Below are 40,912 nucleotides of genomic sequence, written 5' to 3'. Positions count from 1 at the left end.
GCGAAGAACAAGGGATGGCGTCTCGGGTGGCCGCCACGCAACGGTACTTGTTCACGAACATCGTCAGTCCGGTGAGATAAGTAACGACGAAGTACAAGAAGTTCGGCGCGCTCTGGCAGACGAACACCTGCCGGATCTCGCTATCGGCGGGCAGAAACGGTGCCGAGCGCCGCGCCAGGTCCGGTCGCGGCTCGGGGTCTCGTTGACTGCTCTCATCAGGCCTGTCGATCAAGGTGACCCCTTCCCCCAAATGCGCATCCCCATCGCACGAAGTCACCGTATCGCCCTGGCACGGTGCGTTGTGTGTGGGCCGGCGTGACGGGACCTCTATGCCGCCCACCTGACGAACGATCAAGACGGCAGACTCCCGCCCATGACCAGCCCGAGCACCCCGGCTGAGCACCACGCCAGAGGCTCTGACCAGCACGTTCGACGATGGCGAAAGCTCACTGTGGCCGGGGGCTCCTCCTCGGCCGCCGGCCTCAGCCCTCGGTGTCCTCGGGGAGTGCGGCCATGTCCCCGGTGGCGGGCGTGCCCTCGGCCAACCCGTAGCGCAGCAGGACGGTGCCGCGCGGGCTGGCGACCGGCGGTTCGAGCAGCGTGACGTTGGTGGGGACCGCGCCGCCGGCGAAGACCTTCTTCCCGGTGCCGAGGACGATCGGGTGGACCCACAGGTCCATCCGGTCGAACAGCTTCTCGCGCAGCAGGGTCTGCACCAGGTCCAGGCTGCCGACCACCTTCACGTGCTCGTGCCGGTCGCGGATCTCGCGCACCGCGGCGGGCAGGTCCGGCCCGAGCTGCGTGGAGCCCGCCCAGGTGAGGTCGGGCCTGCCGCGGGAGGCCACGTACTTCGGGACGCTGTTGAACAGGGCGGCGAACGGGTTGTCCCCGGCCTTCGGCCAGTAGGCGGCGAAGATGTCGTACGTCCGCCGGCCGAGCAGCAGGGCGTCGGTGCCCTGGTAGGCGGCGTCGACCTGGGCGCCGGCGACTTCGTCCAGCAGGGGCACCTGCCAGCCGCCGAAGCGGAAGTCCGCCGGGTCCTCGTCGGGGCCGCCGGGCGCCTGCCCGACGAGGTCGAGGGTGGTGAACAGGGCGAGGTGGATGAGGCCCATGGCGTACTCCCGCTGAGTCGGTGGTCGGTCGGGAATGCAGACTGCTCGGAACGGGCGAACTCATCGGTCCGCCGCGACCCGGTTTCTCACCTCGATGGTCCCCCGGGCGGCGTGCTGACGCCCTGTCGGCCGGCCGACCCGCGAGCGGGGCCGGCGGCAGCCTACGGCCGGACCGGCTGCGCCTCGTCGGCCCGCTCGGGCGAGTCGGTCGGTCGCGCGCCGAGCACGGTTCCGGTGGTGACGACGTCCAAGTAGAACGCCCTGGAGTAAGGCCCCATCGGAGCCGACCGCGACCCATCGCGCAACACACCGACAAGCTTCCCCTCCTTGACAAATTTTTTTGTCGGTCGCATCCTGGAGGGGTGCTGGACGTCGCTGTGATCGAAGACCGTGCCGCCGCCGAGGCTTCGCTGGACCCGATGCGGTCCCGGATCCTCGCCGCGCTGGCCGAGCCGGGCTCGGCCGCCATGCTGGCCGGGCGCCTGGGCCTGGCCCGACAGAAAGTCAACTACCACCTCAAGGAACTGGAGCGGCACGGCCTGGTCGAGCTCGCCGAGGAGCGGCGCAAGGGCAACGTCACCGAGCGGGTGTACCGCGCGACGGCCGCGTCCTACGTGATCTCGCCCAGTGCGCTGGCCGAGGTCAGCCCCGACCCCTCGCGCTCCCCGGACCAGTTGTCGGCCCACTGGCTGCTCGCGCTCGGGGCCCGCCTGGTCCAGGAGGTGGGGGCACTGGTCACCGGCGCGGCCAGGGCCCGGCGCCGGGTCGCCACCTTCGGCCTGGACGCCGAGGTCCGCTTCGCCACCGCGGCCGACCGCACCGCCTTCGCCGCGGAGCTGACAGAGGCCGTCGCGGCCCTGGTCAGCCGCTACCACGACGAGTCCGCCGACGGCGGGCGCAGTCACCGGGTGGTGGTCGCGCTGCACCAGATCCCCGCCGCACCGCTCACCGCAGCAAATCCCGTACCGGAACACCCGGATCAGCCGGAACAACCAGAACCGCCGGAACCGCCAGAACAGGACGACAGACCATGACGCACCCCTTCGAGATCGAGCTGAGCACCCCCCTGCCGGCCGACCCCGAGCAGGTCTGGGCCGCGATCGCCACCGGGCCGGGCATCGACGCCTGGTTCATGGGCCGCAACGAGGTCGAGCCGCGCGAGGGCGGCACCGCCTCGATGGACACCGGCGGCCACGTCGCGCAGGCGGTGATCACCGCCTTCGAGCCCGGCAAGCGGTTCGCGACCCGCACCGCCACCGCCGAGGACGGCCGGTTCATGGCCTTCGAGTACCTGATCGAGGGCCGTGCGGGCGGCAGCACCGTGCTCCGCCTGGTGCACAGCGGCCTGCTCGGCGACGACTGGCAGGACGAGTACGACGCGCTGCGCCGCGGCTGGCCCTTCCACCTGCACACGCTCGCCGAGTACCTGACGCACTTTCCCGGCCGCACCGCCGTCCCGGTCTTCGCCCTCGCGATGCCTGCCGGACAGTCGGCCGAGCAGCTCGGCACGGTGCTGGCCCGCGGGCTCGCGCTGCCGGACCGGCCCCCCGTCGGCGCCCGGGTGCAGGCCCGTCCGGAGGGCCTGCCGGTCCTGGACGGCGAGGTGACCTGGTCCAACGAGGAGCACCTGCAGCTGCGCACCGCCGACGGCATCTTCTCCTTCCACCACGGCCCGGGAGTGGTGCTGACCGGCCACCACCTCTTCGGCCCGGCCCCGGCCGGTGCCGAGGCCGCCTGGCAGCAGTGGCTGACCGACCTCTTCGCCTGACCGACCTCCTCCCTTCCTCTTACACCTGCACACCTGCACACCTACACAGCAAGGAACCTCCCATGCGCACCCTGATCAGCTCCGCGTTCATCTCGCTCGACGGCGTCGTGGACTCCCCCGGCGGCGAGGCCGGTTACCGCAACGCCGGCTGGACCTTCAAGGACATCGACTTCCTCCCCGAGGCCTTCGAGCTCAAGGGCCGCGAGCAGGAGGAGTCCACCGCGATGCTGCTGGGCCGGGTCAGCTACCAGGCGTTCAGCCCGGTCTGGCCGGACATGGCGGAGTTCGCCCACTACAAGGCGATCCCCAAGTACGTGGTCTCCACCACGCTGGCCGAGGACCAGCTGGTCGACAACTGGGGCGAGACGGCCATCCTGCGCTCGCTGGACGAGGTCGCCGCGCTGAAGGAGACCGAGGGCGGCCCGATCATCGTGCACGGCAGCGCCGCGCTCAACCAGGGGCTCTCCGACGCCGGTCTGATCGACCGCTACCACCTGCTGGTCTTCCCGCTGCTGCTGGGCGCGGGCAAGCGGCTGTTCAGCACCACCGACAAGGACACCCAGAAGCTGGCCCTGGTCGAGCACGCGGTGTACCCCAACGGCCTGCAGAAGCAGGTCTTCGACGTGGTCCGCTGACCGGTCGTCACACGCCGGTTGGTCAGCTCTACTCGTGCCCCGTCACCGCCGCGGCCAGGCTGGGCTGGAGCCGGCGGGCCACGTCCACGTGGTCGCGGGTCCAGATCAGCCGGACCGCGGTCGGGGTGGCCCGGCCCTGCGGGTCGGTGAGCTCACTGCGCACCGACCCCACCAACCGGGCGGCGGCTTCGGGGTGCAGCTCGACCGGGCTGGGCAGCGGGCTGCGCCCGTCCAGCGTGCGGGCCAGGCCCCGGTACCAGGCTGTGACCCGGGTGGTCGCGCCCTGGATGGCCCGGTGCGCCTCGGTCTCGGTCTCGCTGAAGGCCCCGCGCTCGGCCCCAGGCCCGGTGACGCCGACGGCCCGGCAGTCGGCCCCACACTCGGCCGAGCGCTCGGCCCCGCCAACACCCTCCCCGTCGGTCGCGGTCGGCCGCGCCGGGTGCTGCCAGAGCGAGACCACCGCGTCGGCGGCCAGCCGCAGGCCGACCACGCCGGTGACCAGCGTGGTGGTGTCGGCCAGTGAGAGCGGCTTGGCGCCGCGCTCGGCCAGGTAGCTGCGGTAGGCGTCGTCCAGTCGGCGAGCGGCGGCGGCCGCGGTGCGGCGCTCGCGCTCCGGCGCGGCCGTGCCGGCGTGGCCGAGCGCGTAGTCCACGGCACCGGCCAGGTAGCCGGCGCTGTCGGTGTAGGCCTCGGCCAGCGCCTTGTCCACCGCGGCGGCCGCGCCGCGCGGCCAGAAGAAGAGCGCCACCACCAGGCTCACGGCGCAGCCCAGCCCGATGTCCTGGATCCGCAGCAGCACGATGTGCCAGTCCGGGTCCTGGCCGATGTTGAACAGCACCGCGAGGGTGACGGTGAAGGCGGCCTGCCCGGCGGCGAAGGAGATCGCGGCGGGCGCGATCCCGGCGCACAGCACCGCGACCGGCAGGACCAGCCAGAGCAGGGTGCCGTGGTGCCCGATCAGTTGCAGGAGTCCGGCGCCGAGCACCGAGCCGACCAGCGTGCCGCCCACCGCCCGGGCCGCGTTCTGACCGGTACTCAGCGCGTTGGAACGCAGCACCGAGAGGGTACCGAGCAGCACCCAGAACCCGTGCTGAACACTGGTCAGCTCGGCCAGCAGCACCGCGATGCCCAGGCCCACCCCGCCGCGCAGGCTGTTGTGCAGCCAGACCGAGCGCAGCCCCAGGTGGGCGGCGGCGCGCTCGCGGGCGGCGGCCAGCGGTCCGGTCAGTGCGCCCGGTTCGCGGCCGAGCAGGCGGTCGGCCCACCGGCGCTGCCAGGCGGTGGCGGCCAGTTCGACGTTGCCGGCGATCTGGCGCACGGCGAAGCCGAGCTCCTGGGCCCGGAACGAGAGGTCGAGGGTGGCGATGAAGCCGTAGACCTCGGCGGGGCGCTCGCCCACCGCGCGGTCCACCGGCAGCCGGACGGTGGCGCTGTGCTCCAGGCCGGCCACCGCCGACTCCAGCTGCCGCACGGCCGCGCGCAGGGGGGCCACCTCGGCGCGCAGGTCGGTGAGCAGGTCGGCGGCGCGCTCCAGCACGTCGGCGACGGCGAGCCGCACGGTGCGGGCGGCCGGGTCGCAGGCGGGGGGTGCCTCGGCGTAGGTGGGGCGGTCGGCGACCACGGCGCAGAGCCAGGTGAGCTCGTCGACCAGGCGGACCAGCGCGCGGGAGCTGAGCGAAAGCCCGGTGGGGCGGTAGGGGGTCGCGTCGAAGGCGGTGCGCAGGGCGGTGGCGGCTTCGGCGGTGCGCTCGGCGGCCATCCAGCAGTCGGCCGCGGTGCTCCGGTCAGCCGCTCCGGGGTGCGCGGTGTGCCCGCCTGCACCGCCCGGGCGCCCGGTGTCCAGGCCCGCGGAGTCCACGCGCCCAGTGTCCAGGCGGGCGGTGTCCAGGCGGGCGGTGTCCAGGCGCAGTTGCTGCGCGGCGGCGCGGCAGACCAGCGCGGCGGGGGCCCGCAGCGGATCGGCCACCGGGCGCGGCCAGAGCAGCGCGACGGCCGGCAGCGCGACCAAGGCCGCCAGACCCGCACCGGCCAGCCGCTCCGGCAACTGCCCGAGCGGTGCGGGTGCGCTGACCGGCAGCACGAAGGCGAGCAGCAGCGCGGTGGAGCTGCCCGCCAGCACCGAGCTGACCACACCGGCGAACAGCACCGCGAAGCCGACCAGCACGGTCGCGGTGACGGCCAGCCAGAGCTTCCCGGCGGCCAGCGTGCCCAGGGTGATCAGCACCGCCCAGGCCAGCGCCAGCCCGGCCTGGGCACGCAGCCTGGCCGCCATCGGGCCGGAGAAGTCGACCAGCAGCAGCATCGAGATGCCGCCGAACGCGGCGTAGCCAGCCACCGTCGGCGCGTGCAGCACCTCGGTGCAGAACGCGAACAGGGCGGGCATCACCAGGGCGGTGCGCCCGGCCCGCCGGGTCGCGGCGAGGTCCGGGTCGTGCGCGCGGAGCCAGTCGAACATGTCCCTCATTTCCGGTCACGAACGCGGCGCGGGCAATCCGGCGGGGCCCGCGGCCGCCGAGCGGAATCCGGTGGGGTGACGGATCCGGGCCTATTAGGGTGACGCTGTGTCAACTCAGGTGATCGTACTAAACGGCGGATCAAGCTCCGGCAAGTCCGGCATCGTCCGCTGCCTGCAGGCTCTGCTCCCCGAGCCCTGGCTGGCGCTGGGGACGGACGGCTTCGTCGAGGCGCTCCCCGCAGCGCTGCGCCGGGGCGAGACCGGCATCGGGATCGGGCCGGACGGCACGGTGACCGTGGGCCCCGAGTTCCGCCGCCTGGAGGAAGCCTGGACGGCGGGGGTCGCCGCGATGGTCCGCTCCGGTGCCCGGGTGGTCGTGGACGAGGTCTTCCTCGGCCGGTCGGCCTCCCAACAGCGCTGGCAGCGGGCTCTGACGGGGCTCGAGGTGCTCTGGGTCGGCGTCCGCTGCGCCCCCGAGGTCGCCGCCGCGCGCGAACTGGCTCGCGGCGACCGCGAACCGGGGATGGCCGCCCGCCAGGCGGACCTGGTGCACCAGGGCGTGCACTACGACCTGGAGGTGGACAGCAGCCGGGTGCAGGCCCTGGACTGCGCACGGCTCATCGCTGCGCGGGTCCGCTAGCCCGAGCGCCCGAAGTCCGGCCCGCCAAAGTCAGGGCGGCCGGTGTCAGGACGCCCGAAGTCACGGCAGCCGCAGCCACCGCGCCCGGAGTCAGGGCAGCGGCAGGTCCACGGGCTCGGTCCGCTGCAGGGGCCGCACCGCCCACCCCGAGCCGAGCCGGGCAAGCAGCGCGGCGGGCCCGAGGACGAGGGCGCCGAGCAGGAGCGGGACGACCGACTGGTACCAGACGGCGTAGCCCACGTACTGCGCGACCACGGCCAGCCCCACGGCCGCCACCAGCAGCCGCCGCCGGCTCTTCTCCGTCCGCCGACGGGCACTCGCGGCGAAGGTGAGGCCCAGGCAGGCTCCGGCGAGCGCGCCGAGCCCGGCGCCCCACATCGACACGGCGGACAGATCGACGAAGGCCCGAACCGCCCGGCCGGGGCTCGGCCCGTCGAACTGACCGGCCATCAGGGCGATCCCGGCGGCCAGCAGCAGGCTCGGCGTCCACCCGGCCGCCGCCCCTAGCAGCACCGCGCGCTCCAGCGCCTTGCGTCTGCTGCGCCCCGTCAGGCGGCTCAGCCACTCTTCCCCGTACGGCGTCATGTCCTCCGCCTACCCGCGATCGGGGGCGGCCAACAGGGAGCCGTCCGGCGGCGTCGCCCGGCCGGCGGAGCCGGGTGGAGTCGAGGGCGACGCCCAGGTGCGGAACCTGAGCGAAAGCTGAACGAGTCCCCGAGATGCCCGGCGGGCCGACAGGGCGTCAGTTGCGCCGCCCGACGGGCTCCCACCGCCGCCCCACCCCGGCATCCGGCTGACATCCCCCCAGGTGACACCGCCGACCAGGCCCGCGCCGGCCGTCCGGCCGGCCCCGAGGCCTGCCTCCCGTCCGCCCCAGCAGCCCCGCCGCCATCGCACAGGCTCCCAGCAAATCTCCAGGGGGCTTCCAGAATTGACCGATTCCCGACATTGTCATGTTCTCCCCATGACGAGCGGGCAGCCCGGCTCCTACGGTGTTCGCCGTGCCGGTGACGGTCTGTCACCTGCTCGACCCCCACACCTGCCGCTCCGCCCACGCCGCCCCACAACGGCGACGGGGCGGCGTGCCGGCCGTACCGGGCCGGCTTCCCTCAAGGAGTTCATCGATGCGCGCACCCACGGCGATCGGCATCACCGTCGCCCTCGCGTTGTCCTGCCTGACCGTCGCCGGCACGGCGACCAGCGCCACCGCCGCCCCCGCGCGACCGGCCGGCCACCACAAGCACCTGCGGCACGGCCTGGGCCTCGACCTGGCCGCACTGAAGGCCCACCAGCACGCCGTACACGCGGCGGCCACCGCCGACCTCGGCTCGATCGCGCCCTTCACCCGGAACGGCGCCGCCCCCGCCAGTGCCGACCTGAGCACCTACGCGCTGGCCCCCGGCGACCAGGGCCAGGTCGGCGCCTGCGTCACCTGGGCCACCGGCTACACCGGCTACGGCATCCTGATGAACGAGCAGGGGATCAGCGGTGCGCCGATGGCCCCGATGTACATCTACTCGCAGATCGCCCAGGGCAACGACACCGGCACCTACGCCAGTGTCGCGCTGCCGATGGAGCAGCAGCAGGGCATCGACACCCAGTCCGACTACTGGCAGGGCACCCAGGACTACACCACCCAGCCGGACGCCAACGAGGTGGCCAACGCCGCCCAGTACAAGCTCTCCGGCTTCACCGAGCTGCCCACCAGCGGTGGCGCGGCCCGCTCGGCGATCGAGAACGCGATATCCCGGGGCATGCCGGTCCCGATCGGCTTCCAGGTCCACCAGAGCTTCATGGACATCGACTCCGCCACCGCCGCCTCCTACAGCTACCTGCCGGGCGACTCCGGCAGCGACCCGGTCGTCGGCGGCCACGAGGTCACCGTCGTGGGCTACAGCGACCAGGGCGTGAAGATCGAGAACAGCTGGGGCAGCGGCTGGGGCGACGGCGGCTTCGTCACCGTCCCGTGGAGCTTCTTCGACACCGGCGACGTCCAGGAAGTCCACGCCATGGGCAAGCTGGCCTCCTGACGCGTAGCACTCCCACCGGTGGCCCCCGCCGCGCGCGCGGCGGGGGCCACCGCGCGCCGGTGGGCGGGGACCGGCCGGTGACGACCAGTCCGGTCTCGGGTACGCCGACACCTTGGTGCCCGGGGTGCGGCTGCCCGCCCAGGTGGTCCGGGACCACCTGGGGGGCGGGTCGACCGTCGGTCAGCAGGCGTGGGGCGCAACCCCGCCCGGCCAGCCGGCGGGCGGCGTCACCGCTCGGCCGGCCGGTGGCCCGTCATCGCCCGGCGGGGACCGCCGCCGGGCGGGAGCCCGTACCGGAGTTGGTGCCGAGCGCGGCCAGGATCGCCTCCACGGTCTGCTTGGCGTCGCCGAACAGCATGCTGCTGTTCTCCCGGAAGAACAGCGGGTTCTGCACGCCCGCGTAGCCGGAGGCCATCGAGCGCTTGAAGACCACCACCTGCTCCGCCTCCCACACCTTGAGCACCGGCATGCCGGCGATCGGGCTGGTCGGGTCGTCGGTGGCGGCCGGGTTGACGGTGTCGTTGGCGCCGATCACCAGGACCACCGAGGTCCGGGCGAAGTCATCGTTGATCTCGTCCATCTCCAGCACGATGTCGTACGGCACCTTGGCCTCGGCCAGCAGCACGTTCATGTGGCCGGGCAGCCGGCCGGCCACCGGGTGCACGCCGAACCGCACCTCGATGCCGCGCTCGCGCAGCCGCCGGGTCAGCTCCGCCACCGGGTGCTGGGCCTGGGCCACGGCCATGCCGTACCCCGGGGTGATGATCACCGAGCTGGCCTGCGCCAGCAGTTCGGCGGTCTCCGCGGCCCGGATCTCCCGGTGCTCGCCGTGCTCCTGCTCGGCGCCGGTGGGCGCCTCGATGCCGAAGCCGCCGGCGATCACCGAGAAGAAGGAACGGTTCATCGCCTTGCACATGATGTACGACAGGTACGCACCGGAGGAGCCGACCAGCGCGCCGGTGACGATCAGCAGGTTGTTGTCCAGCAGGAAGCCGGCCGCGGCGGCCGCCCAGCCCGAGTAGCTGTTCAGCATCGAGACCACGACGGGCATGTCGCCGCCGCCGATCGAGGCCACCAGGTGCCAGCCGAGCGCCAGCGCCAGCACGGTGACCGCGATCATCAGGCCCAGGTTCGGGCTGACGGTGAACCAGACGGTGAGCGCCACGAAGGCGGCCAGCGCGCCGATGTTGAGCCCGTTCTTGCCGGGCAGCACCAGCGGCCGCGAGTTGATCTTCGCCGAGAGCTTCAGGTAGGCGACGATCGAGCCGGTGAAGGTGACGGCGCCGATGAAGATGCCGATGAACACCTCGGCGTGGTGGATGCCCAGCAGGTCGGCGCCGATCCGGGTCTGCGCCGAGCCCTTGGACTCCACCTCCAGGTAGCTGTTCCAGCCCACCAGCACGGCGGCCAGACCCACGAAGCTGTGCAGCACCGCGATCAGCTCGGGCATCTGGGTCATCTCGACCCGGCGGGCCCGCCACAGGCCGATCGCCGCGCCGAGCGCCATGGCCAGCAGGATCAGCAGCACCGCCCCGGCGCTGACCGTGCGCGAGGCGACCACGACGGTGGCGACCAGGGCCAGCGCCATGCCCGCGATGCCGAACACCACCCCGGCCCGCGAGGTGCGGTGCTGGGACAGCCCGGCCAGGCTGAGGATGAACAGCAGGGCGGCGACGAGGTCCGCCGCGTGGGACGCGGTCAGGGAAGTCATCGGGCTCAGCGCCTTTCGGGGGACGTCGAGAACATCGACAGCATGCGGCGGGTGACGGCGAAACCGCCGAAGATGTTCACGCTGGTCAGCAGGATCGCCACGAAGGACAGCGCGGTGACCAGCCAGCTCTCGTGGCCGATCTGCAGCAGCGCGCCGACCACCACGATGCCGGAGATCGCGTTGGTCACCGACATCAGCGGGGTGTGCAGGGCGTGGTGGACCTTGCCGATCACGTAGTAGCCGATCACCACGGCCAGCGCGAAGACCGTGAAGTTCTCGGCCAGTTGGGCCGGGGCGAAGGCCACCAGCAGGAAGGTGGCGAGCATCCCGAGGCCGATCAGGCCGAACCGGGCCGCCGGGGTGAGCCTGGGCCCGGCCGGCTCGGCGGGCACGGCGGCGGGCGCCGACGCCTGGGCCTGCGGGGCGGCCGAGACCGCGACCGGCGGAGGCGGCCAGGTGATCTCGCCGTCCCGCACCACGGTGACGGCGCGCTGCACCACGTCCTCGAAGTCCAGGGTCAGCCGCCCGTCCTTCTCCGGCGTGACCAGCTTGAGCAGGTTCACCAGGTTGGTGCCGAACAGCTGGGAGGCCTGCGCGGGCAGCCGGGCGGCCAGGTCGGTGTAGCCGATGATGGTCACCCCGCCCTCGGTGACCACCGCGCGGCCCGCCACCGTGCCCTCGACGTTGCCGCCCATCGCGGCGGCCATGTCGACGATCACGCTGCCGGGCTTCATCGCGGCCACGTCGGCCGCGGTCAGCAGGCGCGGGGCCGGGCGGCCGGGGATCAGTGCGGTGGTGATGACGATGTCGACGTCCTTGGCCTGCTCGGTGTAGAGCGCGGCCGCGGCCCGGTCGTAGTCGGCCGAGGTGGCCTTGGCGTAGCCGTCGGTGCTGGCTTCCTGCTCGACGTTGACCGGCAGGTACTCGCCGCCCAGCGACTTGACCTGGTCGGCCACCTCGGGCCGCGGGTCGGTGGCCCGCACGATCGCGCCCAGGCTGGAGGCCGCGCCGATCGCCGCCAGACCCGCCACGCCGGCGCCGGCCACCAGCACCTTGGCGGCCGGGACCTTGCCGGCGGCGGTGACCTGGCCGGTGAAGAAGCGCCCGAAGGCGTGCGCGGCCTCGATCACCGCGCGGTAGCCGGCGATGTTGGCCATCGAGCTGAGCACGTCCATCGACTGCGCCCGGGAGATCCGCGGCACCGCGTCCAGCGCGAGCGCGGTGACCCCGCGCGCGGCCAGCACCTCCAGCAGGTCGCCGCGCTGGGCGGGAGCCAGCAGGGCGACCAGGTCGGCGCCCTGGTTCAGCCGCGCCACCTCCTCCTCGGAGGGGGCGTTGACCTTGAGCACCAGGTCGGCCGTCCAGGCCTCGCCGATCTCGGCGCCGGCCTCGAGGTAGGTCTCGTCGGTGAACCCGGAGGCCGCTCCGGCCTCGGACTCGACGACCACCTGGTAACCCAGCGCCAGCAGCTGACGCACCGTCGACGGGGTCGCGGCCACCCGGGTCTCACCGGGGACGGACTCTGCGACCACGCCGATGCGCTGGGGCGGATGGCGGGTCGGGTCTTCTGCAGACATGTGTCGTGTCTCTCTCGTCGGAGGCGCTGCTGACTGGGCATCTGCGGACTCGGGGAGCAGGTCCCTGGACGCGGAAGGTACACCTTCCGCGCCCGCGCGCCGAGAGGGCTTCGTAGTGACACGATTCACTCGTGCAGGTGGGTGTGGCTCCTTCGAGTACGGTCGGCCGGCTTCCTGGGGTGACGGCTACGCCGCGGTGACCGACTGGGGGAAGGCGAAGACGCCGTCCGGGTCGTACCGGCGGGCCACCGCCTGCAGCCGCGGCAGGTTCGCGCCGTAGTAGGCCCGGCCCCAGTCGGGCAGCGTGGCGTCGATGTAGTTGACATAGGCGCCGCGGGCGCCGAGCCCGGCCAGCCCGTCGCGCACGGCGTCCGCGGTGGTGCGGGCCTGCTGCTCGGTGGCGGGGGTGGCGCTCACGTAGACCTGGGCGCTGGCGAGCGAGTCGCGGTGCGGGAAGGCGGTCGCGTCGGGGGCCGGCTCGCCGACGGCGCCGCCGAGCGAGTCGAGCAGCAGGTCGACGCCGCTGCGACCGGTCATCAGCTCGGTGACCGCGGCGGGGTCCAGCGGGGTCGGGCCGAGCATCCGGGAGACGGCGACGAAGCCGGTCCGGCCCAGCCGGCCGCCCTCCCAGGTGGGGTGGCACTGGGCGATGGTGTCCTTGGCGCAGCCGGCCATGAATTTCATCGCGTCCAGGTAGTCCTTGGCGGCGACGGTGCGGGTGGCGGGGGCGGTGCCGACCGCCCGGACCAGGCGGTCCAGCTGGGCGTTGGCCTCGTCCGGGTCGCCGACCCAGCAGCCGACGATCCGGCAGCTGGGCGGCGTGCCGCCGGAGACCTGGCAGCTGGCCCACAGCTCGAACGGGGCGCCGGCCACCCACGGCTGCCAGGCGCCGAGCACCTCGGTGGTCGCCGTGGCGGGGAAGCCCAGCACGAAGACCGTCAGGCCCGGCGCGGGGGCGGTGTCGAAGCTGAACCGGGTGACGATCCCGAAGTTGCCGCCGCCCCCGCCGCGCAGCGCCCAGTGCAGGTCGGGCTCCTCGGTGGGCGAGGCGGTGCACAGGCCGGAGTCGGCGAGGACCAGTTCGGCGGCGGCCAGGCGGTCGCAGGTGAGCCCGTACTTGCGCGCCAGCACGCCGATGCCGCCGCCCAGGGTCAGGCCGCTGACGCCGACGGTGGGGCAGCTGCCGGCCGGCAGCAGCCGGCCCTGGGCGGCCAGGCCCGCGTACACGTCGATCAGCCGGGCGCCGGCGCCCACCTCGGCGGTCCCGTCGGGGTTCACCACGACCCGGGCCATCGCGCGCAGGTCGATCACCAGGCCGCCGGCCGGGATGCTGTACCCCAGGTAGCTGTGGCCGCCGCTGCGCGCGGCGATCGGGATCCCGTGCCCGCGCGCGACGTCCAGGCAGGCGCGCACCTCGTCGGGGCAGGCGCACTTCGCGATGGCGGCGGGGAGCTGACCGTCGTTCAGTTCGTTGAAGCCGAGTCGGGCGATCGGGTAGCCGGGGTCGCCGGGCAGCACCAGCCGGTCGCCGAGCACCGCCCGCAGCGCCTGCCAGTCCGGCGGCATCGCGCCCCGCCCGCGCGGCCGGGCCGGGAAGGCGCTGACCTGGTTGGCACTGGCGAGCGTCACGGCTCCGGCCCCCAGGCCGGCCAGGAAGCCTCGCCGGTGCAGTCCCGGTCGGCGCAGTTCCGGTCGGCGCAGTTCCGGTCGGCGCAGTTCCGGTCGGTCCGGCTCCGGTCGGTGGTGGTCCGGTCGGTGGTGGGCCGAGCGGTGCTGGGTCATGGGGTGCCTCCGGGGTGCCGCGCGCGTGGTGTCCGTCCTCGCCGATCGTCACGCGGCCCCCGGGGCCCCGCCTGCGGAACTGCGCCTTCCGGGGCGGGACGGGGACGAGAAGTCGACGGTCCGTCAGCTCCTCGCCCCCTCTGCGCCGATCCCGCCGGTCAGCCCGGCTGGGCCGCCGTCAGGTCGCGCTCGGAACTGCCGCCGCGCACCAGGCGCAGCAGAAGCGGGCCGAGGGCGAGGCTGTCCGGGCCGCTGACCGCGACGGCCAGGAAGATCCAGCAGTACAGCACCGACAGCTCGCCGCCGTTCTGGATCGGCCAGAGCGCGTGCTGCTGGTGCACGGAGAAGTACGCGTAGGCCATCGATCCGGAGCAGAGCAGTGCGGCGGGACGGGTGCCGACACCGAGCAGCACCAGGGCGCCGCCGACCAGTTGGATCAGTGCGGCCCACCAGCCGGGCCACTGGCCCAGCGGCACGGTGTGCCCGTGCGGGGCGCCGAGCACGCCGAACAGCGCGGACGCACCGTGGCAGAGGAAGAGCAGTGCGGTGACCATCCGCAGCAGGCCGGCCAGGTGCGGTCTGGCCTGTACCGCAAGGGAGTTGGCAGTGCTGTTAACGGACATCGGTACTCCTTCGTCAGCCGCGCCTCGGGCGCGGAGCAACTTGGGGAACGGTGGTGCGCAGTGAGCACCACGGGTACGCAGCCCGGGCCTGACGCGTTCAATGCGGGCCGTCACTCGCACCCCCTAAAAATCCCCGGGTACCCCACCCGCCGCCTGCCCCCTGCCGCCAGGGCCGCTTTCCGCAGCTTCCCGCCGCCCGGTGCGACCGCTCGCTGCGATGTGGTGCTTTGACGGGGAATGAGCTGACACCGTCTCCGAGCACGCCTTTTCCGCTCGGTACCTCCCCAGACCGGGAACTGACGGGTGTTCTAGGATGCGGGCCATGACGGAGATGCAGGAGCCAGGGACCGGCGGGGAGGCCACAGCCGGGGCGGAGGCGGGCGAGCCGGACTGGGCCGCCCTGGCGGACGACTACGAGCGCACCTCGCGCCGGAAGAAGCAGCTCCGGGCGGCGACCGCGTGCGTGGTGGCCGCGGCCGCGGTCGGGGGAATCGTGGTGGCCGCGGTCCAGGTGACCGGGTCCGGCGGCAACGGCAAGCACGCCGCCGCCGGGGCCGACCACAAGGGAGCGTCGACCGGGCTGGACGGGCTCGGCGGCAGCCACGACCACGGAGGCGGCGCCTCGCCCTCGGACGACCCGTCGGGCTCGCTCATGGTGGTCGGCTCCAGCGGCACGGTGTCGGCCTCGCCCACGCCGAGCGACGGCAACACGCCCTCGGGGTCCACCAGCGGCACCGCGGGCGGCCAGCCCGCCGGCGGCGCCACCGCGGGCTCGGGTGGCTCGAACTCCGGGGGCACCGGTGGGACGGGCGGCTCGGGCAGCACGGGCGGGGCCGGTGGGACGGGGGGCGCCCCCGCTCCGGCGCCGGCTCCGGGCAAGACCACCGCCCCCGCGCCCCAGCCGAAGCCGACCCCGCCGCCCCCCACCACGGCGCCGCCGGCCAACAACCCGTACACGCCGGGCCAGGTCTGCGGCAACGGCTTCAGCGTGATCGACTCGCACAGCCTGGGCGAGGCCACCATCTACCTGCTGTACAACAGCGGCACGGGCAGCAACTGCGTGACCACCATGGTGGCCCACCCCAACGGCAACACGGCGCTGAACGCCACACTGTCGGTGCAGAACGGGCCGTCCGGCAGTGACCCGGGGAACTACGCCTACTACGCCGGCCCGGTGACCGAGCACGCGGCGCGCACCTGCGTCTCCTGGGGCGGCTCGTTCCGCGGCGTCTCCTGGAGCAGCGGCTGGAGCCACTGCGGCTGACCCCCGCGCCTTCCTGCGGCGGCCGGCGGCCGGGGGCCCGTTCCCGGGCACCGGCCGCCGCTGCTTTCGGACGCTTGAGTTCCCCGTCCTCAGGCGCCGTGCCGCCCCTCGCCCGCCGCGAAGCGGGCGGCGCCGGGGGCCGTCTCGGCGTGCAGGGCGGGTTGGCCGTGGCGCCACTCGTTGGCGAGGGCCGCGGGCTCGGTCAGGCCCTCCTGCTCCAGCAGCGAGAGGCGGTCGTGCCGCAGGCAGAGCTGCGGGAACTCAGCGAGCCGGGCCGCCAACTCCTCGGCCGCCGCGCGCTCCTGGCCCGCCGGGACCCCCCGGTTGGCCAGCCCGATCCGCTCGGCCTCCGCCGCCTCGACCGGGCGGCCGGTGAGCACCAGGTCCATCGCCCGGCCGGCCCCGATCAGGCGCGGCAGCCGCACCGTGCCGCCGTCGATCAGCGGCACGCCCCAGCGCCGGCAGAACACCCCGAACACCGCGTCCTCCGCCGCCACCCGCAGGTCGCACCAGAGTGCCAGCTCCAGCCCGCCGGCCACCGCGTACCCGGCCACGGCGGCGATCACCGGCTTGCCCAGCCGCAACCGGGTCGGCCCCATCGGCCCCGCCCCCTCCGCCGACAGGCGGTTCCCCCGCCCGGTGCCGACCGCCTTCAGGTCCGCCCCGGCACAGAAGTTGCCCCCCTCCCCCCAGAGCACCGCCACTGACGCTCCGTCATCCGTCTCGAACTCCTCGAACGCCCGCAGCAACTCCCCCGCCGTCGGGCCGTCCACCGCGTTCCGCACCTCGGGCCGCGACAGGATCACGGTCCGCACCCGTCCCACCTGCTCCACCCGGACCGCCGCCCTGACCGCCACCCGCACTCCTCCGTCCGCTCACTGACACCGCGTCAATACTGGGTACGGATTATGCCCGCCCGCCACCAGCGCCTCGCCCGGTTCGGCGCGCCGGTACAGGCCGGTACAGCACCGAGCGACCCGCGGGCATCAGTCGGCGCTGCGCGTACCGACCACCTCGAGCTGCTCCAGCGTCACCAGCCCCAGCCCGGTCAGCTCCTGCAACTGCGGCAGGAACTCCCGCACCCGTGGCTCGGTGTCCACGATCACCACGGCCACCGGCAGGTCCGCGCTGAACGACAGCAGCCGTGCCGTGTGCACCGCCGACGAGGCGCCGAAGCCCTCCACCCCGTGGAACACGCTGGCCCCGGCCAGCCCGGCGGCGTGGGCGCGGTGCACGATCTCGCTGTAGAGCGGCCGGTGGTGCCACACCTCGTCGTCCCCGAGCAGCACGGTCAGCCGCACCGCCGCGCCCGCGAGCCTGCTCATCATGGCCTCCACCCAGCTCGCCGGCCCACCCCGGCGGCGGGGCCCTGCTTCCCAGCATCCCAGCCGCGCGGAGGACCGCCCAGGACCGCCGCGCACGCTCTGACGATGCTGCTTGGGGGCGCGCCTTTGGCATGCCCGCCATCCCGGCCCCCTGACTGACGTGCCATCACATCAGCTCCTGACAGTTCGACTTGTCGGATTCCTGTCGAAAGCCTTGACAGCCCTTCAAGCCGGGGCGTTTCCTTGTGCGCCAGAACGTTTGATCTAGAGCGTTTCTGAGCGTTTCTGTTTGCAACCTCGCTCTCCACCACCAGGAGCACGCCCCCATGCGACCCATCCCCCGCGCCGGCCGAGCCGTCCTGGCCGCCACCACCCTGCTCGCCGCGGCCACCCTTCCGCTGCTGGCCGGCTCCGCGCCCGCCGCCGCCCAGTCCAACGGCGTGGCCCTCACGCCACCGATGGGCTGGAGCACCTGGAGCTTCCTGCGCCGCACCCCGACCGAGTCCAACGTCGAGGCGCAGGCCAAGGCCATGTCGGACAGCGGGCTGGTCGCGCACGGCTACTCGTACGTCAACCTCGACGACTTCTGGTACCTCAACCCGGCCAACTCGGTGGACACCTACGGCCGCTGGGTCACCGACTCCAGCAAGTTCCCCAGCGGCATGGCCGGCCTGGGCAGCTACATCCACGGGCTGCACGAGAAGTTCGGCATGTACCTCACCCCGGGCATCCCGGTGGCCGCGTACAACCAGAACACCCCGATCGAGGGCACCTCGTTCCACGCCCGCGACATCGTGTCCAACACCACCAGCTACGAGACCAACTACAACTTCGGCAACGGCTCGATGTACTACATCGACTACGCGAAGAACCCGGCCGCCGCCCAGGCCTACCTCAACTCCTGGGCCGACCAGCTGGCCTCCTACGGCGCCGACTACCTGAAGATCGACGGTGTCGGCGACTGGGACGCGGCCGACGTCCAGCACTGGTCGCAGGCGCTCAACCAGACCGGGCGCCCGATCCACCTCGAACTCTCCAACGCACTGGACCGCAAGAACGCCGCCACCTGGCAGCAGTACGCCAACGGCTGGCGCATCGAGGGCGACGTGGAGTGCTACTGCTCGTCCAGCTCCTACCCGCTGACCAGCTGGAACAACGTCGCCAGGCGGTTCGCCGACGCCCCGGCGTGGACCGGGTACGCCGGCCCCGGCGGCTGGAACGACCTCGACTCGCTGGAGGTCGGCAACGGCGCCAACAACGGCCTGACCGCCGACGAGCGGCAGAGCGCCGAGACCCTGTGGGCGGTCAGCGCCGCCCCGCTGCTGCTCGGTGTCGACCTGACCGCCCTGGACACCGCCGACAAGGCGCTGCTCACCAACGACGAGGTGATCGCCGTCGACCAGGCCGGCCGCGCCGCGCGCCCGGTCGACCAGCTGACGCAGCAGCAGGTCTGGAGCACCCCCAACCCGGACGGCTCCTACACCGTCGCGCTGTTCAACCTGGGCTCCAGCGCGCAGAGCGTCACCGCGAACTTCACCGACCTCGGCTTCACCGGCTCGGCCGCCGTCCACGACGACTGGTCGCACACCGACCTGGGCAGCTCGACCGGCTCGTTCAGCGCGACCCTGAACCCGCACGCGAGCCGACTGCTGCGGGTCACCCCGGCCGTCGGCGGGCACGCCACCACGATGCCGTACAACCTGGTCAACGTCGCCACCGGCCAGTACCTGGACGTCTCCGGCGCCGCCACCACCGACGGCGCCGCCCTGGTCCAGCAGGCCGGCAACGGCGCGGCCGACCAGCGCTGGCAGCTGCTCCCCGACGGCGACGGCTCCTACCGGCTCGGCAACCTCAACAGCGGCCGGCTGGCCAACCTGCCGGCCAGCTCGACCACCAGCGGTACCCAGCTGATCCAGTACCACGACGACCACGCCGCCAACTCGCACTGGACCCTCACCCCCACCGGGACCGGCGCCTACACCCTGACCTCCCGCTCCAGCGGCCAGAACATCGACGTCGCCGGCAGCGCCGTGGTGCAGGCGCCCGCCTCCGGTGCCGCCGGCCAGCAGTGGAAGCTGGTCCCGGCCCCGGTCGCGGGTACCCGGTACAAGCTGGTCAACGGGGCGAGCGGCGGCCGGGTCGACGTGCAGAACGACGCCACCACCGACGCCGCGCCGATCGTGCAGTGGCAGGACAACGGCGGCAGCGACCAGCTGTGGAGCTTCGCCGCGCAGGCCGGCGGTGCCTACACCGTCGTCAACGCGAACAGCGGCAAGCTGCTCAACATCCCCGGCCCGACCACCAGCCAGGCCACCCAGCTGGTCCAGTTCCACGACGACGGCAACAGCAACTCCCGCTGGACCCTGGTCGACGCGGGCCCCAACCTGGTCCAGCTGAAGAGCGTCTACGACGGCCAGCTGGTCGACCTGGCCAACGGCTCCACGACCAACGGCGCCGCCGTCCTGCAGTTCCCGGCCAACGCCGGCCCCAACCAGAGCTGGAGCCTGGTCTCGCCGTCCTGACCGGCCCGCCCTGACCAACCTTCAGTCGCGCTGTTCGGGAGGCTGCTTCGGCTGCTTCGGCTTCTTCGGCCAGAGCAGGTAGGTGAGTGCGATCACCCCGTGGATCCCCACCACCCGTAGCGCAGCCAGCTGCCACAGGCGCAGCGGCTGCGCTGCGGGCGTGCCGGCGCCCACGTACCAGACCGCCAGTTGCAGCAGGCCGCAGGCCACCGCACCGGCCAGCAGGGTGCGCAGCCACAGCCCGCCCTCGTACCGGGCGCGCGGGCGCCCGTACCGGGGCGGCTTGGGCGGCGGGGGTGCACCGGCCAGGCGGTGCGCAGCGTGGGCGTCCAGCCGGCCGACCGTGTAGCGGCCGTAGGCGACGGTGAACCCGATGTAGAGCGCGGCCAGCCCGTGCTCCCAGCCGGGCTCGGCCCCGTTGCGCAGCGAGACGGCGGTGGCGGCCAGCAGCACCACCTCCAGCAACGGCTCACACAGCAGGATGGCCACGCTGGTCCGCCGCAGCCCCGCCAGGTAGCGGACCGCCAGCCCGGCGGCCAGCAGCACCCAGAAGCCCACCTCGCAGGCGACGATCAGGCCGATGATCACCGGCGACTCCCTCCGTCGTCCCACACCTTAGCTGCGGGCTGACGGAGTCTCAGCCGAGCGCCGCCCGGCTGCCCAGTTGCCGGCCGCTCAGCCGCGGAAGGCCGCCGGACGCTCCGGCGAGGCCTCGGCCAGCGCCTTCTCCACGTCGGCGACGCCGGAGCGCAGACCGTAGACCGGGGTGTCCGGCTGCTGGCGCCAGGACTCGGCGATCGAGCCCGCGTCCACCGAGTCGAAGCCCAGCTGGTCGATCAGGTCGCGGACCAGCTGCTTGGCCTGCGCGTCGTCCCCCGCGACCGGCAGAGCCATGCGCTGCGGGTCCCCCTGCGGGAGCGGGCGGTCCAGCAGGTCCTGGGCGTAGGTGCCGTTGAACGCCTTGACCACCGGTCGGCCGAGGTGCTTCTCGACCCAGGCGCTCTCGGTCAGCCCGTCGTCCTCGATCTCGGCGATCCGACCGTCGCGACCCGGGTAGTAGTTGTTGGTGTCGATCACCACGAAACCGTCGGCCGCGCCGTGGAACAGGTCCGCCGGCAGGTCGGGGACGTTCTTCAGCGGCACCGTGACCACCACGACCTCGGCACCCGCGGCGGCCTGGGCGGCCTCCACGGCGGTGGCGCCGGTCTCGGCCACCAGCTCCTGCAGACTCTGCGGGCCGCGGCTGTTGGCCACCCGCACCTCATGGCCCAGGGCGGTGAGCCGACGCGTCAGGTTGCCGCCGATGTTGCCCGCACCGATGATGCCGATCTTCATGTCAACCTCCGGATACTGTGGCCCTCACTGGCCGATGATCACGCCAACCCGGCACCCCTCCGCTTTATTTCGAGTGCTACCCATCGAAGTTCCGGCGGCCACTGTCGGAACTCACGCACCGGTGGAGCGCTGCCTGCGCCGCCACCACCAGGCACCGCCGCCGACCAGCGCCAGCACCACGACTACCGCGATTGCGACCGGCACGGTGACGGAGGAGCCGCCACCGCTCTTCGCCGCAGGCGCCACGGAGGCGGGCGCGGACGGGGGTGTGGACGGGGACGCCGCGGCGGGGGCACTCGGGGTGGCCCCTGCCGTCGCCGTTCCACCCGTCGCCGAGCCGGCCCCCGCACCGGCACTGCCGCTGGGCGCGGCGGACGGACCGCCGGCGCTGGCGCTCGCGCCCCCGGCGCCCGCCGGGCTCGCCCCGGGCGCGGCGGCGGACAGCTTGAGGACGGGCGCGGGGTGGTCCGGCTCGGCCCCGCCCTTGGTGAGCTCGATCCACCGCTCCACGTGCCCGTCGCCGTACGTCTCCAGCGTCTTGAACACCAGCTCGGAGGCGCTGGGCAACTGACGGACAGCCACCTGGTAGCTCGCGTTCGTTCCCGGCGGCAGCGCCGTCCCGCCCACGGTGAACCCGTCGTCGGTGGCCGCGAAGGTCCAGCCCTGCGGCGCCCCGGCCAGCGTCACGTCGCCGGGCGCGATCCCGTCCGGCAGCACCACCCGGAAGCTCGCCAGCCCCGCGGTCGGCGACTCGGCCTCCGCCGTGAAGGTCAGCGTCACGTTCGACGCCAGCGCCTGTGCCTGAGTCGCCGACACCTCCACGTGCGCGAAGGCGGACCCGGCCGCCAGCACCGAGCCGCCGAGCGCCACCGCCGCCAGCACGGCGGCCCTGCCGATCACACGAGGGGTCTTCATCGGGTGGGTACTCCTGGAGTCCGGGGCGGGTGGGCGTGCATCCCCGATCTTCTCAGGCCCCGCCCGCGCGGCGGCAGCGCCGGGGCGCTGCCGCCGGCCCGGACCGCCCGGAGCGCGCGCCACCCCCAGGGGCGCACTCCTGCCGCGTGCGCCTGCCCGCCACCCAACAGGCCTCTCCGGCGGCCGGACGCGTCCCGCCCTGATCATCGGCAGGTCCCGGCCGGCCGGCCCGCCGCACCCCGCCCGAGCTGCGGCCCGGCCCGCGCGGCGATCGCCCGCAACCGGTGGACGCCGCCTTCGCCGCGCTGCTAGACCGAAGGGTGCCTGACGGACCGTGAGTGACCATGTCGACCTTGGACGGGACCCGCATGACCGTGACCTTCTCGACCGGCCCCACCGGAATCGGCACCAGCGCCGCCCGGGCCCACCGGCCCCCGACCGAGCACGCCGAGCAGCCGGTCCGGCCGATCCCCGGCCTGTACTGGCACCCGGTCAAGGAGCCGGAGCCGCTGCTCTACCAGGAGTTGGACCGGCGCATCAAGGCCTGGGCGATCGAGGAGATCGACCTGTTCCCGCCGGAGTGGGAGGAGCAGTTCGACTCCTTCGGAACCGGCCGCTACATCTGCCTCACCTACCCGGAGGCGGCCGGCCTGGAGCACCTGGAGGCCGCGGCCCGGCTGCTGGTGGCCGAGAACGCGGTGGACGACTGCTACTGCGAGGACCACGGCGGCTCGCCGCACGGACTTGGCGCGCGGCTGCTGATGGCGCACTCGGCGCTGGAGCGCCCGTACGCGGTGGCCCCGTACGAGCAGCAGTGGCAGGAGAAGCTGGACAGCGAACCGCCCTGCCGGGCCTACCGGTCAGCGATGCAGACCTTCGACCGGCTGGCCGCCGACCAGGTCCGCGATCGCGAGATCCACGACCTGGCCCGGCTGCACCTGGGCTACCTGGCGGAGGCGGCCTGGTCGATCGACGGCGTGGTGCCGCCGCTGCCTGAGTACCTGACGGTGCGCCAGTACAACAGCTTCCGCCCCTGCCTGACCATCGTCGACGCCGTCGCCGGGTACGCCTTCCCGGCCGACCTGCACGACCACCCGAAGATGCAACAGGTCATCGCGCTGGCCTCGTTGGCCACCACCTTGGTCAACGACCTGTACTCGTACACCAAGGAGCTGCGCTCCACCCTGCCGCACGTCAACCTGCCGACCGTGATCCAGCACCACGAGCAGCTCTCGGCCGAGGAGTCGTACTACAAGGCGATCGAGATCCACAACGACGTGATGCACCGGTTCGAGGCCGAGTCCGCGGCCTGCGCGGCCGAACTCCCCGGCCCGCTCACCGAGCGCTTCCTCCACCAGATCGCCACCTGGCTCGACGGCAACCACTGGTGGCACGCCACCAACACCGACCGGTACACCCTCCCGGGCTTCCTACCCGCCGAGTAGCCCGCGCGAGCCGACTGCTGGACCGGCGCCGGCTCAGTAGTCACCCGTGACCTTCTTCATCGTCAGGTGCGACTGGCGTGGGGGGTGAGACGCGGTCAGGCCACCTCGATCTCGAAGGTGCGCGAGTCGGACACGCCCGGGTGCTCCGGGTCGAGCACGGTGATCAGCCCGCCGGTCAGTCGCTCGCCGTGGCGCACGTCCGCCGGCGCCGGGCGCAGCGGGAGTTCGAGTGTGGCGGTCCGCTGCGGCGCCAGGCCCTCGGGGAAGGCGCAGACCAGGTCGGGCCCGGCCGGGTCCTGGTGGCAGCCGGGCGGGAGGAGGGGTCCGTAGAAGGCGGTCCGGGCGGGGAGGTGGACGGTGGCGGTGAACCCCGCGTCCACGGCGGCGGGGCCGTAGTTGACGATCAGGGCGTGCAGGGTGGCGGTGCCGTGGCGGCGCAGTTGGTCCACGGAGACGTCGACCAACTGGAGGCCGGTGGGCGCGTCGGCTGCGGGAGGAGTCGGAGAGGTGGGAGAGGGGAGCGCCGGGGTCTCCTCCCCCACCGGCGCGTGGATCGGCCCGTGGGAGCGAACCGCCGCGGGCGGACCGCCGACCGCCGCCGTCGCCGTACCGGTCCCGGCAGCGCAGACCACCGCCGCGAGCCCGAGCCGCCACCAGCCCGACCGCCACCGCCGCGCCCCGCGCCCGCTGCCGTCCACTCGACTTCCCCGTCCATTCGACTCCGGTGCGTCAGCAGCATCGGACGCGGGCCGGCCCCGCGCGCGGGCGGCGCACCGCGCCGCCTCGTGCATGCACCCGTGCGGAGCAGTCGGATCGCCCCGCCCCCGATGGGTCGTCAGCTGATCACAGTTGAGCTGCGAACCGCTTACCCGTAAGGCCGTTCGCAGACATACCGGGTATGGTAGCGGCCGCGGCTCCTGGGGAGGGGCCAACACGGGTTCGGCCTCCGGGCCGAGGTACGAGGGGGAACGGGGAAAGATGGTGTCCAAGCAGGACGAGCCGCACGAGCTGGATGAGTGGAACCAGCCGCACGAGCGGGACGAGCTGAGTTCGCCGCACGAGCAGGTGGCGCCCTTCGGCCCCGAGGACCCAGAAGTCGACGAGCTCGACTTCCAGGACCCTGACTTCCCGGACGCCGACCTCCAGGAGTCAGCGCTCCAGCACCCCGACTTCCCGGACACCGACCTCCTGGACACCGAGCCGGCCGTCCGCCGCCTGTCGCCCCGCACCCGACGTACCGTCACCGTGGTGGTCGCCGCAGCGACCGTCGGCCTGCTGGCCGTCGGCGGGATCGCCGCGTACAACCTCGGCTCCGCCGTGCTCGGCGCCCCCGACCGGCACGCCGCCGCGGTCAGCGCCAACACACATCCGGCGGGCCGGCCCAGCGCCGACGAGGCCCGCACTGCCGCCGGCGCCTTCCTCGCCGACTGGAGCAAGGGCGACCTGACGAGCGCCGGCGCGGTGACCGACCAGCCGGACAAGGCGACCTCCGCACTGTCCTCGCTCCACGACAACCTGGCGTACAGCTCCCTCACCCTGGCGCTCGCGCCGGCCGCCGCATACCCGAGCCCGAGCCCGGGCGACCCGGGCGTCAGCGTAACGCTGCCGTTCACCGTCACCATGGCCTTCCCGAACGCCACCGCCGCGCCGTGGAGTTACACCGGCGAGCTCGACCTGCTGCGGACCACCAGCGGCAGCACGGTGGTCCACTGGACCGAGGGCGTGATGCACCCCTCGCTCGGCCCCAAGCAGTACTTGAAGGTGGCCGCGAACAGCGCCCCGCCGGTCCAGTACACCGACCGCAACGGCCGCCCGCTCGACGCCTTCCCCTCGCTCGCGCCAATCCTGCTCGCCCTGAAGTCCGGGGCCGCCCCGACCGCCCAGCCGAGCGACGACGACTCCGCTGCCAACGGCCGCGCGGTGGTGGCCCAGGACCCGGCCACCGGCAAGGCGGTCCAGCTGTACGTGATCTCGGCCCCGCCGGCCACCCAGGCGCAGCGGCTGACCATCGACGCCAACCTCCAGCAGGCGGCCGAACAGGCCGTCAACGCCTCCTCGCTGGGCGGCCTGCCGACCTCCCTGGTGGCCGTCGAGCCGAGCACCGGGCAGGTGCTGGCAGTGGCCAACTCCAAGGGCGACGCGTTCAACCGGGCGCTGCTGGGCAAGCAGGAGCCCGGCTCCACCATGAAGGTGATCACCGCGGCCGCCCTGCTGGAAGCCGGCGACCAGCCGGACACCAACGTGGCCTGCCCGGAGCAGGCCACCTCGCCCCGGACCTGGAAGAACGACTTCACCGGATCCTTCCCCGACTACACGCTGACCGATGACTTCGCCCACTCCTGCAACACCGCCTTCATCGCGGAGTCGCTGAGCAAGCTCACCCCCGCCAGCATTCCCACCGTCGCCAAGGAGCAGTTCGGGCTCGGCCTGACCTGGTCGCTGGCACCCGGGGTGCCCAACGCGGACACCACCGTGCCGACACCCGCCTCGGGCGACGGGCGGGCAGCCGCGGCGATCGGGCAGGGCGAGACCAGCAACGCGCTGGGCATGGCCTCGGTCGCGGCCACCGTGCAGAGCGGCACCTTCCGCCAGCCGATCCTGCTCGCGGGCCAGCAGCAGGTGTCGGCCCCGGGGTCACTGCCCAAGGCGGTGGCCGGCGGCCTGCGCACGATGATGGCCGCCACCGCGACCCGCGGCACCGCCCAGGAGCCGATGGCCGGCCTCAGCGGCCAGGTCGGCGCCAAGACCGGCACCGCGGAGAACGGCACGCCGACGCCGAACAGCTGGTTCATCGCCTACCGCGGCAACCTCGCGGTAGCCGCCGAAGTCGAGCACGGCGGCCACGGCGCGGGAGCCGCGGGCAGCGCGGTGGCGCAGGTACTGCGCCTCGGCAACGGGAACTGACGTGACGTCATTTTCTGGCAGGGGCCGCTTGGCTGTGCCAGTAGCCGCGCGTTCATGACCACCGTGGTCGGTTTGATGATCTCTTTTGCGGCCACCTTTGGAGTGACCTGAAGATCTCATTGCGCGGGAGCATGCTGTAGCAGCTCCAGGCCTGATCGACCGGACAGGTCCTAGTCGGCCAGTCGCTGCAGCCAGTCGCGCAGCAGGGCCGCCTCCGTCTCCCGCAGGGGCACTCCGGGGTTCGCGGCCGGGGGTCCGGCGGCGAGCGCCGCGTTAAGCGCGGCGTCGAGGGCGAGCGCGCGCGAGGCCAGGTCCGGACCGGACGGAGCGGGGGCGTCGGTGGTGACGGAGGCGATAACGGTGTCCCGCAGCCGGGTGGAGACGGCCAGGTCCCGTTGCGAGGGCTCTTCGCCGATCAGCGCCAGCGTGGCCCCGGTGGTCGCCGCGTGGATGACGCGGGCCGCCCGGGCCACCGGGATCCGCAGGCGTCCCGCGTCGGCCGTCCGGCTCAGCAGGGCCACCAGCAGGGCGTGCGCCTCGTCCGCGGCGGGGGGCCGGCGCCCGGGCTGCACGGTGCCGTACATGAGCACGTAGAACGCGGGGTGCCGCAGCCCGAAGTCGACGTGCAGGTCCCAGCCGCGGTGGAGGTCGGCGACCGGATCGGCGCGGGTCAGCGCCAACGCCTCCCGCTTCTCGGCCAGGTAGGTCTCGAACCCGTAGGCGGCCAGCTCGGCCAGGAGCCTGTCCTTGTCCTCGAACATCCGGTACAGCGCCGGGGCCGTGATGCCCGCGGCCGCGGCGACGGCGCGGGTGGAGACCGCCCCGCTGCCGCCCTCCTCCAGCAGTTCGGCGGCCACCTGCAGTACCTGGCGTCGCGCGTCGCGTCGTCCCTCACTCATGGAACGACGATATCGCATCTTGCGGATCAGTGGATTAACGGTGCTACTGTTTTGACCGGAACATCGATCCAACCGGCGGCGACCGATACCGGCCCGCACGGTCCGGCGTGCGCCGCGCCCGTCCGGGCGGCGCGCCGTCCACCGGCACTTCCATCGAACAGGCCGCCGTCGCGGCAGAAGAGGCACACCCATGTCCGACATCTCGATCGTCATCGCGTCGCACTCCGGCTACGGCCACACCGCACAACTCGCCGTGGCCGTGGCCGCCGGCGCGCGCTCCCTCGACGGGACACAGGTCCACCAGGTGGACGTCGCCTCCCTCGGCGACGCCGACTGGGAGCTGATGGACGCCGCGGACGCCATCATCTTCGGCACTCCCACCTACATGGGCACCGCCTCGGGGGCCTTCCACGCCTTCGCCGAGGCCACCAGCAAGCGCTGGAGCACCCGCGCCTGGAGCGACAAGCTCGCGGCGGGGTTCACCAACTCCGGTTCCATGAGCGGCGACAAGCTGCACACCCTGCAGTACCTCTCGCTGCTGGCCGCCCAGCACGGAATGCTCTGGGTGAGCCTGGACCTCCTGCCGGGCTGGAACACCACCACCTCCGGCCCCCAGGACGACAACCGCCTCGGCTTCTACCTCGGTGCCGGGGCGCAGAGCTTCAACGACACGCCCGCCGTCCACGACTCGGACCTGAGCACCGCCCGCCACCTCGGCCGGCGCGTCGCCGAGCACACCCGCATCCACCGGGCCGGCCTGGCGGCCGCGGCGCGCTGACGCCGCGGCCCGTACGCAACCACCCACGCCACACCTCCGGTGTCCCCCGCCGGCACCCGGGCCGCCCTTCGACGGGCGCCCGCCGGCGGGGCGGCACCGGTCCTCCCCGAGGAGTACTTCGTGCAACACCGGACACTGGGAAGCCAGGGCCTGGAGGTCTCGGCGATCGGCTACGGCGCGATGGGCCTGACCATGGCCTACGGGTCCGCCGACGAAGGGACCGGCATCGCCGCCCTGCGTCGCGCGTACGAACTGGGCGTCACCCTCTTCGACACCGCCGAGATGTACGGCCTGGGCACCGGATCCAACGAGGCCCTGGTCGGCAGGGCGGTCAAGGGCTTCCGCGAGGACGTGGTCCTCGCGACCAAGTTCGGCGTCGACGTGTCGGTGCCCGCGGAGCGGATCGGCAAGGCCCTCGACAGCAGGCCCGACAGCATCCGCAGGGCCGCCGACACCAGCCTGCGCCACCTCGGCGTGGACCACGTCGACATCCTCTACCAGCACCGCGTCGATCCCGAGGTGCCCGTGGAGGAGGTCGCGGGCACCGTCAAGGAGCTGATCGAGGCGGGCAAGGTGAAGTACTTCGGCCTCAGCGAGGCCGGACCCGAGACGATCCGCCGGGCGCACGCCGTGCAGCCGGTCTCCGTCCTGCAGACCGAGTACTCCCTGTTCGAGCGGGACGTCGAGCAGATCCTCCCCGTCCTGGACGAGCTCGGCATCGGCTTCGTCGCCTACTCCCCGCTCGGCCGCGGGTTCATCACCGGCACCGCCGAACCCGCGGGCCGGTACGGAGCCGCCGACGTGCGCAACACCGACCCGCGCTGGCAGCCGGGCAACTTCGAGCGCAACGCCGAAGCCGTCGGCCGGCTCGCCGAACTCGCGGCGGCCAAGGGCGCCACCGTCGCCCAGCTGGCCCTGGCCTGGCTGCTGGCCCGGGGCGGGCACATCGTGCCGATCCCCGGCAGCCGCAGTCCGCAGCGCATCGAGGAGAACGTCGGCAGCGCCGACCTCGCCCTCACCGGTGCCGACCTCGATGCCATCGACGAGATCCTGCCCCGCGGCGGCTTCGGCGCCCGCTACACCGAGGGGCACGTGCCGACGTGGATCTGAGCGCGCGGCGCCACCGACGGCGCGGCCCCCCGGGGCCGCGCCCCCCTTCCCGGCCGGCTCAGGCCGACTGCTCCAGCAGTGCCAGCTCCTGTTCGGTCAGCCGCAGCGCCGCGGCCGCCACGTTCTGCTCCAGGTGCGCCGGGTTGCCGGTGCCGGGGATGGCCAGCACGTGGGGGCCCTGGTGCAGGGTCCAGGCCAGCCGGATCTGCGCGAGGGTGGCCCCGTGCGCCTCGGCCACCGCGAGGACCCGTTGGTCCACCGCGCCGGCCGCCGCCGGGCCGCGCTCACGGCCCTCGCCGGGACGAACGCGATGTCCAGCTCGCCGCAGCGGCGCAGCAGCGCGTCACTGCGGCGGTGGTCCAGGTGGAACCGGTTCTGCACGCAGACCACCGGCGCGATGGCCTGCGGCGCGCAACCTGGCCATCGGCGCCCTCCGCATCACCGGCTGCGACAACATCGCCGCGGGCCTGCGCAGGCACGGCCGAGACGCCACCCGACCGCTGGCCACCCTCGGCATCACGTGATTCAAGCGCGAGTCACGCCCACGGGAAGTCCGGAAGAATCGGCGCCCGATCGGGCAGCGTGACACCGGGGCAGGGGTACTGCTGGGCGAAGAGCTTGGCGACCTTGAGGACCATCGTCGCCTCGGCCTGGCGGAGATCGGTAGGCGGTACCGGGGCTCCGAGGCGGTACACCGTGTGCAGCGAGACCACCGCGTAGCCCTTGGCCGGCTGCCCGGCGGAATCCTGGAAGGTGCACGGGATGCCCAGCTTCACGAAGTAGTCGTTGCCGGCCACCTCCCACGCGAGGTTTCCGTCCCCGAAGGCGAGCGGCTGCACCTTGCCGAGACTCTCGTCCACCTTCCTGCTGGTCTGCAGATCACCGAAGTAGAGGTTGACGTCCGGGCCGACGACCGGCATTGACCAGTCCTTACCGCTGCCCGTCGACAGCAGGCAGCTGTACCCGTCCTTCGTGGCCTGGGGCGTCGCCTGCAAAGTGCCGGGTTTGGTCGCGGCCGTCAGCGGATGGTCCTTCTGTGCCAACGGACGGAGGTCGTCGGCGCTCAGTGCACCCCAGCAGGCAGTCGTCGGCAGGCTGGCCACCGAGGCCTGCCAGGGCCGCCACACGACGAGCACCACTGCGGTGGCGACCACCGCAACGAGAGCAGTCAACGACCATCGACGGGATACCGCGTTCACTTGTCCCCCTGATGGACGCTCAGGTCCAGACCGAGCCCGGCGGCGAAGCCGACCTCCGCCGCCTGGCCCACGTTGGCCGTGGTCTGCCCGGCGGGATCCAATCCGGTGTTCAGCAAAGCCTGCCGAGTCGCGTCCTGGGCCGCTTGGGCGGCCGCGGCCTTGCCGGAGGTCACGATGTCCGTGTTCGTGCTGATGCTCTGGGCGGTGCTGTCGTGGTGGTAGCTGTTTCCGATGTCTGTGATCATGCCGCTGACCTGGTCATTCGCGATGTCGCCGAGGATGGGCACCTTGCCGACCACGCCGCCTACCGTCTGGCTGTAGATCGTGTTGGCGATGCCGGTGTTGCTGTCGATCGCCTGGTTGTAGGCCGCGTCGGACGCCCAGCCGGCCTGGGCGACCCCTCGGGCACGGCCGTTGGCGAGAATGCCGTCGACCTGACCGCCCTGACTGGCCACTCGTGCCAGGTTGGCATTGACGTCGCCCGGCTGGTGCGCCTCGTTCTGGATCTGTCCTGCCAGGTAACCGTTCTGGGCCTGCTGAACGGTGCCGTATGAACCCGGGTCCTGCCCGAGGGCATCCACCAGGCCGAACGTGTGGTTCTGGTCCAGGTTCGCCGGAGCGCCGAAGACACTGAGGTGGCTACCGGCGGGGAAGCTGACGGCCTGGTTGACGTCCCCGATGTACGACGCCGTCATGTTCGCCAAGCTCCCGTTCATCGCGCGGAACGGTGCCCCGTCCCCCTGGATCAGGCTCGGGTTGCCCCCGAACTTGTCCACCACCTGCCGCATCACGTCGTTCGTCGCCTCCGTGTGCTGCGGCAGCGGGGTCCCGTTCGGTGCGTCCCACGCCACGCCCGTGGTGCCGGCCTGCAAGGCGTGGCCGAGTGCCGTCGGCTCGTAGGCGGCTGCCGTGGCCAGGCTGTTCTGGTTCGGCCAGGCGACGTCTGCGAACGTCCGGTTCTTGTCGGTGTCCGTCAGGAAGTTCAGGTAGCCGTTGGGCGCGGTGTGGCCGCTCGGGGTGCCGTCGGCGTTGTAGAGCGTCTCGGGATTGTGGAAGAAGTCCGTGGCCGCCGCGGGGCTGTGGCCCAGGCCCTCCAGGATGCTCGAGACGGGGTTGAAACCGGAGCCGCCGCCCAGGAAGTTGGTCTTCACGTCGGGGCAGGGCGGCTGCGGCATGGCCATCGCCCACATGTCGGGGTTCTTCTGCGTCAACTGGGTGACGTGCTCGGCGATCGGGTCCAGGAAGCGCGGGTCGTAGTTCCCGGTGCGCAGGATGCTGCCCAGGATCTGGTAGCCGTAGGGCTGGTAGTTGAAGTCGTCGGGGCCGGCCAGCTGGATCCGCTGGGCGCCCGCCGCGCGCAGGCCGGCCTCCCACTGGTCGGACAGGTGCGGCCAGTTCTGGGTGTTGGTGGCGCTGGCGAGCGAGGTGCCGAGCTGCGTCTGCATGTCCGTCAGGATGTCCAGGCGCGCCTGGTCCGGCTTGATGAGCCCGGTCGAGCCCTCGGAGAGCTGGCCCCAGAACTTCAGCGTGCCCTGCGGGCCCAGATCCCTGTAGAACGCGGTGCTGAACGCCGGATCGTTGGCGTGCGCCTTCAGCAGGGCGTCCAGCTGAGCGAGTTGGGCATTGGTGAGGTTGTTGCCCTGGCTCGCGAGAGCGGCCGCCTGGGCGGCCTCCTCCTCGGGGATGCCGCCCACCGGCGCCGCGTTGAAGCTCTGCTGGTTGGTGCCGGTGTCCGCGGCCAGCGCCGCGGCGGCGGCCTGGTCGGCCTCGGTCGCCTGCTGCAGCACGGTCTTCAGGCGCTGCGCAAGGTTGGCCGCTTCCTGGTCCATGCCCTGGCGGTACTCCTCGCGGACCCCGGCGTTGTGCGGCAGGTCGGGCGGCATGGTCCAGGTGACCTGGGTGCCGTCGGCAGAGATCGTCAACCCCTGGGTCTGGGCGTCCTGCTGGATCTGGTGCAGCGTCTTCTGGCAGGCGGCGAACTGGTCGTGGGCGTCGCGCAGTGCCTTCGCCAGGGCGCTGGTCTCGTTGAACGCCGCCTCGATCTGGGTGCGGGCCTGGGTCAGCTGCCCGACCGCGGCCTGTGCGGCCGGGCCGGACCAGCCACTGGCGGACAGGGGGTTGAGCACGTCGCCCTGGAAGTCCGATTCGTACTCCCACTTGCGGACCAGTTGCTCGAAGTCGGTGGCGACCGTGTCCAGCGCGGAAAGATTGGTGTTGGCGAGCTCGTCGTACGTCACCATGCGGCTGTCTGCTTCCCCGTCCTCGTAACCGTCGATCCAGCGATCCAGCAATCCGTCGACCAGTCGACCCCTCGACCCGTCGAACCTGTCGACCCGTCGAACCTGTCGACCCGTCAGAAGTCCATGCCGCGGAGGTGGGCGTGGTTGGCGTTGTCCGTGCGGGTGTACCCGGCGGCGCTGTCCTGCATGTTCTGCCCGATGGTGATCAGGTTGCCGCCCAGGGTGAGGAACTGCATCTCCCAGGTCTGGTGCGCGGTGGTGATGGCACCGCCGACGGCCCAGCCGCTCATCGCCGTCGCGGCCGCGAACATGCTGTTGCCGGCCGGGATCTGGCAGTCGGCGACCATCCGGTTCCCCAGTTGGAGGGCGTTCTGCCCGGCGGTGTGCAGCGCGGCCGGGGTCACCACCAGCGGCTGACCGCCGCCGCTGCCGCTGCCGCCGGTGCCTATCGCGGCCGGGGTGCCGGCCAGGTCGGGGTGCTGCTGCCGCGCCTGCGGCGTGAGGTTCCCGGACTTGTCGAACATCCACGGGTCCAGCTGGTGGTTGAGGTCCGAGTCCGCCATGGTCATTCTTCTCCCCCGCGTCAGCGCCTTGGATCACCCTTGTCAGGGAATCTATGTCCGAATCCGTTCCCCTGTCCACGGAACGTCCAGTCCCGCCAAGAGCCGCCACGCACACGAGGGAAAGGCGCCGGTCGAGCCCCGACCTCAGGCCGCCCCCCGACCATGCCGACCGGCACGGGCACGGGCACGGGCATGGGCTCATGACCGTCCAAGCACAACTTGTCTGAACAACAGTTGACGAGTTGTCCAAGCAACTAGGCCGAACTTGTCTGAGCAAGTTCGGTCGAAGTTCTTCCGTTGGACAGCCCCGACCGATACCTATGTCCCGTTCATCTCAATTCCCCCTCAGCGATTGGGACGAGGTACCTCCGAATGCGACTGCGCTGGAGCCCCCTGCTGGCCGCCACCCTGCCCCTGCTCGGTGCGCTCGTCGTCACCGCGCCCGCACCCGCCCAGGCGGCCGCCGCCGGCGGCAACCTGCTCGTCAACGGCGACGCCGAGGCCGGCGGCTACTGCACCGGAGACTGGAGCGCGGCCACCACCGTCCCGGGCTGGACCGTCCAGGCCGGCGGGGTCAACGTGATGTGCCACTCGGTCGCCTCCTTCGGCCTGCCGGGCACCGGCACCCCGGGTAAGGCCTTCTTCGGCCCCGGCAACTTCGGCGACGGCTCGATGTCGCAGTCGGTCGACGTCTCCTCGGCCGCGAGCGCCATCGACGGCGGCGGCGTGCACTACAACCTGGCCGGCTGGCTGGGTGGTTGGACCACCTACGGCGGCTACGCCGCGGTGGCCGTGCACTTCCAGGACGTGCACGGCAACCCGCTCGGCAGCACCGGCAAGCTGCCCACCGTCTCCGCGACCGACCGCGGGCTGTCCAGCAAGTTCCTCGCCCGCAGCACCACCGGCGCCGTCCCGGCCGGCACCCGGTCGATCCAGGTCGAGGTCCAGTTCCTGTCCACCAGCAGCGAGACCGGCTACCTGGACAACCTCTCGCTCAGCCTCGACACCCCGGTCACCACGCCGGCCCCGGTCGCCCCGCCCGTCTCCCAGGTGCCGGGCTACGACCACGTGTTCACCGTCATGATGGAGAACACCGACTACTCCGAGATCATGAACGACCCGACCGACACCCCGTTCACGCACAGCCTGATGGCGCAGGGTGCCACCCTCACCGACGCGCACGGCGTCTACCACCCGAGCGACGAGAACTACCTCGCCATCGCCGGCGGCGACACCTACACCAAGGGTGCCACCTACTGGCCCAACATCAACTCCCCGCAGCGCAACCTCGGTGACACCCTGGAGGCCGCCGGCAAGAGCTGGAAGGCCTACGAGCAGGGCATGGGCACCCCCTGCAACACGACCACGCAGTACGACGCCAAGTACATGCCGGACGACGCTCCATTCATCAACTACACCGACATCAGCGGCAACGCGGCCCGCTGCGCGGCGCACCTGTTCGACACCACGCAGCTGACCACCGATCTCAAGTCGGCCGCCACCACGCCGAACTTCTCCTGGATCGCCGCCGACGACTACTACGACGGCGAGGCCTCCGGGAACGGCAGCGCCACCAGCCTGCAGGTGCAGGACGGTTGGCTGAAGCAGACGCTGGCCCCGGTGCTCTCCTCCCCCGCCTGGACCCAGCAGCGCTCGCTGCTCGTGCTCACCTGGGACGAGAGCGAGACCGAGGGCTACAACCACGTGGCCACCGTCGTGCTCGGCTCGCGGGGCACCGTCCCGGCCGGCACCAGCAGCCCGGCGCACTACGACCACTACTCGATCGGCCGCACCATCGAGAGCGCGCTCGGCCTTCCTGGCCTGACCGCCAACGACACCTACGCGACCCCGCTGAACGCCGCCTTCGCGCCGGCCACGGCCACCGGTCCCACCCTGACCGGCGACCTGAACGCGGTCGCGAGCGGCGGCAACCTCACGCTGCGCTACGCGCTGCCGAACGCCTCCCAGGTCAGCGCGAAGAACTGGGTCGGCCTCTACCCGGCGGGCGTCAAGCCGGGCGCGCAGTCCTCGCTCGTCTGGTCCTACACGCCCAACCAGAGCGGCGCGGTGACCCTGTCCACCGGCAAGCTGAGCGCCGGGTCCAAGTACGACGCGTACTACCTGGCCAACGACGGCTACTCGGTGCTGGCCGGTCCGTTCACGGTGACCGTGGGCTGACGCCGGACGCGGGATGCCGGACGGCGGATGCCGGTGAGATGCAGGTCCGTGGCCATGATCCACAATCGGCGCCATGGACCCGCACCGTCAGATCATCGTCGCCCTGGACTTCGACAACCGCGCCGCCGCCGAAGCCCTGGTGACCCGACTCGGCAACGCGTGCCACTGCTACAAGGTGGGCCTGGAAATGCTCACCGCGGCCGGGCCGTCGTTGGTGACCTGGCTGGTCGAGCAGGGCAAGGAGGTCTTCCTGGACCTCAAGCTCTTCGAGATTCCGAACTCGGTGGCCGGTGCGGTCCGCGCGGCGGGCGCCCTCGGGGTGTCGATGGTGACCGTGCACAGCATGGGCGGACCGGGCATCCTGGGCGCGGCGGTGGCGGCCGCCCGCGAGTTCCCCGGCCTGCCGGTCCTGGCCCTGACGGTGGTCACCAGCATGACCGACGCCGACCTCGCGGCGGTGGGCGTGAGCGTGGCCGTGGGCTCCGGCGTGGCGGACCAGGTCCTGCGACTGGCGGCGCTGGTCCAACGCGCCGGCTGCGACGGGGTGATCGCCTCGCCGCAGGAAGTCGCCAGCCTGCGGGGGCCGTTGGGCCCCGAGGCACTCGTCGTCACCCCGGGCGTGAGCCTCCCGGGCGGCTCCCCGGACGACCACGCCCGGGCCGTCACCCCCGGCGCGGCCGTTGCTGACGGTGCGTCACACGTGGTCGTGGGCCGCGGCGTCAGCCGGGCGGCCGACCCTGCGGCGGCCTTCGCCCTGGTGCGGGAGCACCTGGCGGCGTACTGACGGCGGGTCGCTGCCAAGGGGGTTGGTAGGAGCGACCGTCACCGCGCTTGGCCGTGGGAGCCAGCCGCTCGCTCCCTCCCGGTCCGTCGGCGCGACCGGAACTGCCCAGCCACTCCGGCCGGCGTCGCGTGAGCCTCACCGAGCCCACGGGCCCCACCACTTCGGCGGCGGCGGGTCCGCCGGGACCGAGGTCGGCTGGTCAGGATGCAACCCGAGGCGCCGAAGCGCGTCGGCGCGGAAGCGGACGGCGACCGTGCCGTGCCAGCGCCCGTCCGCGCGCTTGCCGCACATCAGGTCGATCCTGACCTCGTCGGCGGCGAACGGGTACCAGTCGATGCCGCGGTCGCGCAGTCAAACCGCCGTCAGTCGACCCGGCCGCGGGGAGCCGGCGACGTTCTCGAAGCAGAAGAGAGTCACCCAGTCGAAGTTCTGGTCTGTCATGCCGACATGATGCCCCGGCCCGCACACCTGCGGCGCTGGGTTTTTCGGCGTCAGCAGCTGCTCGTCCCCACCCCACTCACGGGGTGCTGGGCGACGAGGTGCCGGCGCCAGAGCACCCGCACGTCCGTCCACTCGGAGGTCTGCGCCGGCGTCGCCGCGAGGCGAGCCAGGAATCGCGCGCACTCGGCACAGTCGGGAACCGGCTCGGGACTGGGCAACTCGTTCACGCGGGCTCCCCGGACTGCGCGCAGCAGCGCTGACACCGGCACGGGTGGTCCTCCAGGAACCGCGAACCGTCGGGCTCCACCCCGGCGGTCTCGGTCGCGGTCAGGTCGGTACGGGTCCCGTCGGGGGCCAGCCGGTAGACGCGCAGGGTCATCCTGGGCTCGGGCATGGGTGGTTCCTCACTTCGCGGTGCAGAGGGGGCAGTTGTGCCATCGAAGGGGGCAGCGAGGCCGTCGGCGCACCCTGCTCACCAGGGCACGGAGCCGGTCGAGTCGCTTGGCCATGAAGGGAGCTCACTCCCTTTCGGGGGCGTGCGAGATGGGTGTGGGCAACCGGCAGACGGATCCCACCGTCGCAATCGGTAGCCAGGTGACTACCGGCAGGGACTACGATCGCCAGTCAGCGGGAGTCTCGCAACTCTCGGAACTCAAAAGGTGAGTTGACGGAGGGCCAGATGAATCTGAAGCGCCTTGACCCAAGCGTCTCCCCCGGGGCTGCGTTCGGCGACCAACTCCGCAGGTCACGCAATGAGCGCGGCTTGACCCAAGATCAGCTGGGCCAGCATCTGGGGTGCACTGGCGGTCATATCTCCGGGCTCGAAACAGCCGTGAAGTCACCCGGCCGCAAGTTCGCCGTCAAGGCCGATGCGTTCTTCGGGACCGGACTCACCTTCCAGATCCTTTGGCAGGCGATCAAGAATCGCGCCTTGCTGGAAGGGTTCTCGGAGTACCTGGCAGAGGAAGCTCGTGCGACCGAGATCCGCATGTTCGAGCTGGACGTGATCCCCGGACCGTTGCAGACACCCGACTACGCCGCGGCCTTAGCCAGCGCCGATGTCGCACGCGGCCTCATCGACGAGAAGCAGGCCAGCGAACGTCTGGCCCTGCTCGCCGCCCGCCAGCGCCGCCTCCTCGATGGTCCAGCAGCTCCCTACATCTACATCGCCCTCAACGAAGCCTGCCTGCGGCGAGTCGTCGGAGGCCGGAGGGTCCTCGTCGGCCAGCTGGATTTCGTGGAGGACCTGGCTTCCCGACCGAAGGTCACGATCCAGGTAGCGCCATTTTCCATGGGCGAGTCGCGTCCCTTCACAGTGCCGATCGTGCTGGCCACCCTGCCGGACCGACGCTTGGCCGGGTACACGGAGTCCGAAGGATCCGGCTACCTCCAGAGAGACGCTGACATTCTCTCCACCTGGGACAGGAACTACCATCGTCTCCAAGTGGGGGCGCTATCTGAGCTAGCGTCACTTGAGATGCTTCGCGCTGTTCGGAAGGAAATTCAGTGAGTATGGACACGTCCAGCGCCCGCTGGCAGAAGTCGTCCTACAGCCAGCAGGGGGGCAACTGCCTGGAGATTGCCCGTGGGCTTCGCGGCGTCATGCCGGTCCGCGACTCCAAGGACCCGCACGGCCCCGCCCTGGCCTTCCCCGCCCCCTCCTGGACCGACTTCCTCGCCGGCCTCAAGGCCGGGGCTTTCCGCTCCTCCTGATCCAACCCGCGCACACAGAACGCACCACTGGTTCGCCATGAGGTCGGGTACTGGGTTCATGGCACCGCCATCCTGCGGTGCCCTAGCGTAGGGCCATGACCATTCCAGCGGGGCTGAGACGCTCGGCCCTTCGGGCACGGCGGGACACCGGCTTTCTGGCCGCCGGTGTCCCGCCGCACCTGGCGTTGGTGCCCGTGTGGGCCTGGGCGGCGGCGACTAGCGCCGAGACCGGGAACTGGCTCCTGACGGCGTCCGTGTCGGCCCCGCTGATCCTGCTCGGCACCCCGGTACTGACGGCCGCTCAGCGGGCCCGCTACCGGGCGCTCATCGGTGTGGACGTCCCCCGGCTCACCCCCGCCGCGCCGGATCGATGGACGTGGGCTTCGGTCGTTCGGTGGCTCGCGGCGACGCGGCCTTGGCGCAAGATCGGCTACCACCTCCTGCTGGGCCCGCTGCTCGCGCTGCTGGAACTGCTGGTGCTCGTGCTGGCGGCGGCGGGCCTGGCGGGCACCATCGCCTACGCCTGGGCATGGGCGCTGCCGGGCGGACTCCGCCAGGACTGGTTCGGCTACCTGACCCAGCTGCCGGTCTACACAGCGGCCGGACTCCTCCTCCTGGGCGCCCTGCCCTGGACCGCATGGGCAGTAGCCCGGGCCGAGGCGCGGCTGGCGTTGGGCCTGCTCGGGCCCAGCCGGGCGCAGCGGCTCCAGGAGCGGGTCGATCAGCTGGCCGTGAGTCGGACCGACTTGATCGAGGCCGTCGACGCGGAGCGCCGCCGGATCGAGCGCGACCTGCACGACGGCACCCAGCAGCGGTTGGTATCCCTCGCGGTCAACCTGGGTCTGGCCATTGCCGGCCGCCCGGACCTGCCGAGTGATGCCCGCGACGTGATCGCGAGAGCGCACCTGGAGGCGAAGGAGGCCATCGTCGAACTCAATGACCTGGTGCGGGGGCTGCACCCGGCCGTGCTCGAAGACCGGGGGCTGGACGCGGCGTTGTCCGGGCTGGCTGCCCGCACGCCCCTGCCGGTGCGGCTGCGGGTCGATCTGGAGGAGCGGGTGGCGCCCAGCGTGGAGTCGGTCGCGTACTTCGTGATCTCGGAGGCGCTGACCAATGCGACGAAGCACGCCAATGCGATGCGTGCAGAGGTGACAGTCCGTCAGGTCGGCGAGATGCTGCGAGTGCGCGTTACCGACGACGGGCTGGGCGGTGCCGACGCCGCCGCCGGCACGGGGCTGACCGGGCTGGCCAAGCGGGTCGGCTCCCTCGACGGGGCCTTCCACGTCAGCAGCCCCGTCGGCGGCCCCACCACCATTACCGCGGAGCTGCCGTGCGCGCGGTGATCGCCGAGGATTCGGTGCTGTTGCGGGTCGGCCTGATCAAGGTGCTGGAGATGGGCGGGTTCCAGGTCGCCGCGGAAGCCGGCGACGCGGAGGGACTGTTGGCGTCGGTGGCGGAGCACCGGCCCGAACTCGCCCTGATCGACGTCCGGATGCCGCCCGGCTTCACCGACGAGGGGGTGCGTGCGGCGATGGAGATCCGTCGGCGCTGGCCGGGGACGGCGGTGGTACTGCTTTCGCAGTACGTGGAGGAGCGGTACGCGGCTGACCTGCTGTCCGCGCACACCAGCAGTGTGGGCTACCTGCTCAAGCAGCGGGTTGCCGATGTCGCCGACTTCGTGGCGGCGGTCCGGCGGGTGGCCGACGGGGGCACCGCCCTGGACCCGCAGGTCGTCGCCCAGTTGCTGCTGCGGCGCGACAGCGACCCCCTCGCGCGGCTGACCCCCCGCGAACGGGAGGTGCTCGGCCTGATGGCCGAGGGGCGCTCCAATGCCGGCATCGCGCAGGCGCTGGTGGTCAGCGAGAGCGCCGTGGCCAAGCACATCAACAACATCTTCGCCAAGTTCGACCTGCCCGTGGTCGATGCCGACCATCGCCGTGTCCTGGCCGTGCTGCGGTTCCTCGGCGTGTCCGGGCCCAACCGGCCGTTCCCGCCGGCCCGGGACGATCGCCCGTGAAATGCGTTGGCGGTCCTGCCGTTCGTACCGGCATCCTGTCCGCATGCTGATCAGGGAAGCCGATGGCGAGGACTGGCCCGCCATCTGGCCCTTCTTCCACCACATCGTCGCCGCAGGCGAGACCTTCACCTATCCGATCGATCTCACTGCGGACGAGGCGCGTGCCTGGTGGCTCCTGCCGGCCCCGAACCGTACGGTCCTCGCTGTCGACGACGCCGGAACGGTCCTGGGCACGGCGAAAATGAACAACAACCACATGGGCAACGGTTCGCACATCGCGAGCGCCAGCTACATGGTCGATCCGGCCCACGCCGGACGCGGCGTGGGCCGGGCACTGTGTGAGTACACGCTGGAGTGGGCACGCGCGGCGGGCTTCCGGGCGATGCAGTTCAACGCCGTCGTTGAGACGAACGTGCCTGCGGTAAAGCTGAATCGGTCACTGGGCTTCGAGGTGCTGGGCACTCTGCCGGAGGGCTTCCGGCACCCGGTGGAGGGCTTCCCGCACTCCCCTCGGCCGGGGTCAGTCCTCCACCAGGCTCAGTGGCGCGGCCAGCGACTCCAGGCTGCGGCGCTCGGCCTGTACACCGATCGCCGCCTCGACCAGGCCGGCCGCCGCCATCAGGCCCGCCCCGATGCAGAACGCGAGCGTGGTGTCGGCCGGCTTCCCGCTGCTCACCAGGCTGTTGAAGAGCAGCGGTCCGGTGATGCCGCCGAGCGCCGTGCCCACCGCGTAGAAGAAGGCGATGCACAGCGCCCTGGTCTCCAGCGGGAAGATCTCACTGACCGTCAGGTAGGCGGCGCTGGCGCCCGCGGAGGCCAGGAAGAGCACGGCCGTCCAGCACGCGGTCATCGTCACCGCGGACAGATCGCCGCGCTGGAAGAGATAGGCGGTGCCGAACAGCAGGATCCCCGAGCCCAGGTAGCTGCCGGCGATCATCGGCTTGCGG

Annotated in this window: 37 protein-coding genes and 2 pseudogenes (1 of these 39 only partly in view); 18 read left to right on the top strand and 21 right to left on the bottom strand. The window is 72.3% G+C overall.

Going from position 1 to position 40,912, the window contains the following annotated elements; translation table 11 throughout:
• The coding region (locus tag C7C46_RS35910; protein ID WP_220040610.1) for a hypothetical protein at positions 1-232 on the bottom strand (232 nt) is incomplete at its 3' end.
• Between the two features lie 250 nt (positions 233-482).
• A complete protein-coding gene (locus C7C46_RS13340) occupies positions 483-1,112 on the bottom strand; it encodes a dihydrofolate reductase family protein (RefSeq protein ID WP_110669137.1) in 630 nt (209 codons plus the stop codon).
• Positions 1,113-1,474: 362 nt separating this feature from the next.
• Between C7C46_RS13340 and C7C46_RS13335 the strand changes: the two genes are divergently transcribed.
• The 3 genes from C7C46_RS13335 to C7C46_RS13325 all read left to right on the top strand — a co-directional run bounded on the left by C7C46_RS13335 (position 1,475) and on the right by C7C46_RS13325 (position 3,515).
• Positions 1,475-2,146, top strand: a complete 672-nt coding sequence (locus tag C7C46_RS13335; RefSeq protein WP_110669135.1) for an ArsR/SmtB family transcription factor — start codon at positions 1,475-1,477, stop codon at positions 2,144-2,146.
• Positions 2,143-2,880: an SRPBCC family protein gene (locus tag C7C46_RS13330; protein ID WP_110669133.1), complete on the top strand. Its 738-nt coding sequence runs from the start codon at positions 2,143-2,145 to the stop codon at positions 2,878-2,880. The genes C7C46_RS13335 and C7C46_RS13330 overlap by 4 nt, the downstream gene beginning before the upstream one ends.
• A 62-nt stretch (positions 2,881-2,942) precedes the next feature.
• Positions 2,943-3,515: a dihydrofolate reductase family protein gene (locus C7C46_RS13325; protein WP_110669131.1), complete on the top strand. Its 573-nt coding sequence runs from the start codon at positions 2,943-2,945 to the stop codon at positions 3,513-3,515.
• Between the two features lie 28 nt (positions 3,516-3,543).
• Here C7C46_RS13325 and C7C46_RS13320 read toward each other — a convergent pair whose 3' ends face one another.
• A complete protein-coding gene (locus C7C46_RS13320; protein ID WP_110669129.1) occupies positions 3,544-5,970 on the bottom strand; it encodes an FUSC family protein in 2,427 nt (808 codons plus the stop codon).
• Between the two features lie 118 nt (positions 5,971-6,088).
• Between C7C46_RS13320 and cpt the strand changes: the two genes are divergently transcribed.
• Positions 6,089-6,610, top strand: coding sequence for a chloramphenicol phosphotransferase CPT (gene cpt / locus C7C46_RS13315; RefSeq protein ID WP_110669127.1), 522 nt, complete (start codon positions 6,089-6,091; stop codon positions 6,608-6,610).
• Between the two features lie 90 nt (positions 6,611-6,700).
• Here the strand turns inward: cpt and C7C46_RS13310 are convergent, their stop codons facing one another.
• On the bottom strand, positions 6,701-7,195 hold the full coding sequence (locus tag C7C46_RS13310; protein WP_110669125.1) for a hypothetical protein: 495 nt from the start codon (positions 7,193-7,195) through the stop codon (positions 6,701-6,703).
• Between the two features lie 539 nt (positions 7,196-7,734).
• Between C7C46_RS13310 and C7C46_RS13305 the strand changes: the two genes are divergently transcribed.
• Positions 7,735-8,640: a C1 family peptidase gene (locus C7C46_RS13305; protein ID WP_110669123.1), complete on the top strand. Its 906-nt coding sequence runs from the start codon at positions 7,735-7,737 to the stop codon at positions 8,638-8,640.
• Positions 8,641-8,893: 253 nt separating this feature from the next.
• Here the strand turns inward: C7C46_RS13305 and pntB are convergent, their stop codons facing one another.
• From pntB to C7C46_RS13285, 4 genes are all read right to left on the bottom strand, one after another.
• The gene (gene pntB, locus C7C46_RS13300) at positions 8,894-10,351 is read right to left on the bottom strand and encodes a Re/Si-specific NAD(P)(+) transhydrogenase subunit beta (RefSeq protein WP_181442333.1); all 1,458 of its coding nucleotides are present in this window, start codon (positions 10,349-10,351) and stop codon (positions 8,894-8,896) included.
• A 5-nt stretch (positions 10,352-10,356) separates the two neighbouring features.
• Entirely contained in the window at positions 10,357-11,928 is a 1,572-nt protein-coding gene (locus C7C46_RS13295) for a Re/Si-specific NAD(P)(+) transhydrogenase subunit alpha (RefSeq protein ID WP_110669121.1), read from the bottom strand.
• Between the two features lie 186 nt (positions 11,929-12,114).
• Positions 12,115-13,710: an FAD-binding oxidoreductase gene (locus C7C46_RS13290; protein ID WP_110669119.1), complete on the bottom strand. Its 1,596-nt coding sequence runs from the start codon at positions 13,708-13,710 to the stop codon at positions 12,115-12,117.
• 158 nt (positions 13,711-13,868) lie between these two features.
• Complete coding sequence (locus C7C46_RS13285) at positions 13,869-14,333, bottom strand: DoxX family protein (protein ID WP_110669117.1); 465 nt, start codon at positions 14,331-14,333, stop codon at positions 13,869-13,871.
• 322 nt (positions 14,334-14,655) lie between these two features.
• Here C7C46_RS13285 and C7C46_RS34995 point away from each other — a divergent pair, with 322 nt between their 5' ends.
• Positions 14,656-15,597: a hypothetical protein gene (locus tag C7C46_RS34995; protein WP_181442332.1), complete on the top strand. Its 942-nt coding sequence runs from the start codon at positions 14,656-14,658 to the stop codon at positions 15,595-15,597.
• 89 nt (positions 15,598-15,686) lie between these two features.
• On the opposite strand, the gene C7C46_RS13275 is transcribed toward C7C46_RS34995, so the two are convergent.
• Both C7C46_RS13275 and C7C46_RS13270 read right to left on the bottom strand, forming a co-directional pair.
• Positions 15,687-16,454, bottom strand: coding sequence for a crotonase/enoyl-CoA hydratase family protein (locus tag C7C46_RS13275; RefSeq protein WP_110669115.1), 768 nt, complete (start codon positions 16,452-16,454; stop codon positions 15,687-15,689).
• Between the two features lie 129 nt (positions 16,455-16,583).
• Positions 16,584-16,922, bottom strand: coding sequence for a DUF190 domain-containing protein (locus tag C7C46_RS13270; RefSeq protein ID WP_110669113.1), 339 nt, complete (start codon positions 16,920-16,922; stop codon positions 16,584-16,586).
• 326 nt (positions 16,923-17,248) lie between these two features.
• On the opposite strand from C7C46_RS13270, the gene C7C46_RS13265 reads away from it, so the two are divergent.
• Positions 17,249-19,444, top strand: coding sequence for an alpha-galactosidase (locus tag C7C46_RS13265; protein ID WP_110669111.1), 2,196 nt, complete (start codon positions 17,249-17,251; stop codon positions 19,442-19,444).
• Between the two features lie 21 nt (positions 19,445-19,465).
• Here C7C46_RS13265 and C7C46_RS13260 read toward each other — a convergent pair whose 3' ends face one another.
• The 3 genes from C7C46_RS13260 to C7C46_RS13250 all read right to left on the bottom strand — a co-directional run bounded on the left by C7C46_RS13260 (position 19,466) and on the right by C7C46_RS13250 (position 21,694).
• Complete coding sequence (locus C7C46_RS13260) at positions 19,466-20,032, bottom strand: hypothetical protein (RefSeq protein ID WP_110669110.1); 567 nt, start codon at positions 20,030-20,032, stop codon at positions 19,466-19,468.
• Positions 20,033-20,119: 87 nt separating this feature from the next.
• A complete protein-coding gene (locus tag C7C46_RS13255; RefSeq protein WP_110669106.1) occupies positions 20,120-20,779 on the bottom strand; it encodes an NADPH-dependent F420 reductase in 660 nt (219 codons plus the stop codon).
• 111 nt (positions 20,780-20,890) lie between these two features.
• Complete coding sequence (locus tag C7C46_RS13250; RefSeq protein ID WP_110669104.1) at positions 20,891-21,694, bottom strand: DUF1775 domain-containing protein; 804 nt, start codon at positions 21,692-21,694, stop codon at positions 20,891-20,893.
• Between the two features lie 368 nt (positions 21,695-22,062).
• Here C7C46_RS13250 and C7C46_RS13245 point away from each other — a divergent pair, with 368 nt between their 5' ends.
• Complete coding sequence (locus C7C46_RS13245; RefSeq protein ID WP_146259081.1) at positions 22,063-23,139, top strand: terpene synthase family protein; 1,077 nt, start codon at positions 22,063-22,065, stop codon at positions 23,137-23,139.
• A gap of 95 nt (positions 23,140-23,234) precedes the next feature.
• Here the strand turns inward: C7C46_RS13245 and C7C46_RS13240 are convergent, their stop codons facing one another.
• Complete coding sequence (locus C7C46_RS13240) at positions 23,235-23,681, bottom strand: hypothetical protein (RefSeq protein ID WP_146259080.1); 447 nt, start codon at positions 23,679-23,681, stop codon at positions 23,235-23,237.
• Positions 23,682-24,117: 436 nt separating this feature from the next.
• On the opposite strand from C7C46_RS13240, the gene C7C46_RS13235 reads away from it, so the two are divergent.
• Positions 24,118-26,043: a penicillin-binding transpeptidase domain-containing protein gene (locus C7C46_RS13235; protein WP_110669098.1), complete on the top strand. Its 1,926-nt coding sequence runs from the start codon at positions 24,118-24,120 to the stop codon at positions 26,041-26,043.
• Between the two features lie 170 nt (positions 26,044-26,213).
• On the opposite strand, the gene C7C46_RS13230 is transcribed toward C7C46_RS13235, so the two are convergent.
• The gene (locus C7C46_RS13230) at positions 26,214-26,942 is read right to left on the bottom strand and encodes a TetR/AcrR family transcriptional regulator (protein ID WP_110669096.1); all 729 of its coding nucleotides are present in this window, start codon (positions 26,940-26,942) and stop codon (positions 26,214-26,216) included.
• A gap of 190 nt (positions 26,943-27,132) precedes the next feature.
• Here C7C46_RS13230 and C7C46_RS13225 point away from each other — a divergent pair, with 190 nt between their 5' ends.
• Together C7C46_RS13225 and C7C46_RS13220 are read left to right on the top strand one after the other, a co-directional pair.
• A complete protein-coding gene (locus tag C7C46_RS13225) occupies positions 27,133-27,720 on the top strand; it encodes a flavodoxin family protein (protein WP_110669094.1) in 588 nt (195 codons plus the stop codon).
• Between the two features lie 120 nt (positions 27,721-27,840).
• Positions 27,841-28,830: an aldo/keto reductase gene (locus tag C7C46_RS13220; RefSeq protein WP_110669092.1), complete on the top strand. Its 990-nt coding sequence runs from the start codon at positions 27,841-27,843 to the stop codon at positions 28,828-28,830.
• A 58-nt stretch (positions 28,831-28,888) separates the two neighbouring features.
• Here the strand turns inward: C7C46_RS13220 and C7C46_RS13215 are convergent.
• From C7C46_RS13215 to C7C46_RS13200, 4 genes and pseudogenes are all read right to left on the bottom strand, one after another.
• A pseudogene (locus C7C46_RS13215) lies at positions 28,889-29,235 on the bottom strand (aldo/keto reductase); the annotation flags it as partial.
• A 131-nt stretch (positions 29,236-29,366) separates the two neighbouring features.
• The gene (locus tag C7C46_RS34305) at positions 29,367-29,984 is read right to left on the bottom strand and encodes a hypothetical protein (RefSeq protein WP_146259079.1); all 618 of its coding nucleotides are present in this window, start codon (positions 29,982-29,984) and stop codon (positions 29,367-29,369) included.
• Positions 29,985-30,025: 41 nt separating this feature from the next.
• Positions 30,026-32,269, bottom strand: a complete 2,244-nt coding sequence (locus tag C7C46_RS13205) for a hypothetical protein (protein WP_110669088.1) — start codon at positions 32,267-32,269, stop codon at positions 30,026-30,028.
• A 113-nt stretch (positions 32,270-32,382) separates the two neighbouring features.
• Positions 32,383-32,832: a hypothetical protein gene (locus tag C7C46_RS13200; protein ID WP_146259078.1), complete on the bottom strand. Its 450-nt coding sequence runs from the start codon at positions 32,830-32,832 to the stop codon at positions 32,383-32,385.
• Between the two features lie 372 nt (positions 32,833-33,204).
• Here C7C46_RS13200 and C7C46_RS13195 point away from each other — a divergent pair, with 372 nt between their 5' ends.
• A complete protein-coding gene (locus tag C7C46_RS13195) occupies positions 33,205-35,010 on the top strand; it encodes an alkaline phosphatase family protein (protein WP_110669084.1) in 1,806 nt (601 codons plus the stop codon).
• 73 nt (positions 35,011-35,083) lie between these two features.
• Positions 35,084-35,794, top strand: a complete 711-nt coding sequence (pyrF, locus tag C7C46_RS13190) for an orotidine-5'-phosphate decarboxylase (RefSeq protein ID WP_110669082.1) — start codon at positions 35,084-35,086, stop codon at positions 35,792-35,794.
• 664 nt (positions 35,795-36,458) lie between these two features.
• On the opposite strand, the gene C7C46_RS34990 is transcribed toward pyrF, so the two are convergent.
• On the bottom strand, positions 36,459-36,629 hold the full coding sequence (locus C7C46_RS34990) for a hypothetical protein (RefSeq protein ID WP_181442331.1): 171 nt from the start codon (positions 36,627-36,629) through the stop codon (positions 36,459-36,461).
• Positions 36,630-36,914: 285 nt separating this feature from the next.
• On the opposite strand from C7C46_RS34990, the gene C7C46_RS13185 reads away from it, so the two are divergent.
• The 5 genes and pseudogenes from C7C46_RS13185 to C7C46_RS13165 form a co-directional block, all read left to right on the top strand.
• The gene (locus C7C46_RS13185) at positions 36,915-37,745 is read left to right on the top strand and encodes a helix-turn-helix domain-containing protein (protein WP_110669080.1); all 831 of its coding nucleotides are present in this window, start codon (positions 36,915-36,917) and stop codon (positions 37,743-37,745) included.
• 2 nt (positions 37,746-37,747) lie between these two features.
• Positions 37,748-37,948: a DUF397 domain-containing protein gene (locus C7C46_RS13180; protein ID WP_110669078.1), complete on the top strand. Its 201-nt coding sequence runs from the start codon at positions 37,748-37,750 to the stop codon at positions 37,946-37,948.
• Between the two features lie 95 nt (positions 37,949-38,043).
• A complete protein-coding gene (locus C7C46_RS13175; RefSeq protein WP_110669076.1) occupies positions 38,044-39,291 on the top strand; it encodes a sensor histidine kinase in 1,248 nt (415 codons plus the stop codon).
• On the top strand, positions 39,279-39,965 hold the full coding sequence (locus tag C7C46_RS13170; RefSeq protein WP_110669074.1) for a response regulator: 687 nt from the start codon (positions 39,279-39,281) through the stop codon (positions 39,963-39,965). Before C7C46_RS13175 ends, C7C46_RS13170 begins: the two co-directional genes overlap by 13 nt.
• 43 nt (positions 39,966-40,008) lie before the next feature.
• Positions 40,009-40,464: pseudogene (locus C7C46_RS13165) on the top strand (N-acetyltransferase family protein); the annotation flags it as partial.
• A gap of 21 nt (positions 40,465-40,485) precedes the next feature.
• Here the strand turns inward: C7C46_RS13165 and C7C46_RS13160 are convergent.
• Positions 40,486-40,912, bottom strand: the final stretch of a protein-coding gene (locus tag C7C46_RS13160) for an MFS transporter (protein ID WP_110669072.1). Its footprint extends 1,031 nt past the window's final position; the window shows 427 of its 1,458 coding nt (coding positions 1,032-1,458); its start codon lies beyond the right edge, outside the window; its stop codon occupies positions 40,486-40,488.

The organism is Streptomyces tateyamensis, assembly GCF_003205575.1.
GTDB classification, from domain to species: Bacteria; Actinomycetota; Actinomycetes; order Streptomycetales; family Streptomycetaceae; genus Kitasatospora; species Kitasatospora tateyamensis.
This window is presented reverse-complemented; position numbering and strand designations above follow the sequence as displayed.

What these genes read in the sequence shown, in the direction of transcription:
- C7C46_RS13255 (WP_110669106.1), bottom strand. Translation starts at nt 20,779, where the DNA reads ATGAAGATCGGCATCATCGGTGCGGGCAACATCGGCGGCAACCTGACG.
- C7C46_RS13340 (WP_110669137.1), bottom strand. Translation starts at nt 1,112, where the DNA reads ATGGGCCTCATCCACCTCGCCCTGTTCACCACCCTCGACCTCGTCGGG.
- C7C46_RS13320 (WP_110669129.1), bottom strand. Translation starts at nt 5,970, where the DNA reads ATGTTCGACTGGCTCCGCGCGCACGACCCGGACCTCGCCGCGACCCGG.
- C7C46_RS13230 (WP_110669096.1), bottom strand. Translation starts at nt 26,942, where the DNA reads ATGAGTGAGGGACGACGCGACGCGCGACGCCAGGTACTGCAGGTGGCC.
- C7C46_RS13195 (WP_110669084.1), top strand. Translation starts at nt 33,205, where the DNA reads ATGCGACTGCGCTGGAGCCCCCTGCTGGCCGCCACCCTGCCCCTGCTC.
- C7C46_RS13265 (WP_110669111.1), top strand. Translation starts at nt 17,249, where the DNA reads ATGCGACCCATCCCCCGCGCCGGCCGAGCCGTCCTGGCCGCCACCACC.
- C7C46_RS13225 (WP_110669094.1), top strand. Translation starts at nt 27,133, where the DNA reads ATGTCCGACATCTCGATCGTCATCGCGTCGCACTCCGGCTACGGCCAC.
- C7C46_RS13290 (WP_110669119.1), bottom strand. Translation starts at nt 13,710, where the DNA reads ATGACCCAGCACCGCTCGGCCCACCACCGACCGGACCACCACCGACCG.
- C7C46_RS13200 (WP_146259078.1), bottom strand. Translation starts at nt 32,832, where the DNA reads ATGGCGGACTCGGACCTCAACCACCAGCTGGACCCGTGGATGTTCGAC.
- C7C46_RS34995 (WP_181442332.1), top strand. Translation starts at nt 14,656, where the DNA reads ATGACGGAGATGCAGGAGCCAGGGACCGGCGGGGAGGCCACAGCCGGG.
- pyrF (WP_110669082.1), top strand. Translation starts at nt 35,084, where the DNA reads ATGGACCCGCACCGTCAGATCATCGTCGCCCTGGACTTCGACAACCGC.
- C7C46_RS34990 (WP_181442331.1), bottom strand. Translation starts at nt 36,629, where the DNA reads ATGCCCGAGCCCAGGATGACCCTGCGCGTCTACCGGCTGGCCCCCGAC.
- C7C46_RS13250 (WP_110669104.1), bottom strand. Translation starts at nt 21,694, where the DNA reads ATGAAGACCCCTCGTGTGATCGGCAGGGCCGCCGTGCTGGCGGCGGTG.
- C7C46_RS13305 (WP_110669123.1), top strand. Translation starts at nt 7,735, where the DNA reads ATGCGCGCACCCACGGCGATCGGCATCACCGTCGCCCTCGCGTTGTCC.
- C7C46_RS13185 (WP_110669080.1), top strand. Translation starts at nt 36,915, where the DNA reads ATGAATCTGAAGCGCCTTGACCCAAGCGTCTCCCCCGGGGCTGCGTTC.
- C7C46_RS13325 (WP_110669131.1), top strand. Translation starts at nt 2,943, where the DNA reads ATGCGCACCCTGATCAGCTCCGCGTTCATCTCGCTCGACGGCGTCGTG.
- C7C46_RS13295 (WP_110669121.1), bottom strand. Translation starts at nt 11,928, where the DNA reads ATGTCTGCAGAAGACCCGACCCGCCATCCGCCCCAGCGCATCGGCGTG.
- C7C46_RS13270 (WP_110669113.1), bottom strand. Translation starts at nt 16,922, where the DNA reads ATGAGCAGGCTCGCGGGCGCGGCGGTGCGGCTGACCGTGCTGCTCGGG.
- pntB (WP_181442333.1), bottom strand. Translation starts at nt 10,351, where the DNA reads ATGACTTCCCTGACCGCGTCCCACGCGGCGGACCTCGTCGCCGCCCTG.
- C7C46_RS13235 (WP_110669098.1), top strand. Translation starts at nt 24,118, where the DNA reads ATGGTGTCCAAGCAGGACGAGCCGCACGAGCTGGATGAGTGGAACCAG.
- C7C46_RS13330 (WP_110669133.1), top strand. Translation starts at nt 2,143, where the DNA reads ATGACGCACCCCTTCGAGATCGAGCTGAGCACCCCCCTGCCGGCCGAC.
- C7C46_RS13245 (WP_146259081.1), top strand. Translation starts at nt 22,063, where the DNA reads ATGACCGTGACCTTCTCGACCGGCCCCACCGGAATCGGCACCAGCGCC.
- C7C46_RS13180 (WP_110669078.1), top strand. Translation starts at nt 37,748, where the DNA reads ATGGACACGTCCAGCGCCCGCTGGCAGAAGTCGTCCTACAGCCAGCAG.
- C7C46_RS13205 (WP_110669088.1), bottom strand. Translation starts at nt 32,269, where the DNA reads ATGGTGACGTACGACGAGCTCGCCAACACCAATCTTTCCGCGCTGGAC.
- C7C46_RS13285 (WP_110669117.1), bottom strand. Translation starts at nt 14,333, where the DNA reads ATGTCCGTTAACAGCACTGCCAACTCCCTTGCGGTACAGGCCAGACCG.
- C7C46_RS13310 (WP_110669125.1), bottom strand. Translation starts at nt 7,195, where the DNA reads ATGACGCCGTACGGGGAAGAGTGGCTGAGCCGCCTGACGGGGCGCAGC.
- C7C46_RS13175 (WP_110669076.1), top strand. Translation starts at nt 38,044, where the DNA reads ATGACCATTCCAGCGGGGCTGAGACGCTCGGCCCTTCGGGCACGGCGG.